General features: G+C 56.4%; 45 protein-coding genes and 1 tRNA gene (2 of these 46 only partly in view). 34 read left to right on the top strand and 12 right to left on the bottom strand.

Annotated features, from left to right (window positions below):
- From HFD95_RS16170 to HFD95_RS16160, 3 genes are all read right to left on the bottom strand, one after another.
- Positions 1–694, bottom strand: partial view of a PTS mannitol transporter subunit IICBA gene (locus HFD95_RS16170; protein ID WP_010671638.1) — the 5' portion only. It extends 1,241 nt beyond the left edge of the window; 694 of the gene's 1,935 nt are visible here — the first part of the coding sequence; its start codon is at positions 692–694; the stop codon falls past the left edge of the window.
- 432 nt (positions 695–1,126) lie between these two features.
- Positions 1,127–1,843, bottom strand: coding sequence for a DUF3053 domain-containing protein (locus HFD95_RS16165; RefSeq protein ID WP_010671639.1), 717 nt, complete (start codon positions 1,841–1,843; stop codon positions 1,127–1,129).
- Between the two features lie 237 nt (positions 1,844–2,080).
- Positions 2,081–3,679, bottom strand: a complete 1,599-nt coding sequence (locus tag HFD95_RS16160) for a gamma-glutamyltransferase family protein (protein ID WP_122889790.1) — start codon at positions 3,677–3,679, stop codon at positions 2,081–2,083.
- 734 nt (positions 3,680–4,413) lie between these two features.
- Here HFD95_RS16160 and HFD95_RS16155 point away from each other — a divergent pair.
- Positions 4,414–4,710, top strand: coding sequence for an HTH-type transcriptional regulator (locus tag HFD95_RS16155; RefSeq protein WP_010257438.1), 297 nt, complete (start codon positions 4,414–4,416; stop codon positions 4,708–4,710).
- A gap of 41 nt (positions 4,711–4,751) precedes the next feature.
- Here HFD95_RS16155 and HFD95_RS16150 read toward each other — a convergent pair whose 3' ends face one another.
- Entirely contained in the window at positions 4,752–5,345 is a 594-nt protein-coding gene (locus HFD95_RS16150) for an HD domain-containing protein (RefSeq protein ID WP_010257434.1), read from the bottom strand.
- A 62-nt stretch (positions 5,346–5,407) separates the two neighbouring features.
- On the opposite strand from HFD95_RS16150, the gene HFD95_RS16145 reads away from it, so the two are divergent.
- The 11 genes from HFD95_RS16145 (at position 5,408) to HFD95_RS16100 (ending at position 17,063) form a co-directional block, all read left to right on the top strand.
- A complete protein-coding gene (locus HFD95_RS16145; protein ID WP_010671641.1) occupies positions 5,408–5,872 on the top strand; it encodes a MarR family winged helix-turn-helix transcriptional regulator in 465 nt (154 codons plus the stop codon).
- Between the two features lie 95 nt (positions 5,873–5,967).
- Positions 5,968–6,396 carry an organic hydroperoxide resistance protein gene (locus HFD95_RS16140; protein WP_167430495.1) on the top strand — a complete coding sequence of 143 codons (429 nt, stop codon included), beginning with the start codon at positions 5,968–5,970 and terminating at the stop codon, positions 6,394–6,396.
- 321 nt (positions 6,397–6,717) lie between these two features.
- On the top strand, positions 6,718–8,409 hold the full coding sequence (gene eptB, locus HFD95_RS16135; protein ID WP_010257429.1) for a kdo(2)-lipid A phosphoethanolamine 7''-transferase: 1,692 nt from the start codon (positions 6,718–6,720) through the stop codon (positions 8,407–8,409).
- Between the two features lie 125 nt (positions 8,410–8,534).
- Positions 8,535–8,611 (top strand) — tRNA-Pro (locus HFD95_RS16130).
- Between the two features lie 1,221 nt (positions 8,612–9,832).
- Positions 9,833–11,443 carry a dipeptide ABC transporter periplasmic-binding protein DppA gene (gene dppA, locus HFD95_RS16125; protein ID WP_167430494.1) on the top strand — a complete coding sequence of 537 codons (1,611 nt, stop codon included), beginning with the start codon at positions 9,833–9,835 and terminating at the stop codon, positions 11,441–11,443.
- A 171-nt stretch (positions 11,444–11,614) separates the two neighbouring features.
- Complete coding sequence (gene dppB / locus HFD95_RS16120) at positions 11,615–12,634, top strand: dipeptide ABC transporter permease DppB (RefSeq protein WP_022624833.1); 1,020 nt, start codon at positions 11,615–11,617, stop codon at positions 12,632–12,634.
- Positions 12,635–12,643: 9 nt separating this feature from the next.
- Positions 12,644–13,546, top strand: a complete 903-nt coding sequence (gene dppC, locus HFD95_RS16115) for a dipeptide ABC transporter permease DppC (protein ID WP_013359639.1) — start codon at positions 12,644–12,646, stop codon at positions 13,544–13,546.
- Between the two features lie 12 nt (positions 13,547–13,558).
- The gene (gene dppD, locus HFD95_RS16110) at positions 13,559–14,545 is read left to right on the top strand and encodes a dipeptide ABC transporter ATP-binding protein (RefSeq protein ID WP_010257423.1); all 987 of its coding nucleotides are present in this window, start codon (positions 13,559–13,561) and stop codon (positions 14,543–14,545) included.
- Entirely contained in the window at positions 14,535–15,557 is a 1,023-nt protein-coding gene (gene dppF, locus HFD95_RS16105; RefSeq protein ID WP_010257422.1) for a dipeptide ABC transporter ATP-binding subunit DppF, read from the top strand. The genes dppD and dppF overlap by 11 nt, the downstream gene beginning before the upstream one ends.
- A gap of 242 nt (positions 15,558–15,799) precedes the next feature.
- Positions 15,800–15,931, top strand: coding sequence for a hypothetical protein (locus tag HFD95_RS22245; RefSeq protein ID WP_256378170.1), 132 nt, complete (start codon positions 15,800–15,802; stop codon positions 15,929–15,931).
- Positions 15,932–16,055: 124 nt separating this feature from the next.
- Positions 16,056–17,063, top strand: a complete 1,008-nt coding sequence (locus HFD95_RS16100) for a glycosyl hydrolase family 8 (protein ID WP_167430493.1) — start codon at positions 16,056–16,058, stop codon at positions 17,061–17,063.
- A gap of 128 nt (positions 17,064–17,191) precedes the next feature.
- On the opposite strand, the gene bcsG is transcribed toward HFD95_RS16100, so the two are convergent.
- From bcsG to bcsE, 3 genes are read right to left on the bottom strand one after another with little or no spacing between them, the layout of a single operon-like run.
- On the bottom strand, positions 17,192–18,853 hold the full coding sequence (bcsG, locus tag HFD95_RS16095; RefSeq protein ID WP_167430492.1) for a cellulose biosynthesis protein BcsG: 1,662 nt from the start codon (positions 18,851–18,853) through the stop codon (positions 17,192–17,194).
- On the bottom strand, positions 18,853–19,041 hold the full coding sequence (gene bcsF, locus HFD95_RS16090; RefSeq protein WP_010257418.1) for a cellulose biosynthesis protein BcsF: 189 nt from the start codon (positions 19,039–19,041) through the stop codon (positions 18,853–18,855). The genes bcsG and bcsF overlap by 1 nt, the downstream gene beginning before the upstream one ends.
- Positions 19,041–20,576, bottom strand: coding sequence for a cellulose biosynthesis protein BcsE (gene bcsE / locus HFD95_RS16085; protein ID WP_167430491.1), 1,536 nt, complete (start codon positions 20,574–20,576; stop codon positions 19,041–19,043). Before bcsE ends, bcsF begins: the two co-directional genes overlap by 1 nt.
- A 206-nt stretch (positions 20,577–20,782) precedes the next feature.
- Here bcsE and bcsR point away from each other — a divergent pair, with 206 nt between their 5' ends.
- From bcsR to HFD95_RS16045, 8 genes are all read left to right on the top strand, one after another.
- Positions 20,783–20,980, top strand: a complete 198-nt coding sequence (bcsR, locus tag HFD95_RS16080; protein WP_010257416.1) for a cellulose biosynthesis protein BcsR — start codon at positions 20,783–20,785, stop codon at positions 20,978–20,980.
- On the top strand, positions 20,980–21,711 hold the full coding sequence (bcsQ, locus tag HFD95_RS16075) for a cellulose biosynthesis protein BcsQ (protein ID WP_010257415.1): 732 nt from the start codon (positions 20,980–20,982) through the stop codon (positions 21,709–21,711). Before bcsR ends, bcsQ begins: the two co-directional genes overlap by 1 nt.
- Positions 21,708–24,311 (top strand): UDP-forming cellulose synthase catalytic subunit, encoded by a 2,604-nt coding sequence (bcsA, locus tag HFD95_RS16070; RefSeq protein ID WP_050680412.1) that lies wholly within the window; start codon positions 21,708–21,710, stop codon positions 24,309–24,311. Before bcsQ ends, bcsA begins: the two co-directional genes overlap by 4 nt.
- A 4-nt stretch (positions 24,312–24,315) precedes the next feature.
- Entirely contained in the window at positions 24,316–26,604 is a 2,289-nt protein-coding gene (bcsB, locus tag HFD95_RS16065; RefSeq protein ID WP_167430490.1) for a cellulose biosynthesis cyclic di-GMP-binding regulatory protein BcsB, read from the top strand.
- Entirely contained in the window at positions 26,597–30,064 is a 3,468-nt protein-coding gene (gene bcsC / locus HFD95_RS16060; RefSeq protein WP_167430489.1) for a cellulose synthase complex outer membrane protein BcsC, read from the top strand. Before bcsB ends, bcsC begins: the two co-directional genes overlap by 8 nt.
- Before the next feature lie 116 nt (positions 30,065–30,180).
- Complete coding sequence (hmsP, locus tag HFD95_RS16055; protein ID WP_031292605.1) at positions 30,181–32,187, top strand: biofilm formation regulator HmsP; 2,007 nt, start codon at positions 30,181–30,183, stop codon at positions 32,185–32,187.
- Positions 32,188–32,412: 225 nt separating this feature from the next.
- The gene (locus HFD95_RS16050) at positions 32,413–33,702 is read left to right on the top strand and encodes a dicarboxylate/amino acid:cation symporter (RefSeq protein WP_010257403.1); all 1,290 of its coding nucleotides are present in this window, start codon (positions 32,413–32,415) and stop codon (positions 33,700–33,702) included.
- Between the two features lie 246 nt (positions 33,703–33,948).
- On the top strand, positions 33,949–35,439 hold the full coding sequence (locus HFD95_RS16045; RefSeq protein ID WP_010257399.1) for a pitrilysin family protein: 1,491 nt from the start codon (positions 33,949–33,951) through the stop codon (positions 35,437–35,439).
- A 2-nt stretch (positions 35,440–35,441) separates the two neighbouring features.
- Here HFD95_RS16045 and HFD95_RS16040 read toward each other — a convergent pair whose 3' ends face one another.
- Both HFD95_RS16040 and HFD95_RS16035 read right to left on the bottom strand, forming a co-directional pair.
- Positions 35,442–36,314, bottom strand: a complete 873-nt coding sequence (locus HFD95_RS16040; protein WP_010671660.1) for an alpha/beta hydrolase — start codon at positions 36,312–36,314, stop codon at positions 35,442–35,444.
- A gap of 523 nt (positions 36,315–36,837) precedes the next feature.
- Positions 36,838–37,770 (bottom strand): sugar kinase, encoded by a 933-nt coding sequence (locus HFD95_RS16035; RefSeq protein WP_167430488.1) that lies wholly within the window; start codon positions 37,768–37,770, stop codon positions 36,838–36,840.
- 284 nt (positions 37,771–38,054) lie between these two features.
- Here HFD95_RS16035 and HFD95_RS16030 point away from each other — a divergent pair, with 284 nt between their 5' ends.
- Entirely contained in the window at positions 38,055–40,115 is a 2,061-nt protein-coding gene (locus HFD95_RS16030; RefSeq protein WP_010257389.1) for an AsmA family protein, read from the top strand.
- Here the strand turns inward: HFD95_RS16030 and ppiC are convergent, their stop codons facing one another.
- A complete protein-coding gene (ppiC, locus tag HFD95_RS16025) occupies positions 40,116–40,397 on the bottom strand; it encodes a peptidylprolyl isomerase PpiC (protein WP_010257386.1) in 282 nt (93 codons plus the stop codon).
- Positions 40,398–40,472: 75 nt separating this feature from the next.
- Between ppiC and rep the strand changes: the two genes are divergently transcribed.
- A complete protein-coding gene (gene rep / locus HFD95_RS16020) occupies positions 40,473–42,494 on the top strand; it encodes a DNA helicase Rep (RefSeq protein WP_010257384.1) in 2,022 nt (673 codons plus the stop codon).
- A 43-nt stretch (positions 42,495–42,537) separates the two neighbouring features.
- On the opposite strand, the gene gppA is transcribed toward rep, so the two are convergent.
- Together gppA and rhlB are read right to left on the bottom strand one after the other, a co-directional pair.
- Positions 42,538–44,022: a guanosine-5'-triphosphate,3'-diphosphate diphosphatase gene (gene gppA, locus HFD95_RS16015; RefSeq protein WP_033759447.1), complete on the bottom strand. Its 1,485-nt coding sequence runs from the start codon at positions 44,020–44,022 to the stop codon at positions 42,538–42,540.
- 7 nt (positions 44,023–44,029) lie between these two features.
- The gene (gene rhlB, locus HFD95_RS16010) at positions 44,030–45,322 is read right to left on the bottom strand and encodes an ATP-dependent RNA helicase RhlB (protein ID WP_167430487.1); all 1,293 of its coding nucleotides are present in this window, start codon (positions 45,320–45,322) and stop codon (positions 44,030–44,032) included.
- A 117-nt stretch (positions 45,323–45,439) separates the two neighbouring features.
- On the opposite strand from rhlB, the gene trxA reads away from it, so the two are divergent.
- From trxA to HFD95_RS15950, 12 genes are all read left to right on the top strand, one after another.
- Positions 45,440–45,772 carry a thioredoxin TrxA gene (gene trxA, locus HFD95_RS16005; protein ID WP_003851963.1) on the top strand — a complete coding sequence of 111 codons (333 nt, stop codon included), beginning with the start codon at positions 45,440–45,442 and terminating at the stop codon, positions 45,770–45,772.
- A gap of 352 nt (positions 45,773–46,124) precedes the next feature.
- Positions 46,125–47,384, top strand: coding sequence for a transcription termination factor Rho (gene rho, locus HFD95_RS16000; protein WP_010257369.1), 1,260 nt, complete (start codon positions 46,125–46,127; stop codon positions 47,382–47,384).
- 280 nt (positions 47,385–47,664) lie between these two features.
- Positions 47,665–48,750 (top strand): UDP-N-acetylglucosamine--undecaprenyl-phosphate N-acetylglucosaminephosphotransferase, encoded by a 1,086-nt coding sequence (gene wecA / locus HFD95_RS15995; protein WP_022624853.1) that lies wholly within the window; start codon positions 47,665–47,667, stop codon positions 48,748–48,750.
- A gap of 27 nt (positions 48,751–48,777) precedes the next feature.
- The gene (gene wzzE, locus HFD95_RS15990) at positions 48,778–49,827 is read left to right on the top strand and encodes an ECA polysaccharide chain length modulation protein (protein ID WP_010257365.1); all 1,050 of its coding nucleotides are present in this window, start codon (positions 48,778–48,780) and stop codon (positions 49,825–49,827) included.
- Positions 49,828–49,837: 10 nt separating this feature from the next.
- Positions 49,838–50,968 (top strand): non-hydrolyzing UDP-N-acetylglucosamine 2-epimerase, encoded by a 1,131-nt coding sequence (gene wecB / locus HFD95_RS15985; protein WP_167430520.1) that lies wholly within the window; start codon positions 49,838–49,840, stop codon positions 50,966–50,968.
- Positions 50,965–52,224 carry a UDP-N-acetyl-D-mannosamine dehydrogenase gene (gene wecC / locus HFD95_RS15980; RefSeq protein ID WP_010257361.1) on the top strand — a complete coding sequence of 420 codons (1,260 nt, stop codon included), beginning with the start codon at positions 50,965–50,967 and terminating at the stop codon, positions 52,222–52,224. The genes wecB and wecC overlap by 4 nt, the downstream gene beginning before the upstream one ends.
- On the top strand, positions 52,221–53,291 hold the full coding sequence (gene rffG, locus HFD95_RS15975) for a dTDP-glucose 4,6-dehydratase (protein ID WP_010257359.1): 1,071 nt from the start codon (positions 52,221–52,223) through the stop codon (positions 53,289–53,291). The genes wecC and rffG overlap by 4 nt, the downstream gene beginning before the upstream one ends.
- 19 nt (positions 53,292–53,310) lie before the next feature.
- Positions 53,311–54,192: a glucose-1-phosphate thymidylyltransferase RfbA gene (rfbA, locus tag HFD95_RS15970; protein WP_167430486.1), complete on the top strand. Its 882-nt coding sequence runs from the start codon at positions 53,311–53,313 to the stop codon at positions 54,190–54,192.
- Positions 54,170–54,877 (top strand): dTDP-4-amino-4,6-dideoxy-D-galactose acyltransferase, encoded by a 708-nt coding sequence (rffC, locus tag HFD95_RS15965; RefSeq protein WP_167430485.1) that lies wholly within the window; start codon positions 54,170–54,172, stop codon positions 54,875–54,877. The genes rfbA and rffC overlap by 23 nt, the downstream gene beginning before the upstream one ends.
- The gene (gene rffA, locus HFD95_RS15960; protein ID WP_010257349.1) at positions 54,864–55,994 is read left to right on the top strand and encodes a dTDP-4-amino-4,6-dideoxygalactose transaminase; all 1,131 of its coding nucleotides are present in this window, start codon (positions 54,864–54,866) and stop codon (positions 55,992–55,994) included. The genes rffC and rffA overlap by 14 nt, the downstream gene beginning before the upstream one ends.
- Positions 55,994–57,244, top strand: coding sequence for a lipid III flippase WzxE (wzxE, locus tag HFD95_RS15955; protein ID WP_167430484.1), 1,251 nt, complete (start codon positions 55,994–55,996; stop codon positions 57,242–57,244). Before rffA ends, wzxE begins: the two co-directional genes overlap by 1 nt.
- Positions 57,241–57,671, top strand: partial view of a TDP-N-acetylfucosamine:lipid II N-acetylfucosaminyltransferase gene (locus HFD95_RS15950; RefSeq protein WP_163640828.1) — the 5' end (the start) only. 637 nt of this gene lie beyond the right edge of the window; only the first 431 of its 1,068 coding nucleotides appear in the window; the start codon lies at positions 57,241–57,243; the stop codon falls past the right edge of the window. Before wzxE ends, HFD95_RS15950 begins: the two co-directional genes overlap by 4 nt.

Genomic DNA, 57,671 nt, shown 5'->3' with positions numbered 1-57,671 from the left:
TATAGGCCATCAGCACGCCCATACCCGGACCCGGGTTGGCTTCGATCAGGAAGAAAATGGATTTGCCGGCTTCACTAGCCTGCTGGATACCGAGCGGCGAGAAGATACCGTGGTTAATGGCGTTGTTCAGGAACAGGATTTTCGCGGGTTCGACGAAGATCGAGGTCAGTGGCAGCAGGTTGTTCTGCACCATCAGATTCACGCCCGCGGCGAGAATGTGTGACAGACCTTCTACCAGCGGACCGATCGCCAGGAACGCCAGCAGTGCCAGTATCATCCCGATAATACCGGCCGAGAAGTTGTTGACCAGCATCTCGAAGCCGCTTTTGATTTTGCCGTCAATCGCCCGGTCAAACGACTTGATTGCCCAGCCGCCCAGCGGACCGGCAATCATCGCACCGAGGAACATCGGCATATCCGCACCGACAATCACACCCATGGTGGTAATGGCACCGACCACGCCGCCGCGATCGCCGCCCACCAGACGCCCACCGGTGAAACCGATCAGCAGTGGCAGCAGGTAGGTGATCATCGGGCCAACCAGTTTGGCCAGCGTTTCGTTAGGGATCCAGCCAGTTGGAATAAACAGTGCGGTGATGATACCCCAGGCGATAAACGCCCCGATGTTTGGCATCACCATATTACTCAGAAAGCGACCAAAGCTTTGTACTTTGACCTTCACTGATGAGGACATAAACCCACCCCTTATTGAGACGCGCTGCAATAGGAGAGCGCGCTTGTTTTTGTTTAGCCACCCCGACCCAAAGCCGGTGGTATTACTGTATGCACGCGGACTCTATCACGCGAATTTGACGCTGCGTAGCGTGCGGGGTAAGTGTGATCTACATCACTGATTAAGGGTGGTGGCAGGGGTGATTAGCGTGATTTTGATCACACTTTAAAGCGTAGCTCAGGCTCAGTTGGCTGATTTTTAGACGGGGTGGCCGGTTATCTGTGAGGTGAATCACACTTGTTTGACGTTGATTTGTTATATATCTGTGACTTAGATCACAAACTATTTTTGGTCGAAAATGCGCCAGATCACACTTCATTCAGCGGGTGATTGGGTGGGAGGAGAAAAGAGAGTGGGACGGGCAGACGATTAGCGCCTGCCCGTAAAGCGGGTTTACTGCAGACCACCCTGGACGGCAGCCTGTGCCTGAGGAAGCGCCTGCGAATTGGCGGATAAAGTGCTCATCAGCGCGTTATATTGCGAAGCCTGATCCTGAGTCGGGAACTGCACGCCGCCATCATTGAAGCTGACACGGGTTCCCTGCGTTTGCAGGAAATCGCCGGTCTGCACTGCACCCTGGCTCAGCGCCTGGAGTTTTGGCAGCAGAGGAATCAGCTGATTAGCGGGCACCGTCACCACTTTGTTATAGGCGGTGTCGTAGACTTTTTTCAGGTCATCCGGCTGCTTCAGGGTCGCCTTGCTGCTATCCGCCTGCATTTTGGCGCTTTCAATCTGCTGGGTGACGATCACCAGTGCGCTGGTCGCCTGACGCAGGGAATCACGACGGCTGAGATAATCCTGCGGAACGCGAATGGCAGAAAGCTCATCCACCACCGGACGCATACCCTGTTCAACCGCTTTGTTCGCCTGCTGCGAGAAGCCATACATAATGGCGTAATCGCTGGCGAAGTTGCCAAAGCTCTGCTTCTGGTTTTCGCTGAGGCTGGGCAGATGCTCGCCGCTGCGCATCACAGTGTTCTGGAGAAAATCGATAAATGCTTTGCGCTGCTCGCCTTCTTTATCACCGCATGCGGTGAGTTGCAGCACGATCAGCGCGCCAGCGAGCATAATGCCGCCACGTGCCATAAGGCGTGTAAGTCCTGAAGCCATAGGGTCAACTCCTGTCGGTGATACTGTCAGATGTCCAGGTAGGAATGGCCTAAAGAATAGAACAAACCCGAGCCACGGCACAACGTGAAACCACCTGTGAAACAGATGCTTTCTGAAACGCCGGTTACAGAATGGGACCGCCTGCGCCTCAGGGCGTGCTGCATTCCCTGCCATCGCAGGCTTCAGCGCGCAGAGATGAAGGAGGGGCTGAGCAGTCTGACACTCACTGCCGCGACCTTAAAACACCACCGCCTGACCATCTTTGCGACTCTCACTGGCCGCAATGTAGAAGCCCTGCGGATCGCGCACTATCGCCTGCGCGCCACCAAAATTGTAATTACTCAGGGGATCTTCCAGTACCACGTTGTGGCCCATACGGCGCAGTGTGCTCAGGGTATTGCGATCGAGGGTTGATTCAAATACCACCTCGCGTCCCTGCACTACGCGCCAGCGCGGCGCATCAATCGCGGCCTGCGGATTCTGCTGGTGCAGCATAATGCGCAGCGCCAGCTGGAGGTGCCCCTGCGCCTGCATCGGGCCGCCCATCACGCCAAATGCCATCAGCGGCTGGCCCTGCTGATCCCGCGCAAAGGCTGGAATGATGGTATGAAACGGCCGCTTACCGCCTGCCACGACGTTGGGATGGTCTGGATCGAGTGAAAAGCCCGCGCCCCGGTTCTGCAGGCTGATGCCGGTATCGGGTACCACCACGCCGGAGCCAAATCCCATGTAGTTAGACTGAATGAATGAGACCATCATGCCGCTGGCATCACCGGCGGCGACATACACTGTACCGCTTTGCTGAGGTGATCCAAAGCGGAAATCTCCCGCCTTGGCAGGATCAATTAACGCTGCCCGCTGGCGGATATAATCATTGCTGAGCAGGTGTTCCGCCGGAAATTCGAGATGATCTTCATCGGTGACATAACGGTCCAGATCAACCAGCGCCAGTTTCATCGCCTCGATGGAGAGATGCAGCCACTGCGGCGAATCCGGTGCATAGTGGTTGATTTCCCACTCTTCCAGAATGCCAAGTGCAATTAAGGTCGCAATGCCCTGACCATTCGGCGGCAGCTCCTGCACCGATCCTCCGGCAAACGGACGCGACAGCAGAGTAACCCAGTCGGCACGATGGTTTTTCAAATCCTCCAGCGTCAGGGCTGCGCCATGCTCACGGGCGAAGGCTGTCATCTTTTGCGCCAGTGCGCCGCGGTAAAAGCTTTCGCCCTGAGTCTCAGCGATTTCCTGCAAGGTGCGGGCCTGAGCCGGGTTGCGGAATAGCTCGCCAGCACGCGGCGGACGACCCTGCGGCGCAAAGCAGTCGCTAAAGCCAGGTTGATCCCGCAGCTTGTCATAGCCGCGCTGCCACAGCTGACCAATCAGCGGTGAAACCGGAAAACCGTCGCGCGCATAGTCAATTGCCGGTTGTGCCAGGGTGGTCAGCGGTAAGGTGCCAAAGCGCTGTGCCAGTGTGACCCATGCCGAGACGGCCCCTGGCACAGTGACGGATTCCCAGCCGGTTTCAGGCATCGCACTAAAATCGGCAAAGCGTTCGGGATGCCACGCGGCTGGCGATCGGCCTGAGGCGTTTAACCCATGCAGCTCGCTGCCATCCCAGACAATGGCAAACGCATCGCTGCCGATGCCGTTTCCGGTTGGCTCCAGCACGGTTAAGGCGATGGCGGTGGCGATAGCCGCATCCACGGCGTTTCCACCCTGTTGCAGCATCCGTAAACCCGCCTGCGCCGCCAGCGGTTGAGAGGTTGCGACGGCATTACGACCCATCATCGGTACACGATGAGAAGGGTATCCGACGTTAAAATCTGTTTCTCGCATCGCTTTTCCTTACAGAGGTCAGGTATGGGTTTTGCCCGTCGTCAGTGCGTTATCACGGGGCTGCACTTTTACCGCGCATCAGGTCGATAGTTGCCGGGTAACTGCACCGGCATGAGGCGCCAGCCGTTTCGTTAAGACGACTGTTGATTAATCTGGCGACAGAGCGCCGTTAAGAATAAAAGATTTACCCGCTCTGCACTGTGAGCCGCCGCGCGCCAGGCCTCAGGCCCCAACCAGGACTATTCTTAATTTAATAAGATCAGTGAATATATGTGTTCAGGAAGTAAACCATTGGCGTATATTTTGCAATCACTACCTGAAGAGGTGTATTGCCTCACAGAAATGAGAATATGGCAGCAAAAAGCTTGATGGCATCCACATAAATAGCAAACACCATTTGATTTTTTTGCCCACACCGAAGGCACAAAACTCAACTGCCTCAGCGGGTTAGAGGCGCTGGAACTTTTCCGGCAAACCATAGTTAAAAAAATAATTATAAATTGCGCGGCAAATAGTCAGGTCTCTATCCATACTTAGTCTCCCGGCATTTGTTGCATTGACCTGACATCTTTAAAGCAGTGCACCGCAGGCTGTGTCCCGTAATGGTTTCTCTCATAACAAAAATAAACCCTTGCGGGATCCAGCCTGAAACAGGCCCGGTTTCAGAGTCCTGACTTCAGGCTCGTACCTCTCTACTTTCACGTGCTTCATAGCGAGTTTTTAAGGAGTTCTCTATGGAATTAAAAGACCCGATGTTTGAATTGCTCAGCAGCCTTGAGCAGATTGTTTTGACACGTGATGATCGCGCCGCCGAGTTACTTATTCAGCGTCAGCAACCCGCCCAGCCAGAGCCGCAGCGTCTGCGTGAAATGACCGGCATGCAGGTTGATGAGTTTGCAAAAGTAATGGGCGTGAGCGTTTCTTCCGTGAAAAGCTGGGAAGCCCGGCGTACCCGTCCTTCCGCGACGGCGCAGAAATTGATGAAGTTATTACATGCCAATCCCTATCTGGGACGGCAGTTGCTTGAATAAACTGATATCACGAAAAGAACCCGCCGCTGGCGGGTTTTTTATTAGCGTAATTCGCTGTATTTAGCCGCCTGTCTGGCAAACCAGCTCTCCGGCACGCTATAGGGCGGCTCCCGCAACTGTGCGAGTCCGCTTTCAATAATCATTGAAGCCTGCTGCCATAACTGCGCATCTCCCTGCTTCAGCAACTCAATCTGTATCTGCTTTTCAACCAGGTAGACCCGCGCAAAGTCGGGATCAAAACGCACAATCGCGCGGGTGTTATCGATGATGTCAGCCAGTTTGATGGTTTGTGCCTCAGGACTGGCGCTGGCTGTATGGCGGAAGTGCGCCAGTTTACGGGCCGTCCGATTTTTTGCCCCAGCGGGTGCGCTGTTGGTCAGCATCTCTACCAGGCTTGCCACGCGCGTACCAAAGTGGGTTTCGATATCGCTCTGTGTGGTTGCGGTATCTTCCACGGTATCGTGCAGCCAGGCCGCCGCTAACAACGCGTCGTCATGGCTGACGCTGCGCACCAGTTCCACCACCGCTGCCGGATGAACAATATAAGGCTCATCGGTATATTTGCGGCGCTGTCCGGCACTGGCATGTGCCTCGGTGGCGAAGCGACGCGCCTGTTCTTCCAGTGAATCCTGCATGCCTTTCCCCCTGACAAAAAGTTTGCTTGCAATTATCTAGCGCGCTATCTATATTATTAACCATGAACTGTGATCAAGATGACAAAAAAGTGAAAACGATGCCACTGTTGGTCGATCAGCACCTCTGCTTTGCGCTTTATTCTGCCAACCTGGCGATGAATAAAGTCTATCGTCAGTTGCTGAGCCAGCTCGACATCACCTATCCTCAATATCTGGTCATGCTGGTGTTGTGGCAGAAAGATGATGTCACGGTGTCAGAGATTGGCGAGCAGCTTTTTTTAGACTCGGCAACATTAACGCCACTTCTGAAGCGACTGGAAAGTGCAGGCCTGATTAACCGGCAGCGAACCCGTCAGGATGAACGGCAGGTTGCGGTGACGCTGACCGAAGCCGGGCAGGCGTTACGGGCCAGGGCTGAAGCCATTCCTGAAGCGGTTAAGTGTGCCACAGCCTGTGATGATGACGCTCTGCTGGCGCTGAAATTACAGCTGGATGGGTTGCGAGATAACCTGAATAAGTCACGATAAATATTGCTGACGGGTGCGCGGCACCCGTTAAACCTCACCGCCTGATTACGGCTGTATAAGTAGTGGGCGATTAAATAGCGTAACGGAGAAATGTCATGTCTTTAGAACAAGTGGTTTACCGCGCCAAAGCCAAAGCAACCGGTGGTCGTGATGGTCGTGCAACCTCTTCTGACGGTGTACTGGACGTGAAACTGGGCGTGCCAAAAGAGATGGGCGGTGCAGGCGGCGAAGTGACTAACCCGGAGCAGCTGTTTGCTGCGGGCTATTCTGCCTGCTTCCTGGGCGCGATGAAGTTTGTGGCGGGCCGTGACAAAATCACCATGCCAAAAGACGCCTGGATCGAAGGTGAAGTGGGTATCGGCCCTATCCCTGATGGTTTTGGTATTCAAGCGACCCTGAACATTCATCTGCCAGAGATGGATGAAGCAGAAGCGCAGAAGCTGGTTGATGCGGCACACATCGTTTGTCCTTACTCAAACGCCACCCGCAACAACATCGATGTCACGCTGAACATTATTCGCTAAGCGTGCTGCGGGCCTGAAATTATCAGGCCCGCACTTTTTTTCCTCTGTCATTTTCACTCTCCTGCTGCTGTCTGCAACAGCCCACCCGGCCGTTCCTGTTCGATGTGTACAAAAAATGTGCTAATCAGGTCGACAACGATTATTTTCTGGTCTATCAAACGCGACCATGTTTTACTGAGCCACCTCGCGTTATAGCCTGTAAATCCGTTCAGAATTTTCCTTCATCTTGTCCGGTCCGCTTATTCAGCGAACTCTGCCGCGTTTCGGCAGTCACATAAAAGATTTGGTCAAGCGCTTCACACCGGAGAAACACCTTTTTTCATGAATTACATTAAAACCCTGACTCAGCAGAAGTTATCGCTCTTGCTGGCGCTCTATCTCGGTATCTTATTGAATTTGCCGATTTTCTATCGTCGTTTTGACGGTTTTCTCAGGCACTCTACGGTTACGAACTGGCTGACTGCCGTCACCGAGGTAGTGGCCATTGTGGTGCTGACTTTCTTCCTGATGCGTCTGCTGTCGCTGGGAGGAAAGTGGTTTTATCGCGTGCTGGCCACGCTGATTGTTCTGATTTCGGTTGCCGCCGCCTATTACATGGCGTTTTTTAACGTGGTGATTGGCTACGGCATTGTGGCTTCGGTGATGACGACTGACACCGATCTCTCTAAAGAGGTGATTGGTTACCATTTCATCCTGTGGATGGTGCTGGTCAGCGCGCTGCCACTGCTGATGATCTGGCGCAATAAGCTGAGCATGACGCTGAATGAACAGCTGCGTACGCCGGGACAGCGCCTGAAACCTACCCTAATCATGCTGCTCTGCGTGGCACTGGTCTGGCTGCCGATTCGTTTTTTCGACAAGCTGCAGAAGCATAACGAAGAGATCACCAACATCGATCTGCCGAGTTACGGCGGTGTGGTGGCGCACTCTTATCTTCCTTCGAACTGGCTGGCGGCTGTGGGCCTGTTTGCCTGGACCCGTGTGGATGAGTCGCTGAACAGCCAGGAACTGCTGGATCCGGCGAAGAAGTTTACCTACGTCGCGCCTGCCGGGCTTGATGATACCTATGTGGTGTTTGTGATTGGCGAAACCACGCGCTGGGATCACATGGGGATGCTGGGCTATGAGCGTGACACAACGCCGAAGCTGTCGAAAGAGAAGAACCTGGTGGCATTCCGGGGCGAGTCCTGTGATACCGCGACCAAGCTGTCACTGCGCTGCATGTTCGTGCGCGAAGGCGGCACTATGGATAATCCGGGCCGCACGCTGAAAGAGCAGAATGTGTTTGCGGTGATGAAAGAGCTGGGCTTCACATCTGAGCTGTTTGCGATGCAGAGCGAAGTCTGGTTCTACGACAACATCAATGCCAACAATTTTGCCTTCCGTGAGCAGATCGGTTCAGAGAAGCGTAATCAGGGCAAAGCGGTGGATGACATGCTGCTGGTGCCGGAGATGAAAGCGTCATTGGATCGTTTCCCGAAAGGTAAGCATCTGATTGTGTTGCACACCAAAGGTTCGCACTACCTCTATTCACAGCGTTATCCGCGCAGCTTCGCGAAATATCAGCCGGAGTGTATGGGCGTGGATGAGACCTGCAGCAAAGCGCAGTTGATTAACGCTTATGACAACTCGGTGCTGTATGTCGATAGCATGCTGGATAGCGTGCTGGATCAGCTGCGTGATAAGAAGGCGATCGTCTTCTATGCCGCCGACCATGGTGAGTCGATTAGCGAGAATATGCACCTGCACGGCACGCCGCGTGAGATGGCTCCGCCTGAGCAGTTCCGTGTGCCGATGATGGTCTGGGCGTCAGATAAGTATCTGGAAGACAGTCAGAACCGCAGCAACTTTGAGCGTCTGCAGGCGCAGCAGCGCGTGGGCCGGACCCATCGCCACGTTGAGTTGTTCGATACCATCCTGGGCTGTCTGGGTTACACCTCGCCAGATGGCGGCATTAACCCGGCCAACAACTGGTGTCAGGCACCGGGTAATGGTCAGGCTAAACCGCTGTAATAGTGGTCGAAAAGGGTAAAGCAGGCGGCTGATTCCCGGTAACCGCGTGCTTTCCAGGCGATTGGCGGCAAAAGCATAAAAAGCGGTTGACGCTGATCGGGGGTAGCAGTAACATGCGCCCCCATCGGCGAGTAGCGCAGCTTGGTAGCGCAACTGGTTTGGGACCAGTGGGTCGGAGGTTCGAATCCTCTCTCGCCGACCATATTTAAGAAACCTGTCTGAAAAGACAGGTTTTTTTTCGTCTTTAGAAAACCAACGGCAGGGGCGGTTTTTCCTGAGCAGTCTCGATCTGACCGCTAAGCATTCACATTCTTACCGCTGAGTGGGCTTCAGGGAGCATACGCCTTTCGCAAAGACGCAAAAACGCCATCCCTGGCAGGCTCAACGCGGGCCATCCCTGGCCCGCGATGCTTTGCTACAGGCGTATGCTCCCTTCGCTTCACGTTTGGCAGACGCATCAGGTACTTACAGAAGCATCTCAGACAACTGACAGATCCAAATCAGAGTGACTCTGACAGCAATGAACAATCTCAAGGCGGAGGGAACACGGGCAGAGGAGGAAAGCGTCCCACGCCAGGGACGGCGTGGGCCGAGCGTCCAGGGATGGTTTAAGCGCCTTTCCGATCTGACCGTGTTCCCGAAGCAGTCTCGATCTGACAGCTAAGCATTCACATTCTTACCGCTGAACGTCCATGGATGGTTAAAGCGCCTTTCCGATCTGGCCGTGTTTCCGAAGCAGTCTCGATCTGACAGCCATTCATGCCACATCCTCTTCCCTGAACCTTCCCTCGCTTTCAGCCTCTGGCTATGATTTTCCAGAAAGTTCCAGTAAACCCCATCCACCGCGCATTCCGTTTACCAGCCGTTGTTATCATCACTTACCCGCTGGCAGGCCTTGCCATATAAGAGATGCGATCATAATTCGCGACACATTCTTCTTATGACCGAAAGCGGCAACATGCTGATTTCTTATGCTTCTTTACCAGCATATTCCGCTGGATGAACGTCATAACGCACGGTGAATCGTTCAGTTATTCAACATTTGCCGGTAAAAGTTTTAAGTTTTTTAGCGGTGAGAATCACTAGCGATAGAACAACCATCCAGCACAATGCACGGAAATCAGACCAGCAGCGCTGTGCATTGTATGGCTTTTAGGCCGAAAGGGTTTTTATTACCGTTGCATGCTATCCCTCACACTCTGTGTAAATAAGTAACCGTTGTATTGACGTTCTTTGCAACTGTTGACAAATTGATGCGTCAATAAACGCACAGTTACGGAATTTTCTGAATGCACCATCTGCATAAGAAAAAACAAAAAAACGTAGCGTGCTTTAACCACCTGTTCGGTGGTACGCCTGAACCGCATAAAAAAATCAGAGGTCGGGCAATACACACAACATCACATCACAATGGAGCAAAAGCATGATCAACTCCCTGGCTAAATCCGGGATGCTGAAGGTCGGTCTGAGCCTGATTGCTATGACTGTCGCCGCCGGTGTTCAGGCAAAAACCCTGGTTTACTGTTCTGAAGGTTCTCCGGAAGGCTTTAACCCGCAGTTGTTCACCTCGGGCACCACCTACGATGCCAGCTCACGTCAGATCTACAACCGACTGGTTGAGTTCACTATCGGCACCACCGAACTGCACGCTGCGCTGGCAGAGAAGTGGGATGTCAGTGAAGACGGTAAAACTTACACCTTCCACCTGCGCAAAGGCGTGAAGTGGCAGACCACCAAAGATTTCAAACCGACGCGCGACTTCAATGCGGATGATGTGGTGTTCACCTTTGAGCGCCAGCTGGATAAAAACAACGCCTATCACGGCGTCTCCGGCGGCAGCTACGAATATTTCGAAGGCATGGACATGCCGAAGCTGGTCAGCAAAATTGAAAAAGTGGACGAGAACACCGTGCGCTTTGTGCTGACGCGTCCTGAATCGCCGTTCCTTGCTGACCTTGGCATGGACTTCGCCTCGATTCTGTCGAAAGAGTACGCTGACAACATGCTGAAAGCGGGCACCCCGCAAAATGTCGACCTGAACCCGGTCGGTACCGGTCCGTTCCAGCTGCTGCAGTACCAGAAAGATTCGCGCATCCTTTACAAAGCTAACCCGGATTACTGGGGCACCAAGCCGAAAATCGATCGCTTAGTCTTCTCCATTACCCCGGATGCTTCAGTGCGTTACGCCAAGCTGCAGAAGGGCGAATGTCAGGTCATGCCCTATCCAAACCCGGCTGACATCGCGCGTATGAAGCAGGACAAAAACATCAACCTGTATGAGCAGGCTGGCCTGAACGTCGGCTATCTGTCGTACAACGTTGAGAAAAAACCGCTGGATAACCTGAAAGTGCGTCAGGCACTGACCATGGCGGTCAACAAAAAGGCGATTATCGAAGCCGTTTATCAGGGTGCAGGTCAGCCTGCTAAAAACCTGATCCCACCAACGATGTGGGGCTATAACGACGACGTGAAAGACTACGCCTACGATCCTGAGAAAGCCAAAGCGCTGCTGAAAGAAGCGGGCATGGCAGATGGTTTCTCAATCGACCTGTGGGCAATGCCGGTTCAGCGTCCTTACAACCCGAATGCGCGCCGCATGGCTGAGATGATCCAGAGCGACTGGGCGAAGATTGGCGTCAAAGCCAAAATCGTCACCTACGAGTGGGGCGAATATCTGAAGCGCGCCAAAGCAGGCGAGCACCAGACCGTCATGATGGGCTGGACCGGCGACAATGGGGATCCGGATAACTTCCTGGCCACCCTGTTCAGCTGTTCAGCGGCAAAAGATGGCTCTAACTACTCGCGCTGGTGTGATAAATCCTTTGAGGATCAGATTCAGCCAGCTCGCGCCACCGCCGATCAGGCGAAGCGCATCGAGTACTACAAGCAGGCACAGGTTGTGATGCATGACCAGGTACCGGCGCTGATGATCGCGCACTCAACGGTATACGAACCGGTCAGCAAGAAAGTCTCCGGGTACAAAGTCGATCCGCTGGGCGGACACTACTTTGCTCAGGTAGACATTAAAGAATAATTGTCGCCTTTTCCGGGGTGGCTGCGCGTCGCCCCGGCTTTATCTCCCTGTTTTACTGGAAACGGTAGAGGCGCAGCCTGTCTGCGTCGCGGTCGGGCCTACCCGATCGTCAGATGTAAGCAATAACTACCCTCGCGGCGACGGTCGCGCGGACAAGAGAGAACCCGGATTATGCTGCAGTTCATACTCCGACGTCTGGGCCTTGTCATCCCAACGTTTATCGGTATTACATTACTCACCTTCGCATTTGTTCACATGATCCCCGGCGATCCGGTACTGATCATGGCGGGCGAACGCGGTATTTCTCCTGAACGCCATGCACAGTTAATGGCGCTGTTAGGTCTGGATCAGCCGCTGTGGAAACAGTACCTGAACTACATTAACGGCGTATTACATGGCGACCTGGGCATTTCACTCAAGAGCCGCATCCCGGTCTGGGATGAGTTTGTTCCGCGCTTCAAAGCGACGCTGGAACTCGGCTTCTGCGCCATGATATTTGCCGTGGCCATTGGTATCCCGGTTGGGGTCATGGCCGCCGTGAAGCGGGGGTCGATTTTCGATCACACCGCCGTGGGGATCTCACTGACCGGCTACTCCATGCCGATCTTCTGGTGGGGCATCATGCTGATCATGCTGGTCTCGGTACAGCTCAACCTGACGCCGGTTTCCGGGCGGGTCGGCGACACCGTCTTCCTGGATGACACCATGCCGCTGACCGGCTTTATGCTGATCGATACCTTCTTCTGGGGTGAGCCGGGCGATTTCCACGATGCGGTTATGCACATGATTCTGCCTGCCATCGTGCTCGGCACCATTCCGCTGGCGGTGATTGTGCGAATGACGCGATCGGCGATGCTCGAAGTGCTGGGTGAAGATTACATCCGTACTGCGCGTGCCAAAGGCCTGACGCGGATGCGCGTGATCGTAGTGCATGCGCTGCGAAACGCCATGCTGCCGGTGGTTACGGTGATCGGCCTGCAGGTCGGCACCTTGCTGGCCGGGGCGATTCTGACCGAAACCATCTTCTCGTGGCCGGGCCTGGGTCGCTGGCTGATTGAAGCGTTGCAGCGCCGTGACTATCCGGTGGTGCAGGGCGGGGTGCTGCTGACAGCAGTACTGATTATTGTGGTCAACCTGCTGGTTGATCTGCTGTATGGCGTGGTTAACCCGCGCATACGTCATAAGAAATAAGGGGGCATCATGTCTGTTGTTGATCCCGGCAGCGTTACCGTTGCACCCAAGCCGATGACCCCGTTTCAGGAATTCTGGCACTACTTTAAACGTAACAAGGGTGCCGTTGTGGGCCTGGTCTACATCATCATTGTGTTGCTGTGCGCCATTTTTGCCGATGTGCTGGCCCCGCATGCGCCTGCTGAGCAGTTCCGCGATGCGCTGCTGCATCCGCCGGTCTGGCAGGAAGGCGGCAACTGGAGCTACATTCTGGGCACCGACGATGTAGGCCGCGATGTGCTGTCGCGTCTGATGTACGGCGCGCGCCTGTCGCTGCTGGTTGGCTGCCTGGTGGTGGTGCTGTCACTGATTTTCGGCGTGATATTTGGCCTGCTGGCCGGTTATCTCGGCGGCGTGGTCGATGCCATCATCATGCGTGTGGTCGATATCATGCTGGCGCTGCCCAGCCTGCTGCTGGCGCTGGTGCTGGTCGCCATCTTTGGCCCTTCGATCGTTAACGCCTCTATCGCGCTGACCTTTGTGGCGCTGCCGCACTATATCCGTCTGACCCGCGCGGCGGTGCTGGTGGAAGTGAACCGCGACTATGTGACCGCCTCAGGCGTGGCCGGTGCCGGTATGCTGCGCCAGATGTTTGTGAATATTCTGCCTAACTGCCTTGCACCGCTGATCGTGCAGGCTTCATTAGGTTTCTCCAACGCCATTCTCGATATGGCGGCGTTGGGCTTTCTCGGTATGGGTGCGCAACCGCCAACGCCGGAGTGGGGCACGATGCTCTCCGACGTTCTGCAGTATGCGCAAAGTGCCTGGTGGGTAGTGACCTTCCCTGGATTGGTCATTCTGCTTACCGTGCTGGCATTTAACCTGATGGGCGATGGTTTGCGTGATGCACTCGACCCGAAACTCAAGCAGTAAAGAGGCACCGAGATGGCGTTATTAAATGTAGACAAACTATCGGTGCATTTCGGCGACGATAAAGCACCGTTCCGCGCGGTTGACCGCATCAGTTATCAGGTTGAGCAGGGCCAGGTCGTGGGTATCGTGGGCGAGTCCGGCTCCGGTAAATCGGTGAGTTCCCTGGCGATCATGGGGCTGATCGATTTCCCCGGCAAAGTGATGGCTGAGAAGCTGGAGTTTAACCAGCGCGACCTGCAGAACATCTCCGAACGTGAGCGCCGCCAGCTGGTGGGCGCCGAAGTGGCGATGATTTTTCAGGACCCGATGACCAGCCTGAATCCCTGCTACACCGTAGGTTTCCAGATCATGGAAGCGATCAAGGTGCATCAGGGCGGCAATAAACGCACCCGGCGTCAGCGGGCGATCGACCTGCTGAATCAGGTTGGTATTCCCGATCCCGCGTCACGGCTCGATGTCTATCCGCACCAGCTGTCGGGCGGCATGAGCCAGCGTGTGATGATTGCCATGGCGATCGCCTGTCGGCCTAAGCTGTTAATCGCCGATGAGCCGACCACGGCGCTCGACGTGACCATTCAGGCGCAGATCATCGAACTGCTGCTGGAGTTGCAGCGGCAGGAGAACATGGCGCTGATCCTGATTACTCACGATCTGGCGTTAGTGGCAGAAGCGGCGCACCACATTATCGTGATGTATGCCGGTCAGGTGGTGGAGAGCGGGAAAGCGACCGATATCTTTAAGGCGCCGCGCCATCCTTATACGCAGGCGCTGCTGCGTGCGCTGCCAGAGTTTGCGGCCGATAAAGCACGCCTGGCCTCGCTGCCTGGCGTGGTACCGGGCAAGTATGACCGCCCGATTGGCTGTCTGCTTAATCCACGCTGCCCCTATGCGACTGACCTTTGTCGTCAGGAAGAACCTGAACTGCGCACCATTCCAGGACGCCAGTCCAAGTGTCACTATCCGCTGGACGATGCCGGGAGACCAACTTATGAGTCATGAAACCACTAAAGATCAGTTCCTGCTGCAGGCGATTGATCTGAAGAAGCACTACCCGGTGAAGAAGGGGCTGTTTGGTCAGGAGCGTCTGGTCAAAGCGCTGGATGGCGTCTCTTTTAATCTGGAACGCGGCAAAACGCTGGCGGTGGTAGGCGAGTCAGGCTGTGGTAAATCCACGCTGGGCCGCCTGCTGACGATGATTGAAACCCCGACCGAAGGGCAGCTTTACTGGCACGGTCAGGATCTGCTGAAACATGATCCCCAGGCGCAGAAGCTGCGTCGCCAGAAAATCCAGATCGTGTTCCAGAACCCGTACGGCTCACTCAATCCGCGCAAAAAAGTAAGCCAGATTCTGGAAGAGCCGCTGGTGATTAATACCCAGCTGACCCGCGCGGAACGCCGCGAGAAGACGCTGGAGATGATGGCAAAAGTCGGCCTGAAAACCGAGCACTACGACCGCTACCCGCACATGTTCTCAGGCGGGCAGCGTCAGCGTATCGCCATCGCACGTGGGCTGATGCTCGATCCGGACGTCCTGATTGCCGATGAGCCGGTTTCGGCGCTCGACGTGTCGGTGCGTGCCCAGGTGCTTAACCTGATGATGGATCTGCAGCAGGATATGGGGCTTTCTTATGTCTTTATCTCGCACGATTTGTCGGTGGTGGAACACATTGCCGATGAGGTGATGGTGATGTATCTCGGCCGGTGCGTTGAGAAGGGCAGCAAAGAGGCAATTTTTGCCAACCCGCGCCATCCTTATACTCAGGCTTTGCTGTCAGCGACGCCGCGGCTTAATCCAGACGACCGTCGTGAGCGCATTAAGCTGACCGGCGAACTGCCCAGCCCGCTTAATCCACCGCCGGGCTGCGCCTTTAATGCGCGCTGCCACCGACGTTTTGGCACCTGCGTGCAGTTGCAGCCGAAGCTGAAAAACTATGGCGGACAGGAGATTGCCTGCTTCGCGGTTGATCAGGATGAGAATCAACCGGTCGGTGTGGCAGAAAAGGTCGGTTAAACGTGATAAGGCTCCTGCGGGAGCCTTTTTTAATGGGCTTTCCCTTTCTCACGGTGCCGCCTGCGCGACGGCAAACGCATCGCGCCCGGCTTCTCCTTTTGGCATTATCAGGCATCATTGGTGGGGCGAGTGCAGCTGTTGCCGACACCCGATTCCCTTCTCGCTGCGATGTTTTGCGGCAGGGGTGCAGTAAAAACAGCGCCGGCTAAAACCCTGGTGCAGAATAGACACGGAGTAAAAGTGTGCTCGATAGCCGTCTGCCCGGCTATCGCACCGTTGATGACTACAATGAAAGCAGCGAGCTGATAGAGGATACGATTGCCCATGCCGGTCAATTACAGGCGGAATGGCTGTGTTGTAACAAGCAGGAATAACAATGAGGCCGCTGTCGTCGGGCGCGATTTGCTGGCAGCTGGCATGCGAAGTGCAGGACCGTGGGGCATGTCTGAACTGAGTGATAGCAGTACACAATATCATCAATATCTATAGGATGCGGGAATGAACATTAAGCCACTCTGGCTGGGATGGATCTGCGCTATTTTATTGCTGGCTGGCAGCGCGCAGGCTACGACCAGCGGCTGGGACAACTTTAAAAGTCGCTTTGTGACGGCTGAAGGGCGGGTCATCGACAATGCCAACAATAATGTCAGTCACACTGAGGGCCAGGGCTACGGCATGCTGCTGGCGGTGGCGAATGACGATCGCGCCACCTTTGATCGGCTGTGGCAGTGGACGCGCAGCCAGTTAGGTAACCCTCAAAACGATCTGTTTTACTGGCGCTATACGCCAGATACCGACAATCCGGTCGAGGATAAAAATAACGCCTCCGATGGTGATGTACTGCTGGCCTGGGCACTACAGCGTGCTGCACAGAAATGGCAGGTGGAGAGCTACCAGCAGGAATCTGACCGTATTCAGCGCGCCATTATCAGGCTGGATGTCACGAGCTTTGGCGGCTATACCGTGCTGTTGCCGGGTGCGCAGGGCTTTAACAAAGTCAGTTATGTGGTGCTCAATCCCTCTTACTTCCTGTTTCAGGCATGGCGCGAGTTTGGTGAACACAGCCATCTTCAGGTCTGGGATAAGCTGATTAACGATGGCTTTGATCTGCTGGGTAAGCTGAGCTTTGGCAAAACCGGGCTGCCAATGGACTGGGTCGCACTGAATGCCGACGGTTCGGTTGCCCCGGCCGTCGGCTACTCGAACCGCTTCAGTTACGATGCGATTCGCGTGCCGCTGAACATCTGGTGGTATGACCCGCACAGTCTGGCACTGGTGCCGTTTCAGCGCGTCTGGCAGGGTTACAGCCGCATGCTGACACCCGCCTGGTTCGACGTGCTGGCGAATGCCCCAGCACCTTACCATCTTGAGGGCGGGCTGCTGGCGGTACGTGACCTGACGCTGAATGAAACCGGCTATCTGAGCGATAAGCTGGCTGCGGATCAGAACTACTTTTCTGCCAGTCTGCAGTTGCTGACCTGGCAGGCGTTTCAGGAGAAGCGCTGATAACTGGCAGAATGGCGGCACTGGCCGCTATTCTGCCATCGACAGCCACGCGCTCAACAGGGAGCAGGCGCCGCGCCTGACCCGCCTTTAACTGCCGGGTCACGGCTCTGCAACCCGGCGGTTACGCGTTACTGCGGATAGGCGACCCAGTCGCCGCCGTTCAGCCTGATCCAGGGTTTGCCCTGATACATTATCACCACTGCACCGTCATTTTCCGACACCACCGGCGTCTGCGGCAGCTTGTCAGTCAGCACCGACATATTCACATTCGGGGCATTAAATACCTGCCCATCTACGACGCGCGACACAATCTCTGACAAGGCCAGCAGGCTGGTCGGCGCATCAATGTTCAATGGCTGAGCCTGATGCGGCGCCTTCATCCCGACGAACTTAATGCCCACCGGTACGTGAGTAATATCCGGGCTGGGAATATCGCGCAGGCCGGACATCTGCATCTTATCTCCCTGCAATGCTGCGCCATGCTCGGGCACCACCAGCACCATGACGCGGCGGCCCGACTTCTCCAGTTGCGTCATAAAGGCATCAAGCTGATCGAATAGTAGTTGCGCGCGCGGTTTCCACGGTGCCGTTTTGGTGCTGCCGAGTTCGCGGGTGCCGTCGTGCAGCGGGATCAGATTGTAGAAAGTGGCGCTGCGTGCATCGCTGCTTTTGCTGCGGTCGTCCAGCCAGCGCTGCATCAGTTGCGCATCGTTGAATACCGGCGAGCCGTCGAATGATGTCAGTTCTGGTGCGATACCCGCCTGTGACATCAGCGGTGCCTGAATATCGCCGCCCTCGCGCACCTCCTTCAGATAGTTACCGAATACGCCGGTGTGATCCATCATCAACTGCTCTTTAAAGCCCAGCTTCGCCAGATTGTCGAACAGATAGCAACGCGGATCGGCAGGTTTATAGAGATCGCTATGCGAGGTCTGGCCACAACTGGCACGCAGCAGTCGGATACCTGCCGGTCCGCTGTAGCTGGTCGCGGCGTTGTAATTGCTCAGCATGATGTCGAAATGCTGCCACAGCGGATGGTTACGCAGCTGAGAAGCATCCATATCAGACCAGGCGAGCGAACAGATATTGATCACCAGGATGTCGAAAGGCTGCGAATCGGCAGGCAGATTGTCGGGAAAATGCGTCACGCGCTGGCGTTCACTTTCATGAAAGCGGTTCAGCCAGGCGGTGAGATTCGCGCTGGTCGGCGGCGCAGACTGCTCCAGTCCATCCGGCGTGGCGGCTGGCTGGCCGCCGCTGGGTGTCTGATTCAATACGACCTGTGGCGTGGCCGTCCGGGTCGGCAGCAGCGACATCGCCGGGCCAGCAATCGTCAGCACGTTAAGCCAGAGCAGCATCAGCGAAACCAGCACCGTGATGCGAATCCATTGTGAAACAAACAGATAGAGAACCAGCAGAACAAAGGCGGCTCCCACCATTTGCCAGTTAATAAAGCGATCGGCCAGGTCGAGCAGATAGGCCGCAGAGAAGCCCGCCAGCTGATCGCCCTGGCTGAGTATGCTGCTGAGTCCTGGCAGCCAGGTGTCGTGCCAGAACAGCGCGATGCCAACCGGAATCGAGATCAACTGGCGGATGCGATGCAGGCGCGCCGAGGGTAACGGAAAAAGCAGCCAGGCGAGAAACACCAGATTGCTCAGGGCGTGAAAATTGAGATAGCCATACCACAGCAGGCCGAACTTCAGTAAAAAGTAGAAATTCCAGCCGCCCAGTCCGCGCCAGGAGGACCAGAAGCGGGAAGAGGAGGCCGCCGCGGGTTGATCAGTATTCATTAATTTTTTCTATCCGTTTCAGAGGATTGACGCTGCCAGTGACCTTCCGATTTAAGCGCGCGCGCTGGCAACAGACGATTCATGATGCCGTTCCAGCGACGGGGTAGCCATTTTTGATATAATGGCTTTAAAAACAGCAAGATAACCAGAATAAGTAGCGCAATTTGTACCCAGTCCATCAGATTCATCAGGCTTTGTTCTCCGGCAGTAAAGTGATGGGCTGCGGTGCAGCGCGTTCATGTGTTTCAGGCCGGCTCTCAACGGCGGCGCGGGCCGTCTCTGATACCGGAGCCAGATCCTGAATTGCCATCGGCGTCAGTTTCTTAATATTGCTGACTTCTGCGAGGATCTGATTATCCTCAAACCAGACCATCCGGTTAGCAAATAGCTCGTCGTGAGGCAGAGAAAAGATATATTTCAATGCCTTATCAAGGTCGTTATAGCGGCAGGAAGAGAGGAAAAGGATGACACGATCTTCCAGTACCGTGACCAGGTCGCCAAAGCGGCGCGGTTTACAGAGCGTCAGGATTTGCTGAGGCTTAAGCTGTGGCACAGGCCGCAACGCGACCAGCAGGCCCTTGTCATTTTCCGGCAGCAGGGTATTGCTGATCAACTGGCCGACTGACTGACAGAAGGCATCGAGACGCAGGTAGCCTTTCTCATGCAGAGGCTGCAACGAAGCGGTTAACACCTCAAGACTGGCGGGAACGCGACGGTTAAACACCTGTCCCTGAAGGCCCTCCAGCGTGGTCAGAAAGCGCGACAGTGTGGCGTTGGTCGGGACGATGGCGTTTACACCGCAGGCCAGCAGCAGACGTTCGTCGCTATAACGCAGGCTGGCACCCATCTCGCGCACCACAATTTTCAGGCCGTTGCCGCGTGTACGACGCAGGCTGTGCACCATCTTCGCCAGTTCGTTGATATATTCGCTGCGGGTCAGGCTGAAAATCACCGTTGCGGCATTGGCCTGCTGCGCCCGCAACCAGACCTGCTCATTATCCTCGAACAGTTGCCACTGGCGTGAAAGCGGCGGCGCGCCCTCGAGCACGATGTTGTCCGCAAGATAATGCTGCTCATCGTTGAGGCTCAGTGGTTCCTGCTTTTCATTTAAGGTAAAAAATCGCTCATTTTCACAGCCCAGACGTATTGCCCGATCGGCAAGCAGGCGTTCCGCGGCATACCACCAGTTAATTCGATACTGCCAGCTATCCTGCTGAAAGCTCAAATGCGCAACGCCATCCAGCTGACGAAAATAACGCTGAAGATGATTACTCAGATTTATTATTGTGGTGTCGGAGGTCACGATTAAAAGGGTGAGCTTTCTTTTATGCAGCGTCTGACGCATGCCCTTTATCCAGCGGGATAATTCTGCGTCATCAAGCTTATCCCATTGCGCTGCGCTGCTATTAAATATCACCAACCCATTTTTACTGCCGAGCGTGCGCAGAAAATCACTTTCCAGCTGCAACAAACTGCCTTTGCTTTTGGAAAGAGAAAACAGCGGAATACGATCGGGTCCGCCAGGTGGGTCGGGCGTCAGCAAATCACGCGGCGGCTGGTCAGCGCTGATCAGCGTTACGGCCTGCTGATGTGAAATTACCTGTCGAATAAAAGTGCGGGCGTCATCCTGCCGCGCACAGGTCACCCAATAACAGCCAGGCGTTTGCAATGCCGTTAATTCAGGCTGAACATGCAACAGCCCCAGCGAAAAAGAATTTTTCATATTGAATTCGTTATTTTTCCAGTCCAGGCTAGCTTATTATAGACAGGCCGGGATGTAACCTGAGAAATTTAAACATTGCTAATCACAGGCCGGCTCACATTGTTCTGCAATTGCCGCGTTTCTGGAAATATTTTTCAACTTTCCTTTACGCGTACGCGCAGTCGGTCATCCTGAGTGTGACGTTGTTTTATTTTTGGCGAACAGTAATGAAAAACCACAATCTCTATAACCCTGTTGCCGCTGATGGCGATCGTCAGGATGATATTAGTGCGTTACGTGATGCGTTTTCTTTGCACTCTTTCCGCTATGTCGACATTGCGCGGGAAGAGCGTCTGAAAGCGATCGTGTCGCGCTGGCCGCTGTTAGCGGAAACCCTTGCCAGCCAGTCTGAGACCGATCGCTGATGCCGCAGATCGCGCTTCAGGGCGTACGGGGCGGCGTCGGCACGACTTCTCTTTGTGCCGGATTAGGCTGGGCGCTGGCGGCACTCGGCGAACGAGTATTGTTGATCGATGGCTCCCCGGTCAGCCAGCTCGGCGTGCATTTTAATCTGCCCGCTCAGCAGGATAATGGCTGGATGAAAGCACTGTGTGAGGGCGGTGACTGGCAGCACAGCGGGCTTCGCTATCCCGATGGTCCTGATTTGCTGCCTCACGGGGTGCTGTCCCATCAGCATGCTTTGACTATTGCCAGACAGAATGAGGCGATCGCCGCGCCGCTGCTCCAGGCATTACCGGACCTGCGGGCGCGTTATCAGTGGATTATTTTCGATCTGCCTGCCGATACCCTGCCCTGGCATGAAACGCTCTATCCGACGCTGGACAGCCTGTTGTGCGTCACTCAGCCAGACGCGAATTGCCATTTACGGCTTAGCCAGCGCCAGTTTCCGGCGCGCACCCGGTTTATTATCAATCAGTTTAATGCCAACAGCCGTCTGCAGCAGGATCTGCATCAGCTCTGGATGGCCTCGCTGAATCCGCTGATACCGCTGCTGATCCACCGGGATGAGGCGCTGGCAGAAGCGCTGATGATGAAGCAGCCGGTCGGTGAATACCGGCCACATGCGTTGGTCAGTGAAGAGATCATCACGCTGGCAAGCTGGCTGCTGCTCAATCTGAATGGAGTGAGCTCTTGAATCCGTTGTGCTGGCTGTTAACAGCGCCCGCCTGGCAATCGCTGCACAGGGGCTATACCACCGCGCGAGGCAATGGCGCGTCCCGCTTCGCCAGTGCACTCCATCTGTTCTGGTCGGTGCTGGGCCTGATGCTGCTTCGCTTCGAAACGCCGGGCTGGCAGCGGATTATTCAGCAGCGCCGCCGGCTCTATCCGCACATTTCGCCGGAGCGGCCGCGACCGCTGGATATCCTGCGTTATCTGATCCAGACGCTGTGGCTTTTGGTGATCCTGCCGCAGAGCGATCGCGCTCGTGGCGGTTTCCGTGGCCTCGGTGCGCTGTCTGGCTGGCGCCACCATGGCTACCGCTGGCTGGACAAGGCCGTTGCCCACTCACAGACCCAGGGAATCGATGTGCGCATCGAACACTGGCTGAAGCGGCTGTCGCCGCTGGTGCGACGCAGCCTCTTCGCCGTCACTGCCCTGTTTGCCACGTTGCTGGCGCTGCTCTGTATCAGCCAGCCGTTTGGCCTGATGACGCAGTTTATCTTTGTGGTACTGCTCTGGAGTCTGGCGATGCTGGTACGACGCGTCCCGGGGCGTTTCCCGACCATGATGCTGATTGTGCTGTCGCTGACCGTATCGTGCCGCTACCTCTGGTGGCGCTATACCTCGACGCTGAACTGGGACGATCCGCTGAGTCTGGTGTTTGGTCTGCTGCTTATTGCGGCAGAGACCTACGCCTGGGTGGTGCTGGTGCTGGGCTATTTTCAGACGCTCTGGCCGCTTAACCGTCAGCCGGTGTCGATGCCTGTCGATCGGGATCAGTGGCCAGGCATCGATCTGCTGGTGCCAACCTACAACGAACCGCTCAGCGTGGTCAGACCCACCATCTACGCTGCCATGGGCATCGACTGGCCGAAAGACCGCCTGAATATCTATCTGCTCGACGACGGCGACCGGCCGGAATTCCGCGACTTTGCCGCCAGCGTGGGTATCAACTATGTCGTCCGTCCCACCCATGAGCACGCCAAGGCCGGCAATATCAATCACGCGCTGAAAAAGTACTGCCGCAGCGAATTTGTGGTGATTTTCGACTGTGACCATGTGCCGACGCGCGCCTTTTTGCAGATGACCATGGGCTGGTTTATTAAAGATCCCCGGCTGGCGATGATGCAGACGCCACATCACTTCTTCTCGCCCGATCCGTTTGAGCGCAATCTCGGGCGGTTTCGTCGTACGCCCAATGAGGGTTCGCTCTTTTATGGGCTGGTGCAGGACGGTAATGATACCTGGGATGCCACCTTTTTCTGCGGCTCCTGCGCCGTGCTGCGCCGCAGCGCACTGGATGAAATTGGCGGTATTGCGGTGGAAACCGTTACTGAAGATGCCCATACCTCGCTGCGGCTGCACCGGCGCGGCTACACTTCGGCCTACATCCGCATTCCTCAGGCGGCCGGACTGGCGACCGAAAGTCTGTCAGCGCATATCGGACAGCGCATCCGCTGGGCACGCGGTATGGTGCAGATCTTCCGCCTTGATAACCCGCTATTTGGTAAGGGGCTGAAGTGGGTACAGCGGCTCTGTTATGCCAACGCCATGCTGCACTTTCTCTCTGGCATTCCGCGGCTGGTCTTCCTGCTGGCGCCGCTGGCGTTTCTGCTCTGTCATGCCTACATCATCTACGCACCTGCGCTGGCGATCGCCATTTATGTTTTGCCCCATATGCTGCATACCAGCCTCACCAACTCGCGTATTCAGGGACGCTGGCGACACTCTTTCTGGAGCGAGGTCTACGAGACGGTGCTGGCCTGGTATATCGCCCGGCCTACCACCGTGGCGCTGTTCAATCCTCATAAAGGGAAGTTTAACGTCACCGCAAAAGGCGGGCTGGTAGAGGAGGAGCATCTGGACTGGGTGATAACCAAGCCCTATATGCTGCTGGTGCTGCTCAACCTCGCAGGGGTTTTGATGGCGTTCTGGCGCATGCAGCACGGTCCGGCCAATGAGGTACTGACGGTATGGGTGAGCCTGATTTGGGTGCTCTACAACATGATTATTCTTGGCGGTGCGGTAGCGGTTTCGGTTGAAGCACGGCAGATCCGTGAGGCGCACCGGGTGGAGATCGCCATGCCGGCCGCCATTGCACGCGAAGATGGTCATATGCTGCCCTGTACGCTGCGTGACTACTCTGACGGCGGCGTCGGGCTGGAGATGCGCGAGCCGGATGCGCTGCGGGAGAATGAAAAAGTGTGGCTGCTGCTGCGTCGTGGACAGCAGGAGTTCAGCTTCCCGTGCCAGGTGCAGCGTGTCTTTGGCCACCGGGCTGGCGTGCGTCTCCATCAACTGACCACTCAGCAGCATATTGAATTTATCCAGTGTACCTTCGCCCGCGCCGATACCTGGGCGCTGTGGCAGGACGGTTTTCCGGAAGATAAACCGGTCCAGAGCCTCGCCGATATCATGATCCTCGGTTTCAAAGGTTACCTGCGCCTGGCGGAATATGGCCCGCCGCAGTTACGTCGGCTGTTTAACCTGCTTACCGTTGGGGTGAGCTGGCTGGCTTCGCTGTTGCCGCAAGGCATCGGACGTGTGCCAGCTTCAAAAAACGCATTGAGTTGATGATATGACGATACCGAGAGTAAACAGGTGGTTTGCCGCTCTGCTGCTGGGCAGTGCAACGTTAAGCTGTGCCGCCGCGCAGGAGGACGCGCCCGCAAACATCAATGGTGTAACGCCTGTGCAATCTTTACCGCAGGATAACGGCGCGCCGCTGCGGAACAGCCAGCTGAGCTTTGCCCAGCTGGCACCGCCGCCTGGCAGCATGACGCTGCGTGGCACCCGCACTACCGGACAGATTGAGTTCGGTGTGCGCAGCGATGAGGTGGTGACGCGCGCGTTGCTGAACCTCAGCTTTCGGCCTTCGCCCGCACTGCTGCCGACGCTGTCGCAGCTGAAGGTTTATCTCAATGATGAGCTGGTCGGTCTGATTACCCTGACGCCGGAACAGCTGGGTAAAGAGATCCAGACGCAGCTGTCGATCGATCCGCGCTACATCGCCGACTTTAACCGCGTGCGTTTCGAGCTGGTGGGCCACTACGCCAACGTCTGTGAAAATCCTGCCAATAGCGCAATCTGGCTGGATATCGGCAAACAGAGCGGCATCGATCTGACGCTGCAAAAACTGCCGCTGAAAAATGACCTCTCCCACTTCCCGGAACCCTTTTTTGATTCGCGGGATACGCGACCGCTGACTCTGCCGATGGTGTTCAGCGCCCAGCCGGATGTCACGCAGCAGCGGGCTGCCGCCATTCTTGCTTCCTGGTTTGGCAGCAAAACGGGCTGGCGCGGGCAGCGTTTCCCGGTGCTGTATAACCAGCTGCCGCAACAGCAGCATGCGGTGGTGTTTGCCACCAACGATGCGCGCCCGGATTTCCTGAAAGATCTGCCGCCGGTGACGAAACCCACAGTAGAGATTGTCAGCCAGCCCGATAATCCGTATGAAAAAATGCTGCTGATTCTGGGACGCAACGATGAGGACCTGCTGACGGCGGTTCAGGGTATCGCCCAGGGTGAGCTGCTGCTGCGCGGCGATACCTCAACCATCGACAGCGTGAAGCTGCTCTCCCCGCGCCAGGCTTATGACGCCCCTAACTGGGTGCGGACCGATCGCCGCACCACTTTCGCCGAACTGACGCAATATGAGAATCAGTTGCAGTCTGATGGGGTGCAGCCTAATCCCGTCAGCCTGACCCTCAATCTGCCGCCCGATCTCTTCCTGGTTCGCGCGCGCGGTATCGACATGGATCTGAGCTATCGCTATACCGCGCCTTTCCAGTCGGATGGCTCACGGCTGGCGGTCAACCTGAATAATCAGTTCATTCAGGATTATCCGCTGCCGCCGAAAAATACGACGGGTCAGCAGCTGCTGCATATTCCACTGATTCAGGGAATGCTGGACAAGAGCCATGAGCTGCTGATTCCGGCGCTGCGCCTCGGGGTGGTGAATCAGCTGCGCTTCGATTTTGATTACGCCAACATTACCATCAGCGGCAACGCGGATGGACGCTGCGAAACTGTAACGCCGATTACGCATCATGTGGTGGTGGACGACAATTCCAGCATCGATTTTTCCGGCTATCGCCACTACATCGAAATGCCGTCGTTGCGCGCCTGGGCGAATGCGGGCTTTCCGTTCAGCCGCTACGCCGATCTGGCGCAAACCCTGGTACTGATGCCGCCAAAACCCGATGCAGAGCAGGTCAGCACGCTGCTGAACACGTTGGGCAATATGGGTGCGCAAACAGGCTATCCGGCGCTGCGCGTTCAGTTGACCGATGACTGGGCCACGGCGAAGAAGCAGGATGTGGATCTGCTGATGATCGGTGTCATCCCCAAAGATCTTCAGGATGACCAGCGGATCCCGGCGCTCGTTGACGCCACCGCCAGCTGGCTGAAAGAGCCTGTGCGACAAATCACTCCGGAGGTGAACCCGCAAAGTCAGCGCGAGCAGGCGGCAGAAAGCACGACGACTATCAGCTCCCGCGGCCCGCTGGCAACGGTGATTGGCTTCCAGTCACCTTTTTACGATCAGCGCAGCGTTGTTGCGTTGCTCGCCGATGGTACGCCGCGCAGCTGGCAGTTGCTCAACGAGGCGATGGGTGACAGCGGCAAGCGTGGCACGATGTCTGGCTCCACCGTGGTGATCCGCGAGTCAGGGGTTAACAGTCTGCGCGTGGGAGAGAGCTACTACGTTGGTCATCTGCCGTGGTGGGAGCGTCTCTGGTCGCTACTCTCCGTCCATCCCTTCTGGCTGGCACTCTGCGCACTCTTTGTAGTGGTGCTGTTTGCGCTGATGACCTGGCGTCTGATGCGAATTATTACCCGTCGTCGTTTACTGGATGAAGATGAATAACGCACAGGTGCTGCGGGCAGGCATGCTGCTCGGCGCACTGAGTGCGCTGCCGGGGCTGGCTGCACCGGTCGACGGACCGGAGGTGTCGCCGGTCGAATGGTTGCTGTCACAGGTACGCACCGGTGAGTCGACCAACAAATACGATCTGGTGCAGCAATCGCTCTACCGGCTTGAGAAGATCGATCCCGATAATCCGCAGGTGCTGGCGGCTCGCCTGCGGCTGGCGCTGCGTCAGGGCGATATCCCTAAAGCGCAGATGCTGCTGGAGCAGCTGAAAAAGGTTGCGCCCGACTCCGCCGCGACGCGTGAATCCGCCGTCGGCCTGACGCTGATGTCGTCGGATGGACGGCAGCAGCTGCAGCAGGCGCGCCTGCTCGCCACCTCGGGGCGCCTGGCGGAGGCGAAAAGTGCTTACGATGCGTTGTTCGGAGGGGTTTTTCCGGATGCGAATACGGCGCTGGAATACTGGCGGCTGCTGGCACGCACTCCCGGTCAGGAGAGCGTCGCTTACCAGCAGCTGCAGGCGCTGGAGCAGCGCTACCCGGGCAATATCGGGGTTGAGCTGCAAATTGCACGCATGGCATTTGATCAACAGCAGCCGGAGCAGGCGATAGCGCAGTTGAAAAAGCTGGCAAACAGCAACGGCGGACGCGCCGCCGCCGCCGATCTCTGGCTGCAGCAGATCAACGATCAGCCGGTCAGCGACAGCAGCGTGGCGCAGTTAAAGGATTATCTGGCTGTTTTTACCGACGGCGACGCGCACCAGCAGGGCGCGGAAGTGCTGGCGAAGCAGCAGGCGCAGCTCGCCGATCCCGCCTATCGCGAGCGGATGCGTGGCCTGGCGCTGGTCGAGGCGGGCGATGTGAATAATGCGATGGCAGCGCTTAGCCGGGCACTGAAGGATAACCCCAACGACGCCGAACTGATGGGTGCAATGGGGCAGACTCAGGCACGCGCCGGCCATCGTGATGTGGCGGTGCTCTGGCTGGAACGCGCCGTTGAGGCGGGCAAGCAGAGCACGCTGATCGGCAAATGGCAGTCACTGCTGCAGACTAACCGTTACTGGCTGGTGGTCGAACAGGGCGACAAGGCGCTGGCGCAGCATGACGTTGAGGGAGCCGAACGCGCCTACCGCGCCGCACAGAAAATTGATAGCACCGACAGCTATGCCCTGATTGGCCTGGGCGATGTGGCGATGGCGCGCAAAGATGCGGCAGGTGCCGAACTGTTCTGGCAGCATGCGCTGCGGCTGGACGCGACCAACACCACCACCGTGCGTCGCCTGGCCGGGCTTTATCAGGCCGAGTCGCCTGCCCGCGTCATGCAGTTTATCAGTACGCTACCCGCCGGGCAGCAGCGCGAGATGGCGGGAACGTTGCGCGCGCTGCGCAGTGACAGCCTGCGCGCCGAGGCCGATGCGCTCGCCCGGCAGAATAAATGGCCGCAGGCGGCAGAGAAGTATCGGGCGGCGCTGGCGCTGCAGCCGGATGACGTCTGGCTCAGTTATCGGCTGGCGAGCGCGCTACGCGACGGTGGGGCCATCCAACAGGCGGATGCGCAGATCGCGACGCTGCAACAGCAGCATCCCGGCGATGCGACCGCGATCTACGCTGCCGCGCTCTACCTTTCCAGCCGGGATAATGATGACGCCGCACTGGCAACGCTGCATCGCCTGCCTGAAACGCAGTGGAACAGCAATATGCATGAGCTGGCTGACCGGCTCGGGCAGGATAAAATTTTTGCCAGCGCCGAAGCGCTTCGTGCGGCAGGGCAGGAGCGGGCAGCGGTGACGCTGCTTTACCAGCAGCCGGTTTCCAGCCAACGCAACCTGACGCTGGCCGACTGGGCGCTGGCTCGCGGGGACGCGCAGCAGGCTCTGGAGATCTATCAGCAGGTGCTGTCAGGTGAAGCTGACAACAGCGACGCAGCGCTGGGACGAATCGAAGCGCTGGTCGCGCTCCAGCGCAACAGCGAAGCACGACAGGCACTTGAGCAGCAGCCAGCCCAGCCCAACACTCTTAATGCCGATCGCCGCGCCGCGCTGGCATGGCAGGCGGTGGGCGAAACCACGCAGGCTGCCGTGCGCTTTGCCAGCCTGAAGCAGCGCGCTGCGTCACTGCCGCCTTCGCAGGATAAGGCACTGGTGTTTCGTGATGCGGCACGGCTGGAGCGCGCACAGCAGCAGCCAGAGATCGCGCTGGCGGATTATCGTCAGGCGATGACGGCCAGCGGTATCGGCAGCGGCGAAAGTATCAGCCGCGCGACACGTTCTCAGGAACAGGATGACTGGCTGAAGCGCAGTATTCGCAGCGACACCGCAGATCTCTATCGTCAGCGTGAGACCACGCTGACGGTGCAGCAGGACTATTCACGTAATAAGGGTACGGCTGGGGTCTCCGACTTTACTGCCCATACCACCATGCTGCAGGCGGAAAGTCCGTTTGCCGACGGACGCGGCTTTTTCCGGCTCGACCGGGTGGACGTCTCGGCAGGGAGTTTTACCACCCGCAACGGCAGCTTCGACGAGCAGTTTGGTAGCTGCGACGACGCCAGTTCCGGCGGATGCAGTCGCGATGCCAGTCAGCGCGCCAAGGGCACTGCGCTGGGCGTCGGCTGGCATAATGACCGCTGGTCAGCGGATCTGGGTACCACGCCGCTGGGCTTTGAGGTGACCAACTGGACCGGCGGCCTGAGCTGGAAAACTGACGTCAGGGATCTTGGCGTGACGCTGACCGCCTCGCGACGGCCGATCGCCAGTTCGCTGCTTTCCTATGCGGGCGCGCGCGATCCATCAGCCAACGGTGGAAAAAGCTGGGGCGGCGTAGTGGCAACGGGTGGCAGCATCGGGCTGAGTTACGATCAGGGCGGCGCACACGGTGTCTGGGGCGACATCAGTGCGCATCAGATCACCGGTAAAAACGTTGCGGATAACAGTCGCGAGCGCTTAATGGCCGGCTACTACTACAAGCTCATTAATAGCGATAATCGCCGGGCCACCGTCGGGCTTAACAGTATGCTCTGGCACTATCAGAAGGATCTCAGCGATTACACCTTCGGTCAGGGCGGCTACTACAGTCCGCAGCAGTATCTCTCCTTTTCCGTGCCGGTCACCTGGCGACAGCGGACAGAAAACTGGTCGTTCGACCTGGGCGGCTCGGTTTCCTGGTCACATTCGAAAACCGATGCGCAGCAGCGCTATCCGGTCAATCCCGGCTTTACTCTGGCCAGCAATCCCGTTTCCGCCAGCAGCACCGGCAGCGGCACGGGGTATACGCTGCAGGGCGTGGTTGAACGTCGTATCACACCCGACTGGTTTATCGGGGTGGGCGTCGATATTCAACAGGCAAAAGACTATACCCCAAGCCACGGGCTTATCTACGTGCGTTACTCTGCCGCAGGCTGGGAAGGGGATCTGGATATGCCGCCACATCCGCTGACCCCTTACGCGGATTTTAAATAATCCCGACCGGGAAAAAGCCGGACTTTTCAGACGGTAAAAAAGTCAGTTTATGGGATATACTGGCGGGCATTGTACTGTCTGCTATCTGGGCTTTTTTCATCGTCAGGAGAATATTTTTGCGCGTAAGCCGGTCACTTACGATAAAGCAGATGGCGACAGTTTCGCTGGTTGCGGTTATCACCATCAGCATCTTTATCGTCATCCAACTGTTTCATTTTGTGCAGCAGCGCAGGATTGACTACGCCCAGCAGATGGAGAATATCGCACACACCGTCCGCCAGCCGCTGTCGGAAGCGGTACTGCGCGCCGATATTTCTCAGGCCGAACGCATTCTCCATTCACTGAAACCTGCCGGTATTTTATCGCGCGCCGATGTGGTGCTGCCGAATGCGTTTCAGGCTCTGCATGCCGACTTCGAAACGGAGAAACCGGTGCCGCGTCTGGTGGCGCGACTGTTTGAGCTGCCGGTGCAGATTACCCTGCCGCTCTATTCAGTGGAAAATACCGGGATGCCGAAACCGCTGGCCTATCTGGTGCTGCAGGCTAACTCGACGCGCGTCTACCAGTTTATTCTCAGCACGCTCTCGACCATGATTATCACCTATCTGCTGCTGGCACTGATCCTGTCAGTGGCGATCAGCTGGTGTATCAACCGGCTGGTGGTGCATCCGCTGCGCAATCTCTCGCGGGAGCTGCAGGAGCTGCCGCCGCAGTCGATTCTGACGCATAAGCTGTCACTGCCGCAGAGCCACCGCGATGATGAAATCGGCATGCTGATCCGCAGCTACAACCGCAATCAGCAGGTGCTGGAGTCGATACATGATGAGATGAGCCGGCTGACCACCCATTTTCCCGTGACCGATCTGCCCAACCGTACCCTGTTTCTGGCGCTGGTCGAGCAGTTCATGAGCAGCCCGGAACAGCCGCTGGGGCTGATGGTGATCCGCATTGAAACCCTGCAGGAAGCCAACGGCGTATTAAGCGATGAGCAGCGCGATACGCTGATGCTGACGCTGGTGGAGAAGATCCGTAATACGCTGGATGACCATACTCTGCTGGCGCAGACCGGGACCAGCGACTTTGTCCTGTTAATGAAGCGCGCCAGTAATCCGTTCCGCGCCCTGCGTCTGGCCCGTAACCTGATGATTCGCCTTAATCAGCCGGTCAACCTCTATCAGCTGCAGCTGCGTCCTAACGTCAGCATTGGTCTGGCGCTGCGCGATGATCAGCCGCTGAGCGCCAGTGATCTGCTTGGCCGCGCGACCTCAGCGATGATGTCGGCCCGTCATCAGGGCAAAAATCAGATTCTGTTCTTTGACGCCGCGTTAACCGAGCGCGCGCAAAAACGTCTGACCCAGGAGCATGATATTCTGCAGGGGTTGCACAATGAGCAGTTCGCCCTCTATCTGCAACCGCAGGTCGATATGCGCACCGGCACGTTAGTCGGCGCGGAAGCGCTGCTGCGTATGCGCCAGCCCGACGGCAGCTACGGTCTGACCGAAGAGTTTATTGCCAGTGCCGAAGAGATTGGCGTGATTAGCGCGATTGGCCGCTGGGTGTTTGAAGAGGCGTGCCGCATTCTGGCAGGCTGGCAGCGACAGGGCATTATGCTGCCGCTGAGTGTGAATATTTCCGCTGTGCAACTGCGTGACACGGGCGTGGTCTCTCATCTGCAATCCCTGCTGACGCGCCACCGCATCGCACCTGGCACCTTCGTGCTGGAAGTGACAGAAACGGCTCAGCTTGATGATGCTGAACAGGCGATATCGATGCTGCGGATGCTGCAGCAGACCGGCGTAGCCGTGGCTCTGGACGATTTCGGCATGGGCTACTCCAACCTTAACTACCTCCATCAGCTGAAAGCGTTGCCGGTTAACAAGCTGAAGATGGATCGCAGCTTCGTGGCGGCGCTGCCGCATGACGACACCATGGTCTGCATCGTGGCGGCCATCGCCGAGATTATCCATCTGGAGGTGATTGCCGAAGGCGTGGAGACAGCGGAACAACGTGACTGGCTGCTGGCGCGCGGCATCTCTATCGGACAGGGCTATCTGTATGCTGAAGCGCTGCCTCTGACCCGATTCAATCAGGCATGGATCGAAAACTCCTCACTACCGCAATAATTGCCTGATTCATTGATTTTGCGAGAATTTTAGTTACAAAACCCCCTGCTGAAGCGTTTCAGTTCAGAATTACGATCCCCGGGTTTCCTGGGCGTTTGTCACCCTGTATTAATCACGTAAACAGAGTGTTATTTTCGGGTTACTGTCAGGCGCCACCTGTGTTGCCCGCCAGTCACAATAACGAATCCGACAACATCACCTCACGGCGTTAGTGGACACCTGTTTATGAAAACCTCACTTTTTAAAAGCCTTTATTTCCAGGTGCTGATGGCGATTGGCATCGGCGTTTTGTTAGGCCATTTTTACCCGGAGTTAGGGACCCAGATGAAGCCGCTGGGAGATGGCTTTGTTAAGTTAATCAAGATGATTATCGCCCCGGTGATTTTCTGTACCGTGGTGACCGGCATCGCTGGCATGGAAAGCATGAAAGCGGTAGGACGGACCGGCGCGGTTGCACTGCTCTATTTTGAAATTGTCAGCACCATCGCGCTGATTATCGGCCTGATCGTGGTTAACGTGGTGCAGCCAGGTGCCGGGATGAACGTTGATCCTGCCACACTGGATGCCAAAGCCGTGGCGATTTACGCGCAGCAGGCAGAACAGCAGGGCATCGTCGCTTTCCTGCTGGATGTCATCCCCAACAGCGTGATTGGCGCCTTTGCCAGCGGCAATATTCTGCAGGTGCTGCTGTTTGCCATTCTGTTTGGTTTTGCCCTGCATCGTCTGGGTAACACTGGCACGCTGATTTTCAACGTGATTGAAAGCTTCTCAAAAGTGATTTTCGGCATCATCAACATGATCATGCGTCTGGCACCGATAGGGGCATTTGGCGCGATGGCGTTCACTATCGGCAAGTATGGCGTGGGCTCACTGGTGCAGCTCGGCCAGCTGATTATCTGCTTCTACATCACCTGTATTCTGTTTGTGGTGATCGTGCTGGGGCTGATTGCACGCCTGTTCGCCGGATTCAGCATCTTTAAGTTTATCGCCTATATCAAAGAAGAGCTGCTGATTGTGCTGGGCACTTCCTCTTCCGAGTCTGCGCTGCCGCGCATGCTGGATAAGATGGAGAAGCTGGGCTGCAAGAAATCGGTAGTAGGGCTGGTGATCCCCACCGGTTACTCCTTTAACCTGGACGGCACCTCGATTTACCTGACCATGGCGGCAGTATTTATCGCTCAGGCGACCAATGCGCACATGGACATTTTCCATCAGATTACGCTGCTGGTGGTGCTGCTGCTCTCCTCCAAAGGCGCGGCGGGGGTAACCGGGAGCGGATTTATCGTGCTGGCCGCGACGCTCTCTGCGGTGGGACATCTGCCGGTGGCGGGTCTGGCGCTGATTCTTGGTATCGACCGCTTTATGTCCGAAGCCCGTGCGCTGACCAACCTGATCGGTAACGGTGTGGCGACAGTGGTGGTGGCGAAGTGGGTCGATCAGCTGGATCATAAACAGCTGACCGACACGCTGGCAGGCCGGAATAAGGAGAATAAAGCGTCTGAATCTTCAATTTAATCATTGAATTTCACTTAAATCCCCACAAATGCCCGCTGTCGCTTGCCCTGACAGCGGGCATTTGCATAATAAACCCCACTTGTTTTTTTTGACGTTTTTCACTTCGTTACGCGACATCCTGAGCTTCCTGTGGTCAAACACTTTGTTGTTGGATAACAGCGCGATTCGGCGCCAGCCGATTCGTTAATAACAGCGGCAATATGCGCCAGTGATAACGATATTTGAATTATTTGAGTAGGGGTTCACATGCAGGGCACCAGAATTCGGCTTTTGGTTGGTGGATTAGTGCTGGCAAGCAGCTTTGGTCTCCAGGCAGAAACGCTGCAACCGGATCCGGCCTGGCAGGAAGGCAAGCTGGATAATGGATTTAACTGGCAGTTACTGGCCACACCGCAACGCCCCAGTGACCGTATTGAACTGCGGCTGGTGGTGAATACCGGCTCGCTGGTAGAGAGTGCGCAACAGGCCGGCTTCAGCCATCTGCTGCCGCGTCTGGCGATGGTGCACAACACCGCGCTTGATAACCATCAGCAGCGCGCGCTATGGCAACAGGCGATGGATCCTCAGCATCCGCTGCCACCTGTGATCACCTCCTATGATTCCACCCAATATAATCTGAGCCTGCCGAATAACCGTCCCGAGTTGCTGAAAGAAGCGCTGAACTGGCTGGCGGCCACGGCAGGCAATATGGCCATCACCGAACAGGTGGTCAATACCGCGCTGGCGGCATCGGATCCGGTGGCGACCTGGCCGAAAGATACCCAGGATGTCTGGTGGCGCTACCGCCTGAAAGGCTCCGCGCTGCTGGCGCATGACCCCGCAGCGCAACCACGCGCGCCGGTTGATTTAACCCAGCTCAATGATTTTTATCATCAGTGGTACACCCCGGATGCGATGACGCTCTACGTGGTAGGGAATGTCGACAGCCGCAACCTCTCTGAGCAGATCAATAAAACCTTCTCGGCGTTAACCGGTAAACGAGAAACGCCTGCGCCACTGCCCACCCTGTCGCCGCTGCCGCACGAGCCGGTAAATCTGGTCAGCAGCAACATGACGCAGGATCGCCTCTCGCTGGTGTGGGATACGCCGTGGCAACCGATTCGTGACTCCCAGAATCTGCAGCGTTACTGGCAGGGCGATCTGGCGCGTGAAGCGCTGTTCTGGCATGTCCAGCGTGCGCTCAGTGACAGCAAGGCACAGGGCATCCAGGTGGGATTTGATTGCCGTGTGCTCTATCAGCGTGCGCAGTGCTCCATCAACCTGGATGGACGCAACGAAAATCTGGCGCAGAATATGAATCTGGTGGCGCGTGAGCTGGCAAACGTGCGTGACAAAGGCTTGCCGCAGGAGGAGTTTGATGCGCTGATGGCGCAGAAGCTGCTGGAGCTGAACAAGCTGTTTACCACCTATGCCCGCACCGATACGGATGTGCTGATGAGCCAGCGCCTGCGCTCCCAGCAGAACGCCGTAGTCGATATCGCACCTGAGCAGTATCAGAAGCTGCGTCAGACTTTCCTGGCCGGCCTGACCCGCGAACAGTTAAACCAGGAGCTGCGTCAGCAGCTGACGCAGGAACTGATGATGGTACTGATTCAGCCGGAAGGCGAAGCGGAAACCAACGTGAAGAGCCTGCAAAACAACTGGGACAAAGTGATGGCACCGCCAGCGGCACCGGCGACCAGCAATGAAGCCAGTCCGCCGGATAGTAACGTCAAAGACGTTCCGCCAGCCGCATAAAATCAGGTCTTTGCCCTGAGCCACTCGGTCACTAACATCGGCCAGCTGGCGAGGGGCAAATCTGCCACGCCGCGGATACCAAATCCGTGCCCGCCTTTCTGATAGAAATGCACCTCTGCCGGGACCTTATGCTCACGCAGCGCGCCAAAAAACGCCATGCTGTGATTCACGGATACATCGTCATCGTCGGCTGCGTGGATCAACAGCGTTGGCGGCACCAGCGGATGAACCCGGGTTTCCATTGAATAAGCGTCAATGGTTTTCTGATCGGGCCAGGCACCCAGCAGGCGGGTTCTGGCACCTTCATGGGCGATGCCGTCCCGCATGCTGATTACCGGATAGACCAGTACCATCGCATCCGGGCGCGGCGAGAAGTTTTCTGCGCCATCCTGCACCGGATAGAGTTTCTCTGCGAAACGCGTACCCAGACTGGCAGCCACGTGACCACCCGCCGAAAAGCCCATCATGACGATATATTTACCATTCAGGCCGCGCTGCGCCCGTTCACGCAGGACGCGTACCGCGCGCTGAGCATCGGCCAGCGGCGCGTCGGGGCCTTCGTGATGTCCATCATAGGGCAGACGATAGGTCATCACCGCCAGGGTGTAACCCATTGAGGTAAAGAATGTCGCCAGGGCGCTGCCTTCACGATCGATCATCACGCGCTGATAGCCACCGCCCGGTGCGACCAGCAGGGTAATCCCGTTTGATTCGACCGGATGCCAGATCGCCATCTCCGGGCAACGCACGCCGGTAGCGGCCCGATCGTAAGGCTCATACTCTTTTGCCATGTCGACAATCTGCGGCTGTGCGCGTGAATCGCTGGCGCCTGGCGCATCACCGTGTGGCCAGATATTAATAATTTCTGTGTGCATAAATAGATCCTGATGCGGGGAATATTTTAGTTGTTTTGTTCGCGGCCGGAGAGAACAGCGTCCTGCTGTCTTTTGATTAAAAGATGGTCTTTTTTCAGGCGGTCGTCCATCCGAAAAGGGGGGATCTGACCAGATTCGGACTATGCCTGGTGGTGGATCTGTTTGTTTAACTTATTAATTTTAATCAATAAATTATAAGAGGGATTGAAGGGGGAGACCGCAGGGAATCTGTGATTAACCACAATTTTTCCGCTTAAGGTAAATAGCTGGCACGGCCCGCTTTATTAGCCGCAATTTACCGGATATCACGCTGTGCGTTCTTAAGGCGACATAATGATTTTAGCGTCAGGATCACACCGCCACGCTGCAGGGGCTAACGTGCCAGTCTCATCTGGGAACGGATAGCATCGGTTACAGTCACGCAGCCAGACGTTACCAGCAGCCTAAAAAAATGCGCCCGAGGGCGCATTTTCTGGCATCGGCACGATCAGTGCCTGTATCAACGACGCTGGCTGCCGCTCTGTCAGTCAGGCATCGCCTCTGCCGGAATAATCGCGCCGCGATGCTGAATCACGGTGCTGGCAGTCAGGTGTCCGCGCTGCGCGGCGAGCTCTGCAGAAGCGCCGGTCAGACGGCGAGCCAGATAACCGGCACTGAACGAATCACCGGCTGCGGTGGTATCGATCACTTTCTCTTTCGCCAGACGTACCGCAGGCACATCAATCAGCGGCGCATCGCCGGTGACCACCAGGCAGGAGTCTGCACCGCGCTTAATCACGATTTCGCTGGCACCCGCCCGACGGGTACGCGCGATAACATCATCCAGCGGCTCTTCGCCCCAGAGCAGATGTTCATCATCCAGTGTCAGGAAGGCGATATCGGTGCAGTTGAGCATGGCGCGATAAGCGGCCTGCGTGCTGGCCCGATCGGCCCATAAACGCGGACGGTAGTTGTTATCGAAAATCACCTTGCCGCCATTAGCCCGGCAGCGCGCCAGCAGCACCATCAGCTTTTCACGACTGGCAGGCGGCAGAATCGCCAGGCTGATGCCGCTAAGGTAGAGATAATCGTAGTGCGACAGCTGCTCAGCTATCTCTGCTGATTGCGGACTGTCGAGCCAGTAACGCGCGGCGGCATCACTGCGCCAGTACCAGAAGGTGCGCTCACCGTCGGCATCGGTTTCAATGAAATACAGGCCCGGCATTTTATTATCGAGCCGCTGAATCAGGTCAGTATTGACCCTCTCCTGCTGCCAGGCCGCGATCATTTGATCGCTGAACGAATCCGTACCCAGCGCAGTGACATAATCGACCCGTAACTGCTGCTCATCAACCTGGCGGGCGAGATAAACGGCCGTATTGAGCGTATCGCCGCCAAAGCCACGTTTAATGTTCTCACCCTTTTCGGACAGCTCAATCATGCATTCGCCGATGATGGCGATTTTTTTCTGCGTCATGGTTTCAGACCTGTAGTGAAATATCGCCTTAGTCTCGCGTCTGGTATGGCAGACGTCAATGGTTTTAAAACGGTGTTTTAATTTACCTTTTAAGGTGGCCATTAGTCCCGGTCTCGGGGATAAACGCCGGGAATGTCGGCTTTTTTTACCGCTTATGCTAACGAAATGGCTGAGAAACCCCTTTTTCTGAATTGAATCATCTTACTATCCCGCTTCCCTGATGCTGTTGCCCGCGGTCTCGACTATCTTTAACGCAGACCTTGAATGTGCAAGGAGAAAGCGTAATGTCGCGTACCGGGAAAATAGTCAGCTGGGTAGCAGGAATTCTGGTGTTGTTGATCGTGGTGATTATCGTCGTCATCGCGACCTTTGACTGGAATCGCCTGAAGCCCACCATCAATCAAAAAGTTTCAACCGAGTTAAACCGCCCCTTTGCGATACGCGGGGATCTGGGTATCGACTGGGCACGAAATCGCGACGAAGCAGGCTGGCGGCGCTGGGTGCCGTGGCCGCAGATCCATGCAGAAGATATCATGCTGGGGAATCCGCCTGACATTGCTGACGTCACCATGGTACATCTGCAGCGGGTCGATGCCACATTGTCACCGCTGTCGCTGCTGCACAAAGAACTGTTCATCCCGTGGATTAAATTGCAGCGGCCGGATGCGCGTCTGATCCAGACCGCGGATAAAAAGAACAACTGGACCTTTACCCTTGCCGATAGCGGCAAGGATGAGAAGAGTGCTGCGCCATCGGCCTGGTCATTCCGTCTGGATAATATTCTGTTCGATCAGGGCCAGATTCGTTATCGCGATGCCATTAACCGCGCAGATGTCACGGTGCAGGTTAATCCGCTGGGTAAACCGGTGCCGTATACGCAGATTGCCGGAGGCAATGACCAGCAGAAGGGCGCAGGCGACTTCGTCTTTGGCTGGCAGGCGAAGGGCACTTATAACAATGAGTCACTCAGCGGCGACGGTAAGATTGGCGGCATGCTGTCACTGCGCAGTCAGAACACCCCGTTCCCGATTCAGGCCGATCTGCGCAACGGCACCACCCGCGTTCAGGTGACCGGCGGTCTGCAGGATCCAATGAACCTCGGCGGGCTTAACGTGCGACTGCGCTTCTCGGGCGATACGCTGGCCAATCTCTATGGCCTGACCGGCGTTCTGCTGCCTGACACGCCACCTTATGAAACCGACGGCCATCTGATTGCTAAATTCAGCGGCGAAAAGGGCGCGGTCTACCGCTATGAGAAATTCAACGGACATATTGGCGACAGCGATATTCATGGCTCGCTGATCTACAGTCAGGTTAAACCCCGCCCAACACTCAGCGGCGAGCTGACCTCTGAGCAACTGCGCATGGCCGATCTGGGGCCGCTGATTGGCGTCGACTCTGGCAAAGGCAGTGAAAAAACGGCGCAGGCCAAAGCCCGGCGCGGGGAGAAATCGAATCAGCCCGCAGACCGCGTGCTACCACACGATAAATTCGAAACCAAAAACTGGGACGTGATGGATGCCGACGTGAAGTTCAGCGGCAAACGGATCGAACACAGCAATTCACTGCCGTTAAGCGATCTCTATACCCATTTACAGCTGAAAAACGGTGATCTGCTGCTGGACCCGCTGCGCTTTGGTGTGGCGGGCGGCAATCTCAACAGCACTATCCGGCTGGAGGGCGATCACTCGCCGATGCGTGGTCGGGTTGATCTTCATGTCCGTAAGCTGCAGCTGCGTCAGCTCTTCCCGAATGTGGAGGCGATGAAGAACAGCCGTGGCCAGCTCAATGGCGATGCCAGCTTTACCGGCACCGGTAACTCCGTAGCCGATCTGCTGGCGACCAGCAACGGGCAACTTAAGCTGCTGATGAATGATGGTCTGATCAGCCGCAGCCTGATGGAAATTGCCGGACTCAACGTCGGTAACTACGTGGTGGGCAAACTGTTTGGCGATGACCAGGTGCGTATCAACTGCGCCGCCACCGATCTCAAACTGCAGAACGGTGTGGCGACGCCTAACCTGTTTGTGTTTGATACCGAGAACGCGATTATCAATGTGTCAGGCAACGCGAACTTCGCCAGTGAGCGGCTGGATCTGTCGGTGAATCCGGAGAGTAAGGGCGTCCGCATCGTAACGCTGCGCTCCCCGCTCTATGTGCGTGGTACCTTTAAAAATCCTGATGCGGGCGTGAAAACGGGGCCACTGCTGGCACGTGGTGCCGCTGCAGTGGCATTGGGCGCAGTAGTGGGCCCGGCGGCGGCGCTGCTGGCACTGATCTCTCCAAGTGATAACGAAGACAACCAGTGCAGCACCGTCCTGCAGCAGATGAAGCAGAAGAAGTAACTAGTTGCGATAGAGCACTTTAATAATGTGATAACCAAAGCCGGTCTTTACCGGCCCGTAAGGCGTCAGCAGCGGGCAGGTAAAGACCGCTTTATCAAAGGCCGGCACCATCTGTCCCTGCCGGAACTCGCCCAGATCGCCGCCATTCCGGCCGGAAGGACAGGTTGAGTGCTTCTTTGCCAGCTGCTGGAAATTGCCACCCTTCGCCAGTTTTGCCAGTATCTCTTTTGCCAGCGCTTCCTCTTTGACGAGGATGTGTAAAGCCGCCGCGGTTTTCGCCATGTTGGTATCTCGGTTGTGTATAATTGCCGCCCAGTATAAACCCCTTTCTTTTGATTCAATCAGGCGATTTCTCCTATGCGTTTAAACCCCAGCCAACAACGTGCCGTCGAATTTGTTACCGGTCCCTGTCTGGTGCTGGCGGGCGCGGGATCGGGCAAAACCCGCGTGATTACCAATAAAATCGCCCATCTGATCCGTGAATGCGGCTATCAGGCGCGCCACATCGCCGCGGTGACCTTTACCAATAAAGCCTCGCGCGAAATGAAAGAGCGTGTGGCGCAGACGCTGGGCCGCAAAGAGGCGCGCGGCCTGCTGATCTCCACCTTCCATACGCTGGGGCTGGAGATCATCAAACGCGAAACTGCGGCGCTGGGCATGAAGTCAAACTTCTCGCTGTTCGACGATCAGGATCAGCTCGCCCTGCTGAAAGAGCTGACAAAAGAGTGGCTGGAAGAGGATAAGACGCTGCTACAGCAGCTCATCTCCACCATCTCGAACTGGAAAAATGATCTGATCGACCCGCAGGGCGCCGCCGCGCTGGCGCGATCACAGCAGGATAATATTTTTGCTCACTGCTACGCCCTCTACAGCCAGCATCTTAAGTCGTGCAACGTGCTCGATTTCGACGATTTGATTCTGCTGCCGACGCTGCTGCTGCAGCGTAATCAGGAGGTGCGTGAACGCTGGCAGCAGCGTATCCGCTATCTGCTGGTGGATGAGTATCAGGATACCAACACCAGCCAGTATGAACTGGTTAAGCTGCTGGTGGGCGCTCGGGCGCGCTTCACGGTGGTGGGCGATGATGATCAGTCTATCTACTCCTGGCGCGGCGCACGCCCGCAGAATCTGGTGCTGCTGAATCAGGATTTCCCGGCGCTGGAGGTGGTGAAGCTGGAGCAGAACTACCGCTCTTCGCAGCGCATACTGAAAGCGGCAAATATCCTGATTGCCAATAACCCGCACGTCTTTGAGAAGCGGCTCTTTTCGGAGCTCGGGCAGGGCAGCGAGCTGAAGGTGCTCACTGCCAACAGCGAAGAGCATGAAGCGGAGCGGGTCACCGGCGAGCTCATCGCGCATCACTTTATCAACCGGACGCAGTACAAAGATTACGCGATTCTTTATCGTGGTAACCATCAGTCCCGGACCTTTGAAAAGTTTCTGATGCAGAACCGCATCCCTTATCGCATCTCTGGCGGTACTTCGTTCTTCTCACGGCCCGAGATCAAAGATCTGCTCGCCTATCTGCGCGTGCTGACCAATCCTGAGGATGACAGCGCGTTTCTGCGCATCGTCAATACGCCGCGCCGTGAGATTGGCCCGGCTACGCTGCAGAAGCTCGGTGAGTGGGCCAACCTGCGCAGCAAGAGCCTGTTTAACGCCAGTTTTGATGTCGGTCTGGGGCAGACGCTGAGTGGTCGCGGTCTGGAGCATCTGCAGCGGTTTACGCACTGGCTGAATGAGATTATCCAGCTGACCGAACGTGAGCCGGTGAACGCGGTGCGTGATTTGATTCGCGGCATCGACTACGAAAGCTGGCTGTTCGAAACCTCCGGCAGTCCGAAAGCCGCAGAGATGCGGATGAAGAACGTCAACACGCTGTTTCAGTGGATGACCGAAATGCTGGAGGGCAGCGATATCGATGAGCCGATGACGCTGGCGCAGGTGGTGACGCGCTTTACCCTGCGCGACATGATGGAGCGCGGTGAAAGCGATGAAGAGCTGGATCAGGTGCAGCTGATGACGCTGCACGCCTCCAAAGGGCTGGAGTTCCCCTATGTGTTCCTGGTGGGCATGGAGGAGGGGCTGTTACCGCATCAGAGCAGCATCGATGAGAATAATATCGAAGAGGAGCGTCGCCTGGCCTACGTGGGGATCACACGGGCGCAGAAAGAGCTGACCTTTACCCTGTGTCGCGAACGCCGGCAATATGGCGAATTAATCCGGCCGGAGCCGAGCCGTTTTCTGCTGGAACTGCCGCAGGACGATCTGCAATGGGAGACCGAGCGCAAAGTGGTCAGTGCAGAGGAGCGGATGAAAACTGGTCAGAGCCGGGTGGCCGGTCTGAGAGCGATGCTGGATAAGGCGAAAAAGAGTTAAACCAGTGCAGGAGGCGAAAGAGATTCGCCTCACGCTACGGCAATTACGACAGGGTTAATAACCAGTGGACGTAAGACTGATAATGGCTTTCCTGCTCCAGCAGCTCACTGCGCAACGGATGGGCCTCCAGCCAGCCCGCGGGCAGGGTCAGATGCAGGGCATCATCGTCTGCCTGTAGCCGCACCGCAGGCAGGGTGTCATCGCGACGGCGGGTGGAGAAAATAATCGCCAGCCGCAGCAGACGGCACATCCGTTCCGCCAGCCGCGGCGGCAGGGCGTTCTGCTGAGTCAGCAAAGCCAGATCGATGCTGCCGCTCTGGTTTTGCAGTAAACAGGCCAGCAGTTTCTTCTGCGCCGGTGTGAAACCAGGAAGATCGAGGTGACGCACCAGATACGCCGCATGCTGCGGCGCATGACGGAAGTCAACGCTCAGGCCGATTTCGTGGATCGCGCAGGCGCTGAGCAGCAACTCACGACAGCGCTGATCCAGCTTCCACAACGTGGAAACCTGACGGAAAAAGCTCTCCGCCAGCTGACGCACGCGATCCGCCTGCTCGACATCAATGCTGAAACGGCGCTGGACGTTATGCAGCGTACGGGTTCGGATATCCCGGTCGATGGGCAGATGCAGCATGCCGTAGACCAGTCCTTCGCGCAGTGCGCCGCCCGCCAGCGTCATGCTATCGATACTGAGCTCCTGGAAGATGGCGATCAGAATCGACAGGCCGCTGGGGAACACCAGCGCCCGCTCCAGCGTCAGCCCTTCGATTTCCAGCTCTTCCAGTTTGCCGCACTGAATGGCGCGCTGCTTCAGCTGCTGCAGCTTATTCAGCGTGATGCGCTCATCCATGCCCTGCGCCACCATGATCTCCTGCAGCGCCTGAACCGTGCCTGAAGCACCAACACAGGCCTGCCAGCCCTGCTCACGCAGCTGCGCTGCAATGGGCTGGATCATTTCACGCGCCGCCAGCTCGGCCTGGTCAAAGTTCTCTTTTGCCAGATGACGATCGCTGAAGAATCGCTCCAGCCACGTCACACAGCCCATCGACAGACTGAACAACACCGACGCGTGCGATCCGTCGCCGGTGGCCAGCTCGGTGCTGCCGCCGCCGATATCGACCACTAAACGCTGGTCGGAACCGCCGGTGGTGTGGGCCACGCCCTGATAAATCAGGCGCGCCTCTTCTTCACCGCTGATGACGTTGATGGTACAGCCAAGGATCTGTTGGGCGGTGTCGAGGAAGGTCTGCGCATTGGCAGCCAGACGCAGCGTGGCGGTCGCCACCACGCGGATCTGATCGGGGGGAATATCCTGCAGTTGTTCAGAGAACAGTCTGAGGCAGTGCCAGCCTCGCGACATCGCGTCGGCTGACAACAGGTTATTTTTATCCAGACCGGCAGCAAGGCGAACCTTGCGCTTAATTTTTGCAACGGTCTGGATACTGCCAGAGACCTCGCGCACCACCAACATATGAAAGCTGTTAGATCCTAAATCAATCGCTGCATAAAGTGACGATGCGCTTAGCATGGTGGCCTTAACCTGAACGTTTACGGTTGTTGTTGCGTGGAGCACCGCGACGATTGGCGTTATTCCCTCCGCGACGTGGGCCATTGCCGGAACGGCTGCGTTGCAGACGCTTAGGCGGCGGTAAATCCGTTAACAACGCTTCGCTGCTGTACTTGCTGACCGGGATGCTGTGGCCGATGTACTCTTCAATCGAAGGCAGATTCAGCGCGTATTCTTCACAGGCCAGGCTGATTGAATGACCGCTGGCGCCTGCACGACCGGTACGGCCAATACGGTGAACGTAATCTTCACAGTCGTCTGGCAGATCGTAGTTAAAGACGTGGGTAACAGCCGGGATGTGCAGACCGCGAGCAGCCACGTCAGTGGCGACCAGAATATCCACATCACCTTTGGTGAAGTCATCCAGAATGCGCAGGCGCTTCTTCTGGGCAACGTCGCCGGTCAGCAGGCCGACACGATGTCCATCGGCAGCCAGGTGGCCCCAGATATCTTCACAGCGGTGCTTGGTGTTGGCGAAAATAATGGCGCGATCGGGCCACTCTTCTTCCAGCAGGGTCTGCAACAGGCGAATTTTCTCTTCGTTAGACGGATAGAAAAGCTCTTCCTGAATGCGATGGCCGGTTTTCTGTTCCGGTTCCACTTCCACATATTCAGCACTGTTCATGTGCTCAAACGCCAGTTCACGGACGCGGTAGGAGAGGGTCGCCGAGAACAGCATGCTCAGACGCTGAGTCGCCGGCGGCATGCGACGGAACAGCCAGCGAATATCTTTAATAAAGCCGAGATCGAACATACGATCGGCTTCGTCCAGCACCATGACCTGAATAGCACCGAGGTTGACGTGATTCTGTTTCGCGTAGTCGATCAGGCGACCGGTGGTAGCCACCAGAATATCAACGCCCTGCTCCAGCACTTTAAGCTGTTTGTCATAACCGTCTCCGCCATAGGCGAGACCCAGTTTCAGGCCGGTTGAGGCGGTAAGGGGTTCTGCATCTGCATGAATCTGCACAGCAAGTTCACGCGTCGGCGCAAGAATTAATGCCCGTGGCTGGTTAACCTGACGACCTTCCGCCGCAGGATGAGAGAGAAGATGATGAAACGTTGACGTCAGAAACGCCATCGTTTTGCCGGTACCGGTTTGCGCCTGGCCTGCAACATCACGCCCTGAAAGCGTAAAAGGCAGAGCTAACGCCTGAATCGGCGTGCAGTATTGAAAGCCTTTAGTATCAAGGGCTTCCACCACTTTTGGGTGCAGGGCGAAGTCGGAAAACTTCTGTTCAGTTAAGTGTGTTTTGCTCATAGTGTGGTAGAATATCAGCTTACTATCGCTTTACGAAAGCGTATCCGATGAAATAAAGTCAACCAACATTGGTATATTTTACGCCAATTCGCCAGGCATAATCTTGTGGAGTAAAACATGAGCAGCGATAAAATCGTTCATCTGACTGATGACAGTTTCGACACCGACGTGCTGAAAGCCGACGGCGTTACACTGGTAGATTTCTGGGCTGAATGGTGCGGTCCTTGCAAAATGATCGCGCCAATCCTTGATGAAGTTGCAGAAGAGTATGATGGCAAGCTGACCATCGCTAAGCTGAATATTGATGATAACCCAGGCACGGCACCGAAGTATGGCATTCGTGGTATCCCGACGCTGCTGCTGTTTAAAAATGGCGAAGTCGCCGCGACCAAAGTGGGCGCGCTGTCTAAAGGCCAGCTGAAAGAGTTCCTGAACGCCAATCTGGCGTAATTCAGGGCTGAATGTCCGGCAGTGGTGAATTTATCTCCTGCTGCTGGACGTTCGCTTTCAGGCGTGCTAATTTACCAGCACTGCATTACGAACTTACCTTGTAGTTAGCATCTAAAAGTTTTCCCTTGTTGAACCCTGTCGCCCTGTACCTTATAAAGATAGAACGGTTCAGCAATCTTACGGTTAGCTCCAACTCTGGCATCACATTCGGACATCTCCCTGCATACCGATCGCCATTCCATACGATGATCGTCAGGAAGAGCCGAAAAGAGCCATTAACGGCATGGATTAGTTGCCATACCATTCACGACAAACATTCCGAGTATTACCCCGAGTTTAAGAACCCATCACTATGAATCTTACCGAATTAAAGAATACGCCGGTTGCTGAGCTGGTTACTCTCGGCGAAAATATGGGACTGGAAAACCAGGCTCGTATGCGCAAGCAGGACATTATCTTTTCAATCCTGAAGCAGCACGCGAAAAGCGGCGAAGACATCTTCGGTGATGGCGTGCTGGAGATCCTTCAGGATGGATTTGGATTCCTCCGTTCCGGAGACAGCTCCTACCTCGCCGGCCCTGATGATATCTACGTTTCCCCTAGTCAAATCCGCCGCTTCAACCTCCGCACTGGTGACACCATCTCTGGCAAAATTCGTCCACCGAAAGAGGGTGAACGTTATTTTGCGCTGCTGAAAGTTAACGAAGTTAACTACGACAAGCCGGAAAATGCGCGTAATAAGATTCTGTTCGAAAACCTCACGCCGCTGCACGCAAATAAACGTCTGCGTATGGAGCGGGGTAATGGCTCAACGGAAGATTTAACCGCTCGCGTACTGGATCTGGCATCGCCAATTGGTCGTGGCCAGCGTGGTCTGATTGTTGCACCACCGAAAGCCGGTAAAACCATGCTGCTGCAGAACATCGCGCAGAGCCTGGCGCACAACTATCCGGACTGTACCCTGATGGTACTGCTGATCGATGAGCGCCCGGAAGAAGTCACCGAGATGCAGCGTCTGGTGAAAGGCGAAGTTATCGCCTCAACCTTCGATGAGCCAGCTTCACGCCACGTTCAGGTTGCTGAAATGGTGATTGAAAAGGCCAAGCGTCTGGTTGAGCACAAAAAAGATGTCATCATCCTGCTCGACTCCATTACACGTCTGGCACGTGCTTACAACACCGTGGTTCCTGCTTCAGGTAAAGTCCTGACCGGTGGTGTGGATGCCAACGCCCTGCATCGTCCAAAGCGTTTCTTTGGTGCTGCACGTAACGTGGAAGAGGGCGGTAGCCTGACCATCATCGCGACCGCGCTGGTTGATACCGGTTCGAAGATGGATGAAGTGATTTACGAAGAGTTTAAAGGTACCGGTAACATGGAACTGCATCTCGCCCGTAAAATCGCTGAAAAACGCGTCTTCCCGGCGATTGATTACAACCGCTCTGGTACGCGTAAAGAAGAGCTGCTCACCTCTCAGGAAGAGCTGCAGAAGATGTGGATCCTGCGTAAGATTATTCACCCGATGGGCGAAATCGACGCAATGGAATTCCTCATCAACAAGCTGGCGATGACCAAAACTAATGATGAATTCTTCGATATGATGAAGCGTTCTTAATCCGATACTGCCTGGCCGAACCACAGATTCGGCTTTTTTAGTCCAGATGCGCAGAAAATCGACCTCACGCCACGTCTCAACGTGGCGTTTTTCATTTGTGAGCTATAGGATTGAACACTGGCAGGAGCATTTATAATGACTGTGGTAGCGATGGCGAACTTTTGACCGTTCGTCTGTCTCTTTATGCAGAATTCGGAATCCGACACAGCGATAGGCGCGTTTTTTCGCGTATTGTTGTGCGGGATGTTAGCTGAGAGCGTTTAACGTGAATTTACTCACTATGAGTACTGAGCTTGGTTTAATTTTTCTCTTTTCCCTGGCTTTCCTCTTTTTTGCTCGAAAAGCAGCTAAAAAAATTGGTTTAGTTGATAAGCCTAACTCACGTAAACGCCATCATGGCGCGATTCCGTTGGTGGGCGGCATTTCTGTGTTCGCAGGTATCTGCTTCACGTTTGCCATTACCAACTACTATCTGCCTCACGCGCTGCTCTATCTGGGCTGCGCCGGTGTTCTGGTGCTGGTTGGCGCACTGGATGACCGTTTCGATATCAGCGTCAAGATCCGCGCGGTGGTGCAGGCCATTGTCGCGCTGGTGATGATGTTTGGCGCAAAACTCTATCTGCTTAGCCTGGGCTTTATCGTCGGCCCGTTCGAGCTTATCGTGGGACCCTTCGGCTATGTGCTGACGCTGTTTGCCGTCTGGGCCGCGATCAACGCCTTTAATATGGTGGATGGGATCGACGGTCTGCTGGGCGGGCTCTCCTCGGTCACTTTTGCCGCCATGGGGATCATCCTCTACTTCGACGGCCAGACCAGCCTCGCGATGTGGTGTTTTGCGATGATTGCCGCCACGCTGCCCTATATCCTGCTTAACCTCGGCTTCCTTGGCCGTCGCTTCAAAGTCTTTATGGGCGATGCCGGCAGCACCATGATCGGGTTCACCATTATCTGGATTCTGCTGGAAACGACGCAGGGTCTGAGCCATCCCATCACGCCCGTTACCGCACTGTGGCTTATTGCCATTCCTCTGATGGATATGGTGGCGATTATGTATCGTCGCCTGCGTAAAGGCATGAGTCCGTTCTCGGCTGACCGTCAGCACATCCACCATCTGATTATGCGTGCCGGCTTTACCTCCCGTCAGGCCTTTGTACTGATTACCGTTGCGGCGGCTATTCTCGCCGGTATCGGTGTGCTGGGCGAATATCTGGCATTTATCCCGGAGTGGGTGATGCTGCTGCTATTCCTGGGCGCGTTTATGGTTTACGGCTACTGCCTCAAACATGCGTGGCGCGTGGCGCGACGTGTCCGCCGCATTAAGCGCCGTCTGAGCCATCATCGCGAAGCAAAAAACAAATTACCCTGAAAAGAGCTGATAAAGGATACCTCTGCCATGCCTTCTGACGTTGTGGACAACGAACTGGATATTCGCAGCTTTTGCTGCCGTTTATGGCGTGGCAAGCGCTGGATTATCGGGCTGGCGCTGCTGTTTGCTCTGGTCGCCTGGCTGGCCACGCTGCTGCTGAAACAGGTCTGGAGCACCACGGCGATCACCGATCGTCCGACGGTGAACATGCTGGGTTCTTACTATGCACAGCAGCAATTTCTGACCAATCTGGATGTGCGCAACAACGCCTTAACCCTGGCCGCACCTTCACCTACGGTGATGGATCAGGTTTATCAGGAGTTCACCATGCAACTCGCCTCCTGGGATACACGTCGTGAGTTCTGGCAGCAAACGGATTATTACAAGAGTCGTAAAACCGGCAATGCGCATAATGATGCCGCGCTGCTCGACGATATGATCGGCAATATCCTGTTCACGCCCGCTGACGCGGCACATAACCTGCCCGATAACGTCAAACTGAAAGCGGAAACCGCAGGCGACGCCAATAATCTGCTGCGTCAGTACATCGCCTATGCCAGTGAGCGCGCCGCGCGTCATCTGAATGATGAGCTAAAAGGTGCCTGGCGGGCGCGTACCGACCAGTTGCAGGCGCAGGTGAAACGTCAGGAAGATGTGGCTAACGCGGTGTTTCAGCGCCAGCAGCATCGGCTGGAGCAGGCGCTGAAGATCGCCAGCCAGCAGGGCATCAATGAGAAACAGACGCGTGAAGCGGGTGAAAATCTGGCAGACAGCGACCTGTTTCTGCTGGGCCAGCCCGTTTTACAGGGACAGCTGGATACGCTGCGCGCTACCGGTCCGGAGTTTGATATCAGCTATGATCAGAACAGAGCAATGCTGACCACGCTGCAGACCGGGCCAAAACTGAACAGCCAGTTCCAGACCTACCGTTATCTGCGTACGCCGGAAGAGCCGGTATCACGTGACAGTCCGCGACGTCTGTTCATGATGATTATGTGGGGTGCCATTGGGGCATTAACAGGCGCGGGAGTGGCGCTGGCACGTCGTCCGCGTCTGATGTCAGACACGCATGAGTGAGAGAAACAGTGTGAAAGTTCTGACGGTATTTGGTACTCGTCCCGAAGCGATCAAAATGGCACCGCTGGTTCAGGCGCTGGCGCAGAATCCCGCTTTCGAATCGCGACTGTGCGTCACCGCACAGCATCGCGAAATGCTCGATCAGGTGCTGCGCCTGTTCAAGCTGCAGCCGGACTATGATCTCAATATTATGCGTCCCGAGCAGGGGCTGACCGAGATCACCTGCCGCATTTTAGAGGGCATGAAAACCGTCCTGCTCGACTTCAAACCGGACATCGTGCTGGTGCATGGTGACACCACCACCACACTGGCGGCGAGCCTGGCGGCATTTTATCATCAGATTCCGGTCGGGCATGTGGAGGCCGGTCTGCGTACCGGCGATCTCGCCTCGCCATGGCCGGAAGAGGGTAACCGTAAACTTACCGGTCATCTTGCCCATCTGCATTTCACCCCCACCTCCCGATCGCGTCAGAATCTGTTGCAGGAAAATCTGCCCGATGCGCGCATTATCGTGACCGGCAATACGGTCATTGATGCGCTGCTGTGGGTTCGCGACAGGGTGCTGGATGACAGCAATCTGAATGCACAACTGGCGGCGCGCTATCCGTTTCTCGACCCGGATAAGAAACTGGTGCTGGTCACCGGACATCGTCGCGAAAGCTTTGGTGGCGGCTTTGAACGTATCTGCAGCGCGCTGGCGCAGATTGCCCGCCAGCATCCCGAGGCGCAGATTGTCTATCCGGTGCACCTTAATCCCAATGTCAGCGAGCCGGTAAACCGGATTCTCAGCGGCATTGAGAATATCATTCTGATTGAACCACAGGAGTATCTGCCTTTTGTCTGGCTGATGAACCGCGCCTGGCTCATCCTCACTGACTCCGGTGGCATTCAGGAGGAAGCGCCTTCGCTGGGTAAACCGGTGCTGGTGATGCGTGACACCACCGAGCGGCCTGAAGCGGTCGACGCCGGCACCGTCAAACTGGTGGGGACCGATATCGCCCGAATCGTGGCGGAGGTCAGTACCTTGCTGACTGACGACGCTGCCTGGCAGGCGATGAGCCACGCCCATAATCCGTATGGCGATGGCAAAGCCTGTGGTCGTATTTTACAAGCCTTAAAAGATAACCGAGCCGAATTATGAGTTTTGAAACCATTTCCGTGATTGGACTGGGATACATTGGGCTGCCGACGGCAGCCGTTTTTGCCTCAAAGGGAAAAAAAGTGGTGGGCGTGGATATCAATGCGCGCGCCGTTGAAACCATTAATCGTGGCGCGATCCATATCGTGGAACCCGATTTAGATCAGGTGGTGCATGCGGCCGTTACGCGTGGCGATCTGCGCGCCACCACGCAGCCGGAAGCCGCCGACGCTTTTCTTATCGCCGTACCGACCCCTTTTAAAGATGAGCATCAGCCCGATCTGCGCTTTGTGAAAGCCGCGGCGGAGTCGATTGCGCCGGTACTGAAAAAGGGCGACCTGGTGATTCTGGAGTCGACCTCACCGGTGGGCAGCACCGAACAGATGGCCGACTGGCTGGCGGCGGCGCGTCCCGACCTGCGCTTTCCTCAGCACGGTGATACGCCCGATATTTTTGTGGCTTACTGTCCGGAGCGCGTGCTGCCTGGTCAGGTGATGGTTGAGCTGATTAACAACGACCGGGTGATTGGCGGCATGACGCCAGCCTGTTCCGCCCGCGCCAGCGAGCTTTATCGGCTGTTTTTAAAAGGCGAATGCGTTGAAACCAACGCCCGAACCGCCGAGATGTGTAAGCTGACAGAAAACAGCTTCCGTGACGTGAATATCGCCTTTGCCAATGAGCTGTCGCTGATTTGTGCCGATCAGGGGATTAACGTCTGGGAGCTGATTGCGCTGGCGAATCGCCATCCGCGCGTCAACATTCTGCAGCCGGGCCCAGGCGTCGGCGGTCACTGTATCGCCGTCGATCCCTGGTTCATCGTGGCGCAGAATCCTGAATTAGCCCGCCTGATCCGCACCGCGCGCGAGGTCAATGACGCCAAGCCGCAGTGGGTGCTGGACCAGGTGAAAACCGCGCTGGCGGACTGCCTGACACAGACCGGCAAGCGCGCCAGCGATATCACCATCGCCTGCTTTGGCCTGGCCTTTAAACCCAATATTGACGACCTGCGCGAAAGCCCGGCGGTGGGCGTGGCACAGAAAATTGCAGAGTGGCACAGCGGCACCACCTGGGTGGTTGAACCCCATATTGAGCAGCTTGCTGACGCACTGGCCGACAAAGCCGTGCTGGTCTCTGCCGGGCAGGCGCTGGAACAGGCCGATATTCTGGTGATGCTGGTCGATCACCGCGCCTTCCGCGCCATTGATGGCGCCAGCGTTCAGCAGAACTGGATTGTCGACACCAAAGGTGTGTGGCGATGAGGCGTTTTCTGATCACGGGCGGTGCCGGGTTTATCGGTTCTGCACTGGTGCGCTTTCTGATCGCAGAAACCGAACATCAGGTGGTGGTGGTCGATAAACTCAGCTACGCCGGAAATCTGGCGTCACTCGCCAGCGTTGCCGACTCGCCCCGCTTTCATTTTGAGCAGGTCGATATCTGCGATCGCCCGGCACTTGATCAGGTGTTTACCCGTCATCAGCCAGACTGTGTGATGCATCTTGCGGCTGAAAGCCATGTGGATCGTTCGATTGACGGGCCGGTAGCCTTTATCGAGACCAATATTGTCGGGACTTATCAGTTGCTGGAAGCCGCGCGTTTTTACTGGCAAAACCTGGATAACGCGCGCAAAACCGCCTTTCTGTTCCACCATATCTCGACCGATGAAGTCTTTGGCGATCTGCACGACAGCCAGGCTTACTTCACCGAAACCACACCCTATGCGCCAAGCAGTCCTTACGCCGCCAGCAAGGCCAGCAGCGACCATTTAGTGCGAGCCTGGCTGCGCACTTACGGTCTGCCCACGCTGGTCACCAACTGTTCAAATAACTACGGCCCCTGCCATTTCCCGGAGAAGCTGATTCCGCTGACCATCATCAATGCGCTGGCCGGGAAAGCCTTGCCGGTTTACGGCAACGGACAGCAGATTCGTGACTGGCTCTACGTCGAAGATCACGCCCGCGCACTCTATCAGGTGGTCAGCCATGGCAAGCCAGGCGAAACTTATAATATTGGCGGCCATAACGAGCGACGCAATATTGAGGTGGTTGAAACTATCTGCAGCCTGCTTGAAGAGCTGGCCGCAGAGCAGAAACCTGCCGGGCTGGCGCATTACCGCGACCTGATTACCTATGTCACTGACCGCCCCGGTCACGATCAGCGCTATGCCATTGATGCCAGTAAAATCGCGCATGAACTTGGCTGGGTACCGCAGGAAACCTTTGAAAGCGGCATGCGTAAAACCGTGGCATGGTATCTGGCCAATCCCACCTGGTGGCAGGCTATTCTGGATGGCCGCTATCAGGGCGAACGCCTTGGCTTATCGCAATAAACCCGCGTAAGGAGCAGCGATGAAAGGCATCATTTTAGCGGGAGGGTCGGGCACGCGGTTACACCCGATAACCCGTGCAGTATCAAAGCAACTTCTGCCGGTTTACGACAAACCGATGATCTACTATCCGCTCTCCGTGCTGATGCTGGCGGGTATTCGCGACATCCTGTTAATTACCACGCCGGAAGATCGGGCGCAGTTTGAACGGCTGCTGGGCGATGGCAGTGAATTTGGGATACGCCTCAGCTATGCGGTGCAGCCAAGTCCCGATGGGCTGGCGCAGGCCTTTATCATCGGCGAATCCTTTATCGGCGAGGATAATTGCTGCCTGGTTCTGGGTGATAACCTCTATTTTGGCCAGGGCTTCAGCCCCAAGCTCCGCAAAGTTGTTGAACAGAATCGTGGCGCAACGGTGTTCGGCTATCAGGTCATGGACCCGGAACGTTTCGGCGTGGTGGAGTTTGACGATAACTTCAAGGCGATCTCGATTGAAGAGAAACCACAGCAGCCGAAATCGCGCTGGGCAGTAACCGGGCTCTATTTTTATGACAATCAGGTTATTGAATTCGCGAAACAGGTGAAACCCTCAGAGCGGGGCGAGCTGGAAATCACGGCCATTAACCAGATGTATCTGGAGCGTGGTGAGCTGACGGTCGAACTGCTGGGACGAGGTTTTGCCTGGCTGGATACCGGCACGCACGACAGCCTGGTGGAAGCCAGCATGTTTGTGCAGACGGTGGAAAAACGTCAGGGCTTTAAAATTGCCTGCCTGGAAGAGATTGCCTGGCGCAACAGCTGGCTGAGTGATGACCAGCTGCGGGCCGCGGGTGAAGCGCTGACAAAAACCGGCTACGGCCAATACCTGCTGGATTTATTACATGCCCGTCCACGTCAATATTAATCCCCTTAGCTGGGAGAGCGCATTCTTCGGTGTGAATACCGTGCGGCTGGAGCCGCAAGGTGACATTCCGCTGGAACAGGCGCTGCGTCATCCCTGTGCGCTGATGCAGATAAAAGTCGCTGCCAGCGAGACGGCGCTGATTGATACGCTGCAGCAGCACCAGTTCCGGCTGGCTGAAGGCGAAGCAGATCTGGCGCTGGCGGTGAAACAGACTGAACGGCAGGCGGGAATTCGCATCGCGCGCGAAGCCCAGATTCCGCTACTGCGCGATGCTGCCTCACAGCTCTTCAGCCAGAGTCGTTTTCGCGCGCCCTGGTATGCGCCGGACGCCAGCGGACGCTTCTATGCGCAGTGGATTGAAAATGCGGTACGCGGGGCGTTTGACGATCAGTGTCTGGTGGCAAGCGATGCCGCGGGTCAGCTGCAGGGATTTGTTTCGCTGCGCGCGGTGGATGGCGATGCCCGCATTGGCCTGCTGGGCGTACTGCCCGACGCGCAGGGCCAGGGGCTGGGTCAGCGACTGATGCTGGCGGCGGCAGACTGGGCGCGGGTACGACAGCTGGCTCAGCTTCGGGTTGCTACCCAGCTCAGCAATCTCACGGCGATGCGCCTCTATTTACGCAGCGGTGCCCGGCTCGACAGCACCGCGTACTGGTTTTACAGGAAAGGTCATGATTCCATTTAATGCGCCCCCGATTGTGGGCACAGAAATTGAGTATATGCAGTCGGCGATGAACAGCGGCAAGCTGTGCGGCGATGGTGGATTTACCCGTCGCTGTCAGCAGTGGATGGAGCAGCGGTTTGGCAGCAAAAAAGTGCTGCTGACCCCCTCCTGTACCGCTTCGCTGGAGATGGCGGCGCTGTTAATCGATCTGCAGCCCGGCGATGAAGTGATTATGCCGAGCTACACCTTTGTCTCTACCGCCAACGCCTTTGTGCTGCGCGGCGCCCGCATTGTGTTTGTCGATGTGCGCCCGGACACCATGAACATTGATGAAACGCTGATCGAAGCGGCCATCACTGAAAAAACACGCGCTATTGTGCCGGTCCATTACGCAGGCGTGGCCTGTGAAATGGACACCATTATGGCGCTGGCGGCAAAGCATAAGCTGTTTGTGATTGAAGATGCGGCGCAGGGCGTGATGTCACGCTACAAAGGTCGTGCGCTCGGCACCATCGGTCATATTGGCTGCTTCAGTTTCCACGAAACCAAGAACTACACCGCCGGCGGCGAAGGTGGCGCGACGCTCATTAACGACGCCAGCCTGGTCGAGCGCGCCGAGATCGTGCGGGAAAAAGGCACCAATCGCAGCCAGTTCTTCCGGGGTCAGGTCGATAAATACACGTGGCGCGATATGGGATCGAGCTATCTGATGGCCGATCTGCAGGCAGCCTATCTCTGGGCGCAGCTGGAAGCCGCTGAAGGTATCAACCAGCAGCGGTTACGCATCTGGCAGCGTTACTACGATGCGCTGCAGCCGCTGGCGGCTCAGGGACGCATCAGCCTGCCGGTGATCCCCGCCAGCTGTGAACACAATGCGCACATGTTCTACATCAAACTGCGCGATCAGGACGATCGTCAGGCGCTGATAAACTGGATGAAAGAAGCCGAGATACTGACGGTGTTTCACTATATTCCGCTGCACAGTTCGCCCGCCGGTGAGCGGTTCTCGCAGTTTGTCGGCGACGATCGCTTTACCACCCGGGAAAGTGAACGCCTGCTGCGTCTGCCGCTGTTTTATAACCTGTCGGATAACAATCAGAGCACGGTTATCAGCTCACTGCTGAGCTTCTTTTCCTGATGTCATTAGCCAGAGCCTCAGTGTGGACCGCATCGTCCACGCTGGTAAAAATTGTGGCCGGCCTGCTGGTCGTCAAACTGCTGGCGGTCAGCTTCGGACCCGAGGGTGTCGGCCAGGCGGGGAACTTCCGTCAGTTGATCACCGTGCTGGGCGTGCTGGCGGGCGCAGGCATCTTTAATGGCGTCACCACCTATGTGGCGCAGTATCAGCAGCAGCCCGAACAGTTGCGGGCGATGGTGGGCACGGCATCAACCATGGTACTGGGCTTTTCCGGTGTGCTGGCGCTGCTGTTTCTGCTGGCGGCGGCACCCATCAGCATCGCGCTGTTTGGTCACGACCGCTATCAGGGCGTCATCCGCGTGGTGGCCTTTCTTCAGCTCGGCATCGCCTGGGCCAACTTTACCCTTGCACTGCTGAAGGGCTATCGCGACGCGCGCGGTAATGCGCTGGCGCTGATTCTCGGCAGCCTGATTGGCGTGGCGGGCTATCTGCTCTGCTGGTGGCTGGGCGGCTATCAGGGTGCGCTGACCGGGCTGGCGCTGGTGCCGGCTTTGCTGCTGCTGCCTGCACTCCTGATGCTGAAACGCCGTGCGCCGCTGCCGCTTAGCTGGCTGCGACCGCAATGGCATCCTGAGCTGGCCCGTAATCTGGCAAAATATACCCTGATGGCGCTGATCACCGCCGTGACCCTGCCGGTCGCCTGGGTGCTGATGCGTAATCTGCTGGCGGAGCAGCAGGGCTGGGCACAGGTCGGATTGTGGCAGGGCGTCACCAGCATTTCCGATGCCTATCTGCAATTTATTACCGCGACGTTTAGCGTCTGGCTGCTGCCGACGCTGGCGCGGCTGGATAACAAACGCGACATCGCGCGCGAGATTGGCCGTGCACTGCGCTTTGTCCTGCCCGCCGTAGCGGTTGCCAGCCTGGGTGTCTGGGTACTGCGCGATTTCGCCATCAGCCTGCTGTTCTCTGAAGCGTTTCGCGGGATGCGCGATCTCTTTGTCTGGCAGCTGTGCGGCGATGTTTTTAAGGTCGGCGCCTATGTTTTCGGATATCTGGTTATCGCCAAAGCCTCGCTGCGCTTTTATGTTCTGACTGAGATCAGCCAGTTCATGTTGCTGACCCTGTTTTCACGCTGGTTGATCCCGTTACATGGCGCGGCGGGTGCGGCGCAGGCCTATATGTTTACCTATATGGCTTACTTTGCCCTGTGTTGTGGCGCTTTTATTGTTTACTGCCGGAAAAAATGACTTTAATTCACGTTTTGGGATCGGACATTCCCCACCACAATCTTACGGTGCTGCGCTTTTTCAACGACGTACTCAGCGTTGAGCAGCCTGCGGCTGCGCAACGCCATTTTATGGTGGTGACGCAGCAGCCCGAGAGCCTGACGCCGTTCAGTGCGTTGCAGATCGAGTGCTTTACCAGCAAGAAAGCGCTGGCGCAGGCGGTACTGCAGCGCGCCAGAAATCGTCAGCAGCGTTTTTTCTGCCACGGACAGTTTAACCCGTGGATCTGGCTGGCGTTACTCAGCGGTAAGCTGCGTCGTTCACAGCTGTTCTGGCACGTCTGGGGCGCCGATCTTTATGAAGATTCGCGCAGCCTGAAGTTCCGCCTGTTCTATCTGGTCCGCCGGATAGCGCAGGGGCGGGTTGCACAGGTTTTTGCGACCCGGGG

This window comes from Pantoea sp. EKM10T (assembly GCF_011800685.1).
GTDB lineage: Bacteria > Pseudomonadota > Gammaproteobacteria > Enterobacterales > Enterobacteriaceae > Pantoea > Pantoea agglomerans.
The sequence above is the reverse complement of the archived record's forward strand: the minus strand, read 5'-3'. Positions and strand labels throughout refer to the sequence as shown.

What these genes read in the sequence shown, in the direction of transcription:
- HFD95_RS16030 (WP_010257389.1), top strand. Translation starts at nt 38,055, where the DNA reads ATGTCGCGTACCGGGAAAATAGTCAGCTGGGTAGCAGGAATTCTGGTG.
- HFD95_RS16035 (WP_167430488.1), bottom strand. Translation starts at nt 37,770, where the DNA reads ATGACGCAGAAAAAAATCGCCATCATCGGCGAATGCATGATTGAGCTG.
- HFD95_RS16165 (WP_010671639.1), bottom strand. Translation starts at nt 1,843, where the DNA reads ATGGCTTCAGGACTTACACGCCTTATGGCACGTGGCGGCATTATGCTC.
- bcsR (WP_010257416.1), top strand. Translation starts at nt 20,783, where the DNA reads ATGAAAAACCACAATCTCTATAACCCTGTTGCCGCTGATGGCGATCGT.
- bcsC (WP_167430489.1), top strand. Translation starts at nt 26,597, where the DNA reads ATGAATAACGCACAGGTGCTGCGGGCAGGCATGCTGCTCGGCGCACTG.
- HFD95_RS16040 (WP_010671660.1), bottom strand. Translation starts at nt 36,314, where the DNA reads ATGCACACAGAAATTATTAATATCTGGCCACACGGTGATGCGCCAGGC.
- wecC (WP_010257361.1), top strand. Translation starts at nt 50,965, where the DNA reads ATGAGTTTTGAAACCATTTCCGTGATTGGACTGGGATACATTGGGCTG.
- trxA (WP_003851963.1), top strand. Translation starts at nt 45,440, where the DNA reads ATGAGCAGCGATAAAATCGTTCATCTGACTGATGACAGTTTCGACACC.
- gppA (WP_033759447.1), bottom strand. Translation starts at nt 44,022, where the DNA reads ATGCTAAGCGCATCGTCACTTTATGCAGCGATTGATTTAGGATCTAAC.
- HFD95_RS16140 (WP_167430495.1), top strand. Translation starts at nt 5,968, where the DNA reads ATGTCTTTAGAACAAGTGGTTTACCGCGCCAAAGCCAAAGCAACCGGT.
- rffA (WP_010257349.1), top strand. Translation starts at nt 54,864, where the DNA reads ATGATTCCATTTAATGCGCCCCCGATTGTGGGCACAGAAATTGAGTAT.
- HFD95_RS16100 (WP_167430493.1), top strand. Translation starts at nt 16,056, where the DNA reads ATGAACATTAAGCCACTCTGGCTGGGATGGATCTGCGCTATTTTATTG.
- HFD95_RS16145 (WP_010671641.1), top strand. Translation starts at nt 5,408, where the DNA reads ATGAACTGTGATCAAGATGACAAAAAAGTGAAAACGATGCCACTGTTG.
- rffC (WP_167430485.1), top strand. Translation starts at nt 54,170, where the DNA reads ATGCCCGTCCACGTCAATATTAATCCCCTTAGCTGGGAGAGCGCATTC.
- bcsF (WP_010257418.1), bottom strand. Translation starts at nt 19,041, where the DNA reads ATGAATCTGATGGACTGGGTACAAATTGCGCTACTTATTCTGGTTATC.
- dppA (WP_167430494.1), top strand. Translation starts at nt 9,833, where the DNA reads ATGATCAACTCCCTGGCTAAATCCGGGATGCTGAAGGTCGGTCTGAGC.
- rho (WP_010257369.1), top strand. Translation starts at nt 46,125, where the DNA reads ATGAATCTTACCGAATTAAAGAATACGCCGGTTGCTGAGCTGGTTACT.
- bcsG (WP_167430492.1), bottom strand. Translation starts at nt 18,853, where the DNA reads ATGAATACTGATCAACCCGCGGCGGCCTCCTCTTCCCGCTTCTGGTCC.
- ppiC (WP_010257386.1), bottom strand. Translation starts at nt 40,397, where the DNA reads ATGGCGAAAACCGCGGCGGCTTTACACATCCTCGTCAAAGAGGAAGCG.
- bcsQ (WP_010257415.1), top strand. Translation starts at nt 20,980, where the DNA reads ATGCCGCAGATCGCGCTTCAGGGCGTACGGGGCGGCGTCGGCACGACT.
- bcsE (WP_167430491.1), bottom strand. Translation starts at nt 20,576, where the DNA reads ATGAAAAATTCTTTTTCGCTGGGGCTGTTGCATGTTCAGCCTGAATTA.
- wzzE (WP_010257365.1), top strand. Translation starts at nt 48,778, where the DNA reads ATGCCTTCTGACGTTGTGGACAACGAACTGGATATTCGCAGCTTTTGC.
- wzxE (WP_167430484.1), top strand. Translation starts at nt 55,994, where the DNA reads ATGTCATTAGCCAGAGCCTCAGTGTGGACCGCATCGTCCACGCTGGTA.
- dppB (WP_022624833.1), top strand. Translation starts at nt 11,615, where the DNA reads ATGCTGCAGTTCATACTCCGACGTCTGGGCCTTGTCATCCCAACGTTT.
- rffG (WP_010257359.1), top strand. Translation starts at nt 52,221, where the DNA reads ATGAGGCGTTTTCTGATCACGGGCGGTGCCGGGTTTATCGGTTCTGCA.
- HFD95_RS16150 (WP_010257434.1), bottom strand. Translation starts at nt 5,345, where the DNA reads ATGCAGGATTCACTGGAAGAACAGGCGCGTCGCTTCGCCACCGAGGCA.
- dppF (WP_010257422.1), top strand. Translation starts at nt 14,535, where the DNA reads ATGAGTCATGAAACCACTAAAGATCAGTTCCTGCTGCAGGCGATTGAT.
- rhlB (WP_167430487.1), bottom strand. Translation starts at nt 45,322, where the DNA reads ATGAGCAAAACACACTTAACTGAACAGAAGTTTTCCGACTTCGCCCTG.
- rep (WP_010257384.1), top strand. Translation starts at nt 40,473, where the DNA reads ATGCGTTTAAACCCCAGCCAACAACGTGCCGTCGAATTTGTTACCGGT.
- dppD (WP_010257423.1), top strand. Translation starts at nt 13,559, where the DNA reads ATGGCGTTATTAAATGTAGACAAACTATCGGTGCATTTCGGCGACGAT.
- wecA (WP_022624853.1), top strand. Translation starts at nt 47,665, where the DNA reads ATGAGTACTGAGCTTGGTTTAATTTTTCTCTTTTCCCTGGCTTTCCTC.
- HFD95_RS16050 (WP_010257403.1), top strand. Translation starts at nt 32,413, where the DNA reads ATGAAAACCTCACTTTTTAAAAGCCTTTATTTCCAGGTGCTGATGGCG.
- HFD95_RS16045 (WP_010257399.1), top strand. Translation starts at nt 33,949, where the DNA reads ATGCAGGGCACCAGAATTCGGCTTTTGGTTGGTGGATTAGTGCTGGCA.
- bcsB (WP_167430490.1), top strand. Translation starts at nt 24,316, where the DNA reads ATGACGATACCGAGAGTAAACAGGTGGTTTGCCGCTCTGCTGCTGGGC.
- rfbA (WP_167430486.1), top strand. Translation starts at nt 53,311, where the DNA reads ATGAAAGGCATCATTTTAGCGGGAGGGTCGGGCACGCGGTTACACCCG.
- dppC (WP_013359639.1), top strand. Translation starts at nt 12,644, where the DNA reads ATGTCTGTTGTTGATCCCGGCAGCGTTACCGTTGCACCCAAGCCGATG.
- eptB (WP_010257429.1), top strand. Translation starts at nt 6,718, where the DNA reads ATGAATTACATTAAAACCCTGACTCAGCAGAAGTTATCGCTCTTGCTG.
- HFD95_RS16160 (WP_122889790.1), bottom strand. Translation starts at nt 3,679, where the DNA reads ATGCGAGAAACAGATTTTAACGTCGGATACCCTTCTCATCGTGTACCG.
- HFD95_RS16155 (WP_010257438.1), top strand. Translation starts at nt 4,414, where the DNA reads ATGGAATTAAAAGACCCGATGTTTGAATTGCTCAGCAGCCTTGAGCAG.